General features: G+C 61.0%; 49 protein-coding genes (1 of these 49 cut by a window edge). 19 read left to right on the plus strand and 30 right to left on the minus strand.

The window, feature by feature from the left end; all coding sequences use genetic code 11:
- Both ahpF and ahpC read right to left on the minus strand, forming a co-directional pair.
- On the minus strand, positions 1–376 hold the 5' portion of the coding sequence (gene ahpF / locus GSQ93_RS32750) for an alkyl hydroperoxide reductase subunit F (RefSeq protein WP_158940083.1). The gene continues 1,214 nt to the left of window position 1, outside the view; 376 of the gene's 1,590 nt are visible here — the first part of the coding sequence; the start codon lies at positions 374–376; the stop codon falls past the left edge of the window.
- 130 nt (positions 377–506) lie between these two features.
- On the minus strand, positions 507–1,070 hold the full coding sequence (gene ahpC / locus GSQ93_RS32755) for an alkyl hydroperoxide reductase subunit C (protein WP_158940084.1): 564 nt from the start codon (positions 1,068–1,070) through the stop codon (positions 507–509).
- 271 nt (positions 1,071–1,341) lie between these two features.
- On the opposite strand from ahpC, the gene GSQ93_RS32760 reads away from it, so the two are divergent.
- Entirely contained in the window at positions 1,342–2,037 is a 696-nt protein-coding gene (locus tag GSQ93_RS32760; RefSeq protein WP_158940085.1) for an NADPH-dependent F420 reductase, read from the plus strand.
- Positions 2,038–2,103: 66 nt separating this feature from the next.
- Here the strand turns inward: GSQ93_RS32760 and GSQ93_RS32765 are convergent, their stop codons facing one another.
- Positions 2,104–3,750 (minus strand): ABC transporter substrate-binding protein, encoded by a 1,647-nt coding sequence (locus GSQ93_RS32765; protein WP_158940086.1) that lies wholly within the window; start codon positions 3,748–3,750, stop codon positions 2,104–2,106.
- 329 nt (positions 3,751–4,079) lie between these two features.
- Between GSQ93_RS32765 and ribA the strand changes: the two genes are divergently transcribed.
- The gene (ribA, locus tag GSQ93_RS32770; RefSeq protein ID WP_158940087.1) at positions 4,080–4,730 is read left to right on the plus strand and encodes a GTP cyclohydrolase II; all 651 of its coding nucleotides are present in this window, start codon (positions 4,080–4,082) and stop codon (positions 4,728–4,730) included.
- Between the two features lie 24 nt (positions 4,731–4,754).
- Here ribA and GSQ93_RS32775 read toward each other — a convergent pair whose 3' ends face one another.
- From GSQ93_RS32775 to GSQ93_RS32790, 4 genes are all read right to left on the minus strand, one after another.
- On the minus strand, positions 4,755–5,477 hold the full coding sequence (locus GSQ93_RS32775; RefSeq protein WP_158940088.1) for a 2OG-Fe(II) oxygenase: 723 nt from the start codon (positions 5,475–5,477) through the stop codon (positions 4,755–4,757).
- A 148-nt stretch (positions 5,478–5,625) separates the two neighbouring features.
- Positions 5,626–6,240 carry a recombinase family protein gene (locus GSQ93_RS32780; RefSeq protein ID WP_158940089.1) on the minus strand — a complete coding sequence of 205 codons (615 nt, stop codon included), beginning with the start codon at positions 6,238–6,240 and terminating at the stop codon, positions 5,626–5,628.
- A gap of 115 nt (positions 6,241–6,355) precedes the next feature.
- Positions 6,356–6,847 (minus strand): hemerythrin domain-containing protein, encoded by a 492-nt coding sequence (locus GSQ93_RS32785; RefSeq protein WP_158940090.1) that lies wholly within the window; start codon positions 6,845–6,847, stop codon positions 6,356–6,358.
- 51 nt (positions 6,848–6,898) lie between these two features.
- The gene (locus GSQ93_RS32790) at positions 6,899–9,220 is read right to left on the minus strand and encodes an ATP-dependent DNA helicase (protein ID WP_158940091.1); all 2,322 of its coding nucleotides are present in this window, start codon (positions 9,218–9,220) and stop codon (positions 6,899–6,901) included.
- Positions 9,221–9,340: 120 nt separating this feature from the next.
- Here GSQ93_RS32790 and GSQ93_RS32795 point away from each other — a divergent pair, with 120 nt between their 5' ends.
- The 3 genes from GSQ93_RS32795 (at position 9,341) to GSQ93_RS32805 (ending at position 16,057) form a co-directional block, all read left to right on the plus strand.
- Entirely contained in the window at positions 9,341–9,616 is a 276-nt protein-coding gene (locus GSQ93_RS32795) for a hypothetical protein (protein WP_158940092.1), read from the plus strand.
- A gap of 132 nt (positions 9,617–9,748) precedes the next feature.
- A complete protein-coding gene (locus GSQ93_RS32800; RefSeq protein WP_158940093.1) occupies positions 9,749–11,536 on the plus strand; it encodes a thiamine pyrophosphate-requiring protein in 1,788 nt (595 codons plus the stop codon).
- 408 nt (positions 11,537–11,944) lie between these two features.
- Entirely contained in the window at positions 11,945–16,057 is a 4,113-nt protein-coding gene (locus tag GSQ93_RS32805) for a CheR family methyltransferase (RefSeq protein WP_254074191.1), read from the plus strand.
- 41 nt (positions 16,058–16,098) lie between these two features.
- Here the strand turns inward: GSQ93_RS32805 and GSQ93_RS32810 are convergent, their stop codons facing one another.
- The 13 genes from GSQ93_RS32810 to GSQ93_RS32865 form a co-directional block, all read right to left on the minus strand.
- Positions 16,099–17,433, minus strand: a complete 1,335-nt coding sequence (locus GSQ93_RS32810; RefSeq protein WP_158940095.1) for a cytochrome c — start codon at positions 17,431–17,433, stop codon at positions 16,099–16,101.
- Complete coding sequence (locus GSQ93_RS32815; protein ID WP_158940096.1) at positions 17,427–17,822, minus strand: hypothetical protein; 396 nt, start codon at positions 17,820–17,822, stop codon at positions 17,427–17,429. The genes GSQ93_RS32810 and GSQ93_RS32815 overlap by 7 nt, the downstream gene beginning before the upstream one ends.
- A 10-nt stretch (positions 17,823–17,832) precedes the next feature.
- Positions 17,833–18,414: a cytochrome c oxidase subunit 3 gene (locus GSQ93_RS32820; RefSeq protein ID WP_158940131.1), complete on the minus strand. Its 582-nt coding sequence runs from the start codon at positions 18,412–18,414 to the stop codon at positions 17,833–17,835.
- Positions 18,415–18,424: 10 nt separating this feature from the next.
- Positions 18,425–20,395, minus strand: a complete 1,971-nt coding sequence (gene ctaD / locus GSQ93_RS32825; protein WP_158940097.1) for a cytochrome c oxidase subunit I — start codon at positions 20,393–20,395, stop codon at positions 18,425–18,427.
- A 20-nt stretch (positions 20,396–20,415) separates the two neighbouring features.
- Positions 20,416–21,405, minus strand: a complete 990-nt coding sequence (gene coxB, locus GSQ93_RS32830; protein ID WP_158940098.1) for a cytochrome c oxidase subunit II — start codon at positions 21,403–21,405, stop codon at positions 20,416–20,418.
- 145 nt (positions 21,406–21,550) lie between these two features.
- A complete protein-coding gene (locus GSQ93_RS32835) occupies positions 21,551–22,717 on the minus strand; it encodes an acetate/propionate family kinase (protein ID WP_254074187.1) in 1,167 nt (388 codons plus the stop codon).
- Positions 22,686–25,073 carry a phosphoketolase gene (locus tag GSQ93_RS32840; protein ID WP_158940099.1) on the minus strand — a complete coding sequence of 796 codons (2,388 nt, stop codon included), beginning with the start codon at positions 25,071–25,073 and terminating at the stop codon, positions 22,686–22,688. Before GSQ93_RS32840 ends, GSQ93_RS32835 begins: the two co-directional genes overlap by 32 nt.
- Before the next feature lie 163 nt (positions 25,074–25,236).
- On the minus strand, positions 25,237–25,716 hold the full coding sequence (locus GSQ93_RS32845; RefSeq protein WP_158940100.1) for a hypothetical protein: 480 nt from the start codon (positions 25,714–25,716) through the stop codon (positions 25,237–25,239).
- Between the two features lie 120 nt (positions 25,717–25,836).
- The gene (locus tag GSQ93_RS37695) at positions 25,837–26,004 is read right to left on the minus strand and encodes a hypothetical protein (protein ID WP_174254708.1); all 168 of its coding nucleotides are present in this window, start codon (positions 26,002–26,004) and stop codon (positions 25,837–25,839) included.
- Between the two features lie 107 nt (positions 26,005–26,111).
- A complete protein-coding gene (locus GSQ93_RS32850; protein ID WP_158940101.1) occupies positions 26,112–26,495 on the minus strand; it encodes a DUF3175 domain-containing protein in 384 nt (127 codons plus the stop codon).
- Positions 26,496–26,510: 15 nt separating this feature from the next.
- Positions 26,511–27,128, minus strand: coding sequence for a UdgX family uracil-DNA binding protein (locus GSQ93_RS32855; RefSeq protein ID WP_158940102.1), 618 nt, complete (start codon positions 27,126–27,128; stop codon positions 26,511–26,513).
- 7 nt (positions 27,129–27,135) lie between these two features.
- Positions 27,136–28,680, minus strand: coding sequence for an FAD-dependent oxidoreductase (locus tag GSQ93_RS32860; RefSeq protein ID WP_158940103.1), 1,545 nt, complete (start codon positions 28,678–28,680; stop codon positions 27,136–27,138).
- Positions 28,681–28,811: 131 nt separating this feature from the next.
- A complete protein-coding gene (locus GSQ93_RS32865) occupies positions 28,812–29,732 on the minus strand; it encodes a LysR substrate-binding domain-containing protein (protein WP_158940104.1) in 921 nt (306 codons plus the stop codon).
- A 107-nt stretch (positions 29,733–29,839) separates the two neighbouring features.
- Here GSQ93_RS32865 and GSQ93_RS32870 point away from each other — a divergent pair, with 107 nt between their 5' ends.
- Together GSQ93_RS32870 and GSQ93_RS32875 are read left to right on the plus strand one after the other, a co-directional pair.
- Positions 29,840–31,138 carry an MFS transporter gene (locus GSQ93_RS32870; RefSeq protein WP_158940105.1) on the plus strand — a complete coding sequence of 433 codons (1,299 nt, stop codon included), beginning with the start codon at positions 29,840–29,842 and terminating at the stop codon, positions 31,136–31,138.
- 230 nt (positions 31,139–31,368) lie between these two features.
- A complete protein-coding gene (locus GSQ93_RS32875; RefSeq protein ID WP_158940133.1) occupies positions 31,369–32,238 on the plus strand; it encodes an NAD-dependent protein deacetylase in 870 nt (289 codons plus the stop codon).
- On the opposite strand, the gene GSQ93_RS32880 is transcribed toward GSQ93_RS32875, so the two are convergent.
- Positions 32,235–33,086 (minus strand): PA4780 family RIO1-like protein kinase, encoded by an 852-nt coding sequence (locus tag GSQ93_RS32880; protein ID WP_158940106.1) that lies wholly within the window; start codon positions 33,084–33,086, stop codon positions 32,235–32,237. The two genes, GSQ93_RS32875 and GSQ93_RS32880, sit on opposite strands and share 4 nt — an antisense overlap.
- 75 nt (positions 33,087–33,161) lie before the next feature.
- Here GSQ93_RS32880 and GSQ93_RS32885 point away from each other — a divergent pair, with 75 nt between their 5' ends.
- Entirely contained in the window at positions 33,162–33,365 is a 204-nt protein-coding gene (locus GSQ93_RS32885) for a hypothetical protein (RefSeq protein ID WP_158940107.1), read from the plus strand.
- An 11-nt stretch (positions 33,366–33,376) separates the two neighbouring features.
- Here the strand turns inward: GSQ93_RS32885 and GSQ93_RS32890 are convergent, their stop codons facing one another.
- Both GSQ93_RS32890 and GSQ93_RS32895 read right to left on the minus strand, forming a co-directional pair.
- Entirely contained in the window at positions 33,377–35,482 is a 2,106-nt protein-coding gene (locus GSQ93_RS32890) for a phosphocholine-specific phospholipase C (RefSeq protein WP_158940108.1), read from the minus strand.
- Between the two features lie 67 nt (positions 35,483–35,549).
- The gene (locus tag GSQ93_RS32895; protein ID WP_158940109.1) at positions 35,550–35,858 is read right to left on the minus strand and encodes a hypothetical protein; all 309 of its coding nucleotides are present in this window, start codon (positions 35,856–35,858) and stop codon (positions 35,550–35,552) included.
- 503 nt (positions 35,859–36,361) lie between these two features.
- Here GSQ93_RS32895 and GSQ93_RS32900 point away from each other — a divergent pair.
- Together GSQ93_RS32900 and GSQ93_RS32905 are read left to right on the plus strand one after the other, a co-directional pair.
- The gene (locus tag GSQ93_RS32900) at positions 36,362–36,799 is read left to right on the plus strand and encodes a hypothetical protein (protein WP_158940110.1); all 438 of its coding nucleotides are present in this window, start codon (positions 36,362–36,364) and stop codon (positions 36,797–36,799) included.
- 207 nt (positions 36,800–37,006) lie between these two features.
- Positions 37,007–38,836 (plus strand): FUSC family protein, encoded by a 1,830-nt coding sequence (locus tag GSQ93_RS32905; protein ID WP_158940111.1) that lies wholly within the window; start codon positions 37,007–37,009, stop codon positions 38,834–38,836.
- A gap of 977 nt (positions 38,837–39,813) precedes the next feature.
- Here the strand turns inward: GSQ93_RS32905 and GSQ93_RS32910 are convergent.
- The 6 genes from GSQ93_RS32910 to GSQ93_RS32935 all read right to left on the minus strand — a co-directional run bounded on the left by GSQ93_RS32910 (position 39,814) and on the right by GSQ93_RS32935 (position 44,799).
- Positions 39,814–40,029 (minus strand): hypothetical protein, encoded by a 216-nt coding sequence (locus tag GSQ93_RS32910; RefSeq protein WP_031357276.1) that lies wholly within the window; start codon positions 40,027–40,029, stop codon positions 39,814–39,816.
- Between the two features lie 163 nt (positions 40,030–40,192).
- Positions 40,193–40,981, minus strand: coding sequence for an ABC transporter ATP-binding protein (locus tag GSQ93_RS32915; RefSeq protein WP_158940112.1), 789 nt, complete (start codon positions 40,979–40,981; stop codon positions 40,193–40,195).
- A 39-nt stretch (positions 40,982–41,020) separates the two neighbouring features.
- Positions 41,021–41,836, minus strand: a complete 816-nt coding sequence (locus tag GSQ93_RS32920) for an ABC transporter permease (RefSeq protein WP_158940113.1) — start codon at positions 41,834–41,836, stop codon at positions 41,021–41,023.
- Positions 41,837–41,848: 12 nt separating this feature from the next.
- On the minus strand, positions 41,849–42,685 hold the full coding sequence (locus GSQ93_RS32925; RefSeq protein WP_158940114.1) for an ABC transporter permease: 837 nt from the start codon (positions 42,683–42,685) through the stop codon (positions 41,849–41,851).
- Positions 42,686–42,714: 29 nt separating this feature from the next.
- Positions 42,715–43,782 (minus strand): ABC transporter substrate-binding protein, encoded by a 1,068-nt coding sequence (locus tag GSQ93_RS32930; protein WP_158940115.1) that lies wholly within the window; start codon positions 43,780–43,782, stop codon positions 42,715–42,717.
- Between the two features lie 84 nt (positions 43,783–43,866).
- Positions 43,867–44,799 (minus strand): TauD/TfdA family dioxygenase, encoded by a 933-nt coding sequence (locus GSQ93_RS32935; RefSeq protein ID WP_158940116.1) that lies wholly within the window; start codon positions 44,797–44,799, stop codon positions 43,867–43,869.
- A 358-nt stretch (positions 44,800–45,157) separates the two neighbouring features.
- Between GSQ93_RS32935 and GSQ93_RS32940 the strand changes: the two genes are divergently transcribed.
- Entirely contained in the window at positions 45,158–45,373 is a 216-nt protein-coding gene (locus tag GSQ93_RS32940) for a hypothetical protein (protein ID WP_158940117.1), read from the plus strand.
- Between the two features lie 205 nt (positions 45,374–45,578).
- On the opposite strand, the gene GSQ93_RS32945 is transcribed toward GSQ93_RS32940, so the two are convergent.
- A complete protein-coding gene (locus GSQ93_RS32945) occupies positions 45,579–46,238 on the minus strand; it encodes an NADPH-dependent FMN reductase (RefSeq protein WP_158940118.1) in 660 nt (219 codons plus the stop codon).
- Positions 46,239–46,611: 373 nt separating this feature from the next.
- Between GSQ93_RS32945 and GSQ93_RS32950 the strand changes: the two genes are divergently transcribed.
- The 8 genes from GSQ93_RS32950 to GSQ93_RS32985 all read left to right on the plus strand — a co-directional run bounded on the left by GSQ93_RS32950 (position 46,612) and on the right by GSQ93_RS32985 (position 54,990).
- Positions 46,612–47,646, plus strand: coding sequence for a methionine ABC transporter ATP-binding protein (locus tag GSQ93_RS32950; protein WP_158940119.1), 1,035 nt, complete (start codon positions 46,612–46,614; stop codon positions 47,644–47,646).
- Positions 47,636–48,289, plus strand: a complete 654-nt coding sequence (locus GSQ93_RS32955) for a methionine ABC transporter permease (protein WP_089160441.1) — start codon at positions 47,636–47,638, stop codon at positions 48,287–48,289. The genes GSQ93_RS32950 and GSQ93_RS32955 overlap by 11 nt, the downstream gene beginning before the upstream one ends.
- Before the next feature lie 43 nt (positions 48,290–48,332).
- Positions 48,333–49,127 carry a MetQ/NlpA family ABC transporter substrate-binding protein gene (locus GSQ93_RS32960; RefSeq protein WP_158940120.1) on the plus strand — a complete coding sequence of 265 codons (795 nt, stop codon included), beginning with the start codon at positions 48,333–48,335 and terminating at the stop codon, positions 49,125–49,127.
- A gap of 227 nt (positions 49,128–49,354) precedes the next feature.
- The gene (locus tag GSQ93_RS32965) at positions 49,355–50,377 is read left to right on the plus strand and encodes an ABC transporter substrate-binding protein (RefSeq protein ID WP_158940121.1); all 1,023 of its coding nucleotides are present in this window, start codon (positions 49,355–49,357) and stop codon (positions 50,375–50,377) included.
- Positions 50,378–50,419: 42 nt separating this feature from the next.
- Positions 50,420–51,409 carry a quinone oxidoreductase gene (locus GSQ93_RS32970; RefSeq protein ID WP_158940122.1) on the plus strand — a complete coding sequence of 330 codons (990 nt, stop codon included), beginning with the start codon at positions 50,420–50,422 and terminating at the stop codon, positions 51,407–51,409.
- Positions 51,410–51,524: 115 nt separating this feature from the next.
- On the plus strand, positions 51,525–52,817 hold the full coding sequence (locus GSQ93_RS32975; RefSeq protein WP_158940123.1) for an MFS transporter: 1,293 nt from the start codon (positions 51,525–51,527) through the stop codon (positions 52,815–52,817).
- Between the two features lie 150 nt (positions 52,818–52,967).
- Complete coding sequence (locus tag GSQ93_RS32980; protein WP_158940134.1) at positions 52,968–53,645, plus strand: response regulator transcription factor; 678 nt, start codon at positions 52,968–52,970, stop codon at positions 53,643–53,645.
- Positions 53,635–54,990 (plus strand): sensor histidine kinase, encoded by a 1,356-nt coding sequence (locus tag GSQ93_RS32985; RefSeq protein WP_158940124.1) that lies wholly within the window; start codon positions 53,635–53,637, stop codon positions 54,988–54,990. The genes GSQ93_RS32980 and GSQ93_RS32985 overlap by 11 nt, the downstream gene beginning before the upstream one ends.
- The last annotated feature ends 141 nt before the right edge of the window (positions 54,991–55,131 follow it).

Below are 55,131 nucleotides of genomic sequence, written 5' to 3' on the forward strand. Positions count from 1 at the left end.
AGATATACGTTTCAAACTCATAGTCGCCGTCGAGCTCGCGGATCTGTTCGATCACCGCGTCGTCGAGTTTGACCGGATGGCCGCCGGTCTGGAGCAGCGCCAGGACCAGCGACGTGAATTCATGGCCCATCGGAATGCCCGCGAAACGGATACCCGTGGGTTTGCCCGGTTCACCGATGGAAAACGACGGCTTGCGTTGTGCATCGTCGCGCTTCTCGATCACCGCAATGCGGTCCGACAGCGTGGCGATTTCATGCAGCAGGCCTTGCAGCTCGACGGATTTCGGAGAGTTGTCGAGTGAAGCGACGATCTCGATCGGCCGGCTGACCTTTTCCAGATACGCTTTCAACTGAGTCTTGAGGTTGGCTTCCAGCATGGCGATTTGAAGTCCGTGACGAGGGGTGTTTATTAAGGCAAGGAATGCGAGGCGAGCGTCATCCGGGCCGCGAGCGGCCCGGACTGTACAGCGCTTACAACTAGGATTTGAAGCAGCGAGGATTTAAAGCTTAGATCTTGCCGATCAGGTCAAGCGACGGCGTCAGCGTTTCAGCGCCCGGCGTCCACTTGGCGGGGCAGACTTCGCCCGGGTGTGCCGCAACGTATTGCGCTGCCTGAACCTTGCGCAGCAGTTCGCCAGCGTCACGGCCAATGCCGTTGTCGTGCACTTCGCACAGCTTGATCTCGCCTTCCGGGTTGATCACGAACGTGCCACGCAGCGCCAGGCCTTCTTCTTCGATCAGCACGTCGAACGCGCGCGAGATGACCAGCGTCGGATCGGCAATCATCGGATACTGGATCTTGGCGATCGTGTCCGACGTGTCGTGCCATGCCTTGTGCGTGAAGTGGGTGTCGGTCGACACGCTGTAGATTTCCACGCCCAGCTTCTTGAATTCTGCGTAACGGTCGGCCAGATCGCCGAGTTCCGTCGGGCAAACGAACGTGAAGTCAGCCGGGTAGAACACCAGGACGGACCATTTGCCCTTCAGGCTTTCTTCGGTCACGGTGATGAAGTCGCCGTTGTGATAAGCGTTGGCTTTGAACGGTTTGACCTGGCTGTTGATGATCGGCATTGCGTAAGTCCTTGTGTTAAGTGGTTAAGGAGAAGTGCATGAAGTATGCAGGGAGACGCCCAATATGGAAAATCGAATGATTTAATGGGGCCGATGGGGTGAGGCTATCAGGGTTAACGAGGCGGTTGCAACTGTCCGCTGCGCCAGCGGGGCCGCATTTTATCGTTACCTGGAACCTGCTGCCAGTTCGGGGATGGCCGGCAAGTCAACAAACACGGGCATGGGCGTTGCGCACATCCTGCTTTAGCTAACTGAATCAACAGGAGGGTGTATGAAAATTGGCATCATTGGCGCGGGTAATATTGGCCGCGTGCTGGCGCTGCGCTGGGTTGAGCATGGGCACGAGGTCCTGATCGGCAACTCGCGGGGGCCGGATACGCTGGCGGAAGTCGCCGGCGAAACCGGGGCGAAGCCGGCTGAACTCGCCGACGTGGTCCGCGGCGCCGCCGTGATCGTGGTCACGATTCCCGAAAAGAAAGTGCTGAATCTGCCGGCGGGCTTGTTCGACGACGTGCCGGAAACCACGGTCGTGATCGATACCGGTAATTATTATCCGCGCGAGCGCGATGGCCGTATCGACGGAATCGAGTCCGGCATGATGGAAAGCGCCTGGGTCGCGCAGCAGATCGGGCGTCCGGTCATCAAGGCTTTCAATAACATTTACGCGGCGCATTTGCGCGATCTCGGCAAGCCTGAAGGCACGCCGGGACGCGTTGCGCTGCCGGTCTCGGGCGATGCCGCCGATGCCAAAGCTGTCGTCATGCAACTGGTCAGCGAGATGGGGTTCGATCCCGTGGACAACGGCGGTATTGACGACTCCTGGCGGCAGCAACCGGGCACGCCGGTCTACACGAAGGATTTCGACAGAGAAGGCCTGAAGGCCGGTCTGCAGAAGGCCGAGCGGACTCGCAAGCCGCAATGGAGCGCGACGGACAAGAGCCCCGGCAGCTTCGATCACCCCGCATGAAGCCACGCGGCGACGGACCGTTGAAAGCCCGTCGCCGCGTATTTAAGCCAACTGCAGTCAGCGTTCTCAGTCAAGCGAGATGCCGTCGAAACGATGACCGCCCAGCGGGCTGATCTCATAGCCCTTGACGTCCTTCGTCATCAGCTGGAACGCGGTCGCGTGGGCGATCGGCGTGTACGGAACCTGATCCTTGAACACGACCTGCGCCTGCTCATACAGCTTGGTGCGGGTCGGCTGGTCGGTGATCAGCCGCGCTTTCCCGAGCAGATCGTCGAACTGCTTGTTGCACCACTTCGCCATGTTGCTGCCATGCACCGCGTCGCAGCCGAGGGTCGTGCCGAGCCAGTTGTCCGGGTCGCCGTTATCGCCCATCCAGCCGTACAGGATGGCGTCGTGCTCGCCGCCTTCTTTCGCGCGCTTGTTATATTCGGCCCATTCGTAGGTCACGATATTCGCTTTCACGCCAATCTTCGCCCAATCCGATTGAATCAATTGCGCCATCAGGCGTGCGTTGGGGTTGTAGCCGCGCTGCACGGGCATGGCCCATAACGTAATGGAAAAGCCGTTCGGAAACCCCGCCTGCTTCAGCAGCTCACGGGCCTTCACGGGATCGTAAGGCGCATCTTTCAACGCCTTGTTATACGACCATTGCGACGGCGGCATCGGATTCGAGGCCACGGTCGCCGCCCCCTCGTAGACGCTCTTCAAGATGGCCGGTTTATCGACGGCCATGTCCAGCGCACGGCGCACCAGCACGTTATCGAGCGGCTTGTGGGTGGTGTTGTAGCCGACATAGGCCACGTTGAATCCCACTCCCGAGAGCACCGCGAGTTTCGGATTGCTGCGCGCGGTCTGGATGTCGGCGGGGCGCGGGAAGGCGGTCATCTGGCATTCGCCGCTCGCGAGTTTTTGCATGCGCACGGCGGCGTCCGGCGTGATGGCGAACACCAGTTTCGCGATATGCACGTCCTTCTTGTTCCAGAAGTCCGGATTCGCGTCGTAGCGGATGATCGCGTCTTTCTGATACTCGCGGAACACGAACGGCCCCGTGCCCACGGGCTTCTGGTTCAGGTCCTCCGTCTTGCCGGCCTTCAGCAACTGGTCGGCGTATTCGCCCGACACGATGGACGCGAACTCCATCGCTATGTTGCGCACGAACACCACGTCTGACGTGTGCAGCGTGAAGCGCACCGTGTAGTCGTCGAGTTTTTCAACCGATGCAATGTTCTTGTCGTAACCGAGATCGCTGAGATACGGAAAGCTGACCGGATGCGCTTTCTGGAACGCATTCTCCGGATCGATCATGCGTTTGAACGTGAAGACGACGTCGTCCGCGTCGAAGTCGCGCGTGGGCTTGAACCAGGAGGCGGTCTGGAACTTGACCCCGTGCCGGAGATGAAACGTGAAGGTTTTCGCATCGGGCGACTCGTCCCATGACTCGGCCAGACCCGGCACCAGGTTGAGCGAACCGCGCTCGAATTCAACCAGGGTGTCGTAGACTGCGTGCGCGCCGGCGTCGAAGTCCGTGCTGGTGGTGTATTCCGCGGAATCGAAGCCCGCCGGACTGCCTTCGGAACAGAACACCAGGGTTTTGCCCGCTGCCTGGGCGGTGCCGGCGAGCGCGCCGAAGGCTGCAAGGGTGCAAACCGCAGTCAGCGCCATTTTGCGGGCTGGAGCGAGAAACGAGCCGGGTGTCAGGCGTTTAGATGGCATGTAAGGTCGGTGAAGGTTGACGAGCGGTGCCCTGGAGCAAACGGGCGTGCCTAATTAATCATGTACTTTACCAACCAGGGAATTTTTGACGAAGCGATACGTTCTTCTTTAGATATATGGAAATCAGTCGTGGGAATTTGGACTGGTTCCTGCACCTTGCACCCAATTTCCAACGTGGCTGCGGCGGATTGAGGCCTGCGGGCTGCAAATATTTCCCGGGCGTTTTAACATGTCGGACCGGGCGCTCCCGCTTTTTTCCGGCTTCTTGCTAAAGTTATCGATTAAATACCGGCATGCGGCCCACGCCCTCCTATGCAGTACAAGAGAACATGAAAAACGTTTCTGATTCACCGGCAGCCACTGCCGTAGCAGCCCACGAAGAACGCGTCGAACTCGTGGCCAAGGCCACCATTCCCACGCGTTACGGTGTGTTTGAGTCGCATGTGTATCGCGTGATGAGCACGGGCGCAGAGCATCTGACGCTTGTCATGGGCGATGTCAGCCATGGCGAATCCGTGTTGTGCCGGCTGCATTCCGAGTGTGTCACCGGCGATGTATTCGGCTCGTATCGCTGTGATTGCGGCGAGCAACTGGACCTCGCCATGCGTTATATCGCGGCTGAAAATCGCGGTATCTTGCTGTATCTGCGCGGTCATGAAGGGCGCGGCATCGGGCTGGCGAACAAGATCCGCGCGTACGCGCTGCAAGAGCAGGGCTACGACACGGTCGACGCCAACCTGCATCTCGGTCTGCCCGACGACGCGCGGGAATACGATTCAGCCGCGGCTATCTTGCGAGCGCTCGATGTGCGGTCGGTGCGCTTGATGAGCAACAATCCGTCGAAGTTTGACACGCTGCTCAAGCACGATATCCCGGTCTGCGAACGGGTGGCGCTGGCCATTCCCGTGCGTGAGGAAAACGAGCGCTACATCAAGACGAAGCAGGTGCGCTTTGGCCACTACTTTGATGAGAATGAGTGACTAGTAGCTGCGGGACATCGGGTCTCAGGTTGCGTCATGGAAAATGATGCCAACCGTATGCCGGTGCCCCGATCTCAGCCGGCTCACCCCATGCCTGAGATTCACCCGGTATGCCCCGCGCGTGCCGTTCACCGGCCGGTTATGCACGGCAAATATCACTGCGTCCCCTTGTGCTAGCGGCACGACTTCGGCGCGCGACTGCATGCGCGGCCGCTGCTCGGTCATTACAAATTCGCCGCCCGTAAAGTCACGTCCCGGTACCGACAGCAGAATCGCGAGCTGAAGCGGGAACACGTGCTCACCGTACAGGTCCTGATGCAGGCAGTTGTAATCGCTTTGCCCGTATTGCAGGATCAGCGGTGTGGGGCGAAGCTGGCCGGCCGCGTGGCATCTGTCGATAAAATCGGCGTGGTCCGGGGGATACCGGGTCTCGATACGCATGATCTCGTTCCATCGATTAGCAATGGGGACAAGATGCGGATACACCACGCTGCGCAAGGTGCCGATCACCTCAGGCAGCGGATAAGCGTAGTACTTGTACTCGCCGCGGCCGAAACCGTGGCGCGCCATGACGACGCGGCTTCTGTATAACTCGTCGCGCACATAAAGCGCTTTCAGCGCGTCACATTCCGCCGGCGTGAGCAGGCGCTCGACTGTCGCACAGCCGAATCCATCCAGATCCTCTTGGACACCATGCCAGTCGACAGCATTCACGCGTGCTTCGATATTCGTCGCCAGGGCATCCATTAACAGTTCTCCATGCAGGTTTCGATGACCCCCAGTGTCCGCTGCCCGGCGTTTCAAAACACTCCGGATGTTGCGTTCATATTGGTGATCGACCAAATAATCTGATGAATAATTGGATCCCGTCGTGAAGCCTTGCCGCTCGCGCGGCTCAGTGCTCCATTGGCGGTGACTGCATCACGGCGGTGTCGCGCGACGCCGCGTCGCGCAGGCGGATGATCGTCTGCCGCGACGTGCTGAGCACCCGTGCAATTGCCGTCACGGTGCTGCCTGCGGCAAGCGCCTTCAACGCTTGTTGCCGCTGTGAGTCGGACAACGAGGCGGGACGTCCCTGATGCATGCCGTCCTTCTTGGCGATCGCGGCGGCGTCGAGCGCGCGGGCGCGTTTGGCATCGCGCTCAAGTTCGGCGGCAAGCTGAAGCATGCGGATGGGTGAGCCTTCCCCGTTCGCGCAAAGATCGGTTTTGCCTGCATCGATGCAAATGGCGTGGGCCCCTTTGGCAGACAGCGTGGTGAGTGTCGATACGGCGTCGTTGATGCTGCTGCCCAGGTAACCGAGGCGCGCGACGACCAATGTGTCGCCGGGCTTGATGCGGCGGATAGCTCGCTGGAGCGCGATGCGCGACGCGGCATTCACCGCATGGCTGCAGTGATCGACGAGCACGCAACCCATGTCGACGAGGAAGCCGGCCGCGTCGATCTGGAACAGGTCGTTGTCACGTGCGTTCTGATTGCCGGCGGTATTGATGTACACGATGAGGGTCACGAGGCGCGCTCCGATATTGCCTTGCACGAGCCGCCGGCGCCACCGCAGCGGCGCTACCGGCAGCTGCGGCTTGGACCATGTTAGCAAACTGCCGGAGGATGCGCATCGCGCGGTGTCAATGCTGCGTCGCGACTTGAGTGAGCCGGCTTTGCAGCGCTTCGCGGCGTGTGGCGATCCGCTCACCCAGTTTCGCGAGATCGAGCCGGGTCTTGCGCAATTCCGGGAACAGCTCGGACTCTTCTTCCTCTACGTGGTGATTGACGCTTTCGGTCAGGACCTTGAAGGTGGCGTCGAAGCCTTCATCGCCGGCTTTCATCGTCGAGAATTTTTCGATCAGTGTCTTCACCAGAAAGTGCTCTACGACCGCTTCATTCACGTCGTCCTTGTCGTCCCGGCCAAGCGCTTCCTTAGCCGCCGGATAGAGGATTTCCTCTTCCACAATCGCGTGCATGGTGAGCAGTTCGCATGCGCGCTGCACGAGGGTCGCCTTGCGTTCCAGGTCGTCATCATCCGCGCGTTCAAATGCGTCGAACAGCTTCTCCACCGCTCGATGTTCGTCTTCAAGCAGCGTCAGTGCATCCTGCCGGGTCGTAGGGGTTGCGGCCATGATAATTCCTCGCGTGGGTGGGGGCGCGCCGGGGCGGCTCGCTCGCGAGACTCACAGCAAAGCCGATGCCCGCGTGACGGTTACCGGGACTGTGGTGTGCCGGACGATCTCCACCCGCCACCAGGAAGGCAGCAGGCGGCGCACGTCGGCACGGGCAAAACGGTCGTCGATCAGATACAGCACGCCTTCATCCGTCTGCCCTCGAATCACGCGCCCGGCAGCCTGTACCACTTTCTGCAGCCCGGGAAACAGATACGTGTAGTCGTACCCGGCGCCGAACTCTTCGTCCATGTGCGCTTTCATCTGCTGGTTGACCGGATTCAGTTGCGGGAGCCCAAGCGTAGCGATAAACGCGCCGATCAACCGCGTGCCGGTCAGGTCGATAGCTTCCCCGAACGATCCGCCGAGCACGGCGAAGCCGATACCGCGGCCTGTTTGTGTGAAGCGTGCGAGAAAGGCTTGCTGGTCCACTTCGCTCATGGAACGCGATTGCGTCCACACCGGAATGTCGGGATGCTCGCGAAGCAGCGCGTTGGCGACCTGATCGAGGTAGTCGAAGCTGCTGAAGAAACTCAGGTAGTTGCCGGGCGCGCGCCGGTATTGAGCCGTGATGAGATCGACGAGTGGTGGTACGGACTGCTCGCGATCGCGAAATCGCGTGGACACGTTCGCTATGGCCCGCACCTGCAACTGGTCCGCGTGAAAAGGCGATTCCACATTCATCTGCAGGCAGGTTTCGGGGAGGCCCAACATGTCGCCGTAGAAATGCATGGGCGTGAGCGTAGCCGAGAAAAGCGCGACTGAATGCGCGCGCGCAAAGCGCGATTTCAGATGCGGCCCGGGCACGCGATTGCGCAGGCACAGCACAGTGTTGCGCTTTGTGCTGGCCTGCGGAGATAGAGTGGTATCGAAGAGAGAGTGGGTGTCGAAGCGCTCGGCAATACGCACGAAATGCATGGCATCGAAGTAAAAGCGCAGCATCTCGCGATCCAGCGCGGCAGGTTGCTCGCCTACGAACTCCGTCATTTCAGTGACTGCTGCGATCATGTTTTCCAGCGCTTCAATGAAGCGCCCGGGCAGTTCCGCGTGCACCTCGTATTCGACCGTCTGCTCGCCCGATATGGTTTTCCACGCCCGGGCGATCTTGTCGAATGGGCGCTTCAGATGTGGCGGCACGGTGCGGCGCACGCTGCGAAAACGCGCTTCATCCAGCGTGGCCGAATACATGGCGCGGGCGCGTTCAACCAGGTTATGCGCTTCGTCCACCAGTACGCCGACACGCCATTCCTTCGACTCCGCGAGGGAAAACAGCATGGCGCTGGTGTCGAAGTAATAGTTGTAGTCGCCGACAATGACGTCGCTCCAGCGCGCCAGTTCCTGACTCAGATAGTACGGACAGACGGTGTGCTCAAGGGCCACCTCGCGCAACACCTGACGATCAAGTTGCGCAGCCTTCAGCGCGGCCTGTCGTGCGGCAGGCAAGCGGTCATAAAAGCCGCGTGCGAGGGGGCAGGATTCGCCTTGACAGGCTTTGTCGGGGTGTTCGCAGGCCTTGTCGCGCGCGACCAGTTCGAGCACGCGCAGCGGTGTGCCGCGGCCAAGCGTGGTGAGTGCGTCAAGGGCCAACTGGCGGCCCGAGCTCTTCGCGGTGAGGAAGAAGATCTTGTCGAGCTTCGCAGCAGGCCATGCTTTCAACAGTGGAAACAAACTGCCCAGCGTTTTACCGATTCCCGTTGGCGCTTGCGCCAGCAGACTTCGTCCATGCAGCGCGCAACGGTAGATGGCCGCCGCCAGTTCCCGTTGCCCCGGATGCAAGGACGCGTGAGGGAAAACCAGTTCCGCCAGCGCGCCGTCCAGTTTGGCGCGATGCTCAAGTTCCTGTTGCGCCCACGCCAGAAAACGCTCGCAGTGCTCGCGAAAGTGATCGCGGAGTGCGTCGGCGGATTGCAGTTCGGTGAAGACCGTCTCCTTCTCGTCGCCAATATTGAAGTAGACGAGAGCAACGCGGATCTCCTGCAGGTTCAGCGTTTTGCAGCACAGCCAGCCGTAGATGCGCGCTTGCGCCCAGTGCAGATGCCGATGGTTGTCGGGGATGGCGCTGAGCTTGCCGCGGTACGTCTTGATCTCTTCCAACTGGTTCAGGCCAGGGTCGTAGCCGTCCGCGCGGCCGCGTACGTGCAGCGGACCGAAGGTGTCGGAGAGGCTTAATTCAGCTTGGTAACGTTCGCCGCGACGGGCGGTGACGAGCTTGTGCCCAGCCATGCCCTGCTGCGCGGTGGGCGAAGGCGTGAAGCGCAAGTCGAGGTCGCCGCGCTTGGCGGTGAACTCGCACAACGCGCGTACCGCGATGATGTAGGCGGGTTGATCGGACATGATTACTGTATGGATATACAGTAAATACTATCACGATGCGGCCGGCCGGAAACATCGCGTGGAACGCCGGTTGCTGCGCTCCAGGTACGCGGTTCCCGCCATCGACTCATGGAGAAACGAATGACAACGACCCAATTATCTGCAGTGCTCGCAGCTTGCCTGATTACTAGCGCACCACTCGCTATTGCACAGAGCGGTGGTGGCAATGGCAATGGTGGAACGGGCGGCGGCAGTGCGCATGGCGCTGCGACGGCAGGAGCCACAAGCAGCGGAGACCCGGCCTCCGGGACCATGTCGAAGGGCGGCAAGGTGCATCGCAAGATGATGCACAAGTCGGCGACCGATACGACCAACATGCCGGGGGCCGACGCCAGCAGCGACACGAAGGGCCAATAAAACCGCGAGCGTGAAACAAGCAGGGCGCGACCTTCGGGCCGCGCTTTTTGCTCGCGAGGGCCACGCCTTGGCGACAGAGATAGATACAGAGATAGATACAGAGATAGATAACGCAACGTGCAGGAGGCCGCAATGGCGCAGACAGTAGGCGACTTTATCGTGGCACGGCTCCATGAATGGGGCGTGCGGAGAATGTTCGGTTACCCGGGCGATGGCATCAACGGCGTGTTCGGCGCAATGCGTCGAGCGCAGGACAAGATCGAGTTTATCCAGACGCGGCATGAGGAAATGGCTGCGTTCATGGCGTGTGCGCACGCGAAATTCACGGGCGAACTGGGCGTGTGCATTGCCACCTCCGGGCCGGGCGCGTCGCATTTGATTACCGGTCTCTACGATGCACGCATGGACCATATGCCCGTGCTTGCCATCGTCGGGCAGCAAGCGCGTTCGGCAATGGGCGGGCACTATCAGCAGGAACTGGATCTGGCGTCCATGTTCAAGGACGTGGCCGGGTCGTTCGTGCAGCAGGCCAGCGTGCCCTCGCAGGTACGGCATCTCGTCGATCGGGCGATCCGCACGGCTTTGTCGGAGCGGCGCGTGACGGCGATTATCCTGCCGAACGACTTGCAGGAGATGCCTTACGAAGAGCCCGAACGCGCGCACGGAACGGTGCACTCGGGGGTGGGATGGACCGCGCCCAAGGTGGTTCCTTACGCTGCCGATCTCGCCCGGGCCGCGGCCGTGCTGAACGACGGGCGGCGCGTCGCCATTCTGGCCGGCGCGGGGGCGTTGAACGCGACGGAAGAACTTATCGCGGTCGCAGACAGGCTCGGGGCGGGCGTGGCAAAGGCGCTACTCGGCAAGGCCGCGCTGCCGGATGACTTGCCCTGGGTGACCGGGTCAATCGGATTGCTCGGCACCGAACCCAGCTACAAGCTGATGACCGAATGCGACACGCTGCTGATGGTCGGATCGGGATTTCCGTATGCGGAATTTTTGCCGAAGGAAGGGCAAGCGCGGGGTGTCCAGATCGATCTGAAAGGCGACATGCTGAGTCTGCGATACCCGATGGAAGTCAACCTTCAGGGCGATGCCGCCGAGACTTTGCGCGCGCTGCTGCCGCTGCTCGAACACAAGACGACGGAGAGTTGGCGCGACCGCATCTTTCGATGGAATCGCAGCTGGCACGAGACGCTGGAGGATCGCGCAATGCAGGCTGCCACACCGGTCAATCCGCAACGTGTGGCGCTGGAGTTGTCGTCGCGATTACCGGACAACGCTATTGTCACGAGCGACTCCGGCTCATGCGCGAACTGGTATGCCCGCGACGTGCAAGTCAAGCGCGGCATGCTGTGTTCGCTGTCGGGCGGCCTTGCGTCGATGGGCGCTGCCGTGCCTTACGCCATCGCAGCGCGTCTTGCCTACAGAAACCGGCCCGTGGTCGCGATGGTCGGCGACGGCGCCATGCAGATGAACAACATGGCAGAGCTCATTACGTTGGCGAAGTATCGTAAGCCGACTGATGCGGCGTGGATTTGCGTCGTGTTCAATAATCAGGACCTGAATCAGGTGACGTGGGAGCAGCGCGTGATGGAAGGCGATCCGAAATTCGAAGTCTCCCAGCAGATTCCGGATGTGGCGTATCACAAGTTCGCGGAGTTGATCGGCCTGAAGGGAATTTTCGTCGATGACCCCGCGCGGCTGGGTGCCGCGTTGGATGAGGCGTTTGCATCGGATCGGCCCGTCGTACTGGAAGTGAAGACCGATCCGAATGTGCCGCCGCTGCCGCCGCATATTACGGTCAAGCAAGCCAAGGCGTTTGCGTCCACGTTGTTGCAAGGCGATCCCGACCAGGGCAACGTGATTGTCGACACAGCGAAGCAGGTCCTGTCCAGCATCCTTCCTGGATCGAAAAGCTAAGCGCTGCAGGGCGACCCGAAGCCAATCCGCCAATCTCCGCGATGCTCAAGCCTGAATCCGGGACGAGCACTCGCGGCAGTGTGCCGCCGCAATCACCAACACCGGTTGTCGCGTGTGAGGCGAGCAGCCGCAACGTACACAATAAATAGCGCGCCCGCCTGTGCCGAAGAAATGATGCGTGAATATAATAAGCGCCGCCTGCGCCCCAAAGATCCCGGCGCGGCCTACGCGCGCGTGCTGCGTATCGCTTTGCCCGGCGCTGTTTAGCGCGTTCGTTCGCACGCGTAGTGGTATCTTTAATCCATCGAAGCACCCCGAACCGAGGCCCCTGGAGTGAGCGAAACTACAACATCAACGGCGCCGCCCTCGGGAGAGGACGCACCGGGCGCCGCTTATAGCCCGAGTTCGCTGGGTTTTCCCGTTGTCGGGATCGGTGCGTCCGCGGGGGGCGTCCAGGCGCTGCTGCGCTTCTTCGAGAACGCGCCGGCCGACATGGGCATGGCATTTGTCGTGGTCCTCCACCTGTCGGCGAAGCATGTCAGCAGTGCGGACAAGGTGCTGCAGAACGTCACCCGCATGGGCGTATCGCAGGTCAACGGGCCGACGCAAATAGAAGCTAACCACGTCTACGTCATCGCGCCGGGCAAGAGCCTGACGATGGCCGACGGTCACCTGAACGCGCGCAACGCCGAGCCCACGGCGGGCCGGCCGGTCACGATCGACCGGTTTTTCCGGAGCCTGGCGGACGCGCACGGTCAGCGCGCGATGTGCATCGTGATGTCCGGCACGGGCAGCGACGGCGCGGTCGGCATTGCCAGCGTGAAGGAAAAAGGGGGCGTGACGCTCGCGCAGGAGCCGAACGACGCCGAATACGCCGAAATGCCGCAGAACGCCATCCTGACAGACCAGGTCGACCTGGTGCTGCCGGTGGTAGAGATGCCGCAACGGCTGCTCGACATCTGGAATAACGCCAAGCGCATCGCCCTGCCTGAACTGGAACCGGCGACGCTGGGTCCGGACGATCGGGCCGATCGCCGGAGTGAAGCCGAACGTGCGTTGCAGACCATTTTGGCGACGCTGCGCGCCCGCACCGGTCACGACTTCCGTTTCTACAAGCGGGCGACCATGCTGCGCCGGATCGAGCGGCGCCTTCAGGTCAACGGCGTGCCGGACCTGATTGCCTACCGCGACCTGCTACGGGATAACCCGCGCGAAACCGCGGCCCTGCTCAAGGACATGCTGATTGGCGTGACCAGTTTTTTCCGCGACCGAGAAGCGTTCGAGTCGCTCGAGCGTGGCGTGCTGCCGACCTTGTTCCATAACAAGGCCAATGGCGACCAGGTTCGCGCGTGGGTCGCCGGATGCTCGTCGGGCGAAGAAGCGTATTCGCTCGCCATGCTCTTGTGCGAGCAGCGCGAAGTCTTGCGTTCCACCGCCAGCATCCAGGTGTTCGCCACCGATATCGACGAAAGCGCGGTGGCGCGCGCACGGGCCGGACTGTATCCCGAGTCGATCATGACCGACGTCCGCCCCTCTACGCTGCGGCAATTTTTCGTCAAGACGGACTCGCGCTACGAGGTGGTGAAAAGCGTGCGCGAGAAGATCCTGTTCGCCATGCACAACGTGCTGCGCGATCCGCCGTTCTCGCGGCTCGACCTGGTTTCTTGCCGCAATCTCCTGATCTATCTGGACCGGGGCGTGCAGAACCAGGTACTGGAGATGTTCCACTACGCGCTGTACCCCAATGGGTATCTTTTTCTCGGCAGCTCGGAGTCGGCGGACTCGGTCGAAGAGCTGTTCAGCGTGGTCGACAAGAAGAACCGGATCTACCGGGCGAAAGCGGCGAAGCTACCGAACCGCCCGGCGCTGACCTCGCCTTCGCTGCTGATGCAAGGACGTTACACACACGACGAAGAGGCGGGGTCCGCGCTGCTCCCGGGGCGCCGCAATTTCTCGTTCAGTGCGTTACATCAGCGTGTGCTTGAGCAATACGCGCCGCCCAGTGTGATCGTGAACCGCGACTCGAAGATCGTGCATATGTCGGACAACGCGGGACGCTTCCTGCGGTATGTCGGCGGCGAGCCCTCAAGCAACATGATTGCCGTCGTATTGCCCGAGCTGCGGCTCGACCTGCGTACCGCGCTGTTCCAGGCCGTGCAGACGGGCAATAGCGTGGAGGCCCGGCGCGTCAAGCTGCAGCGCGACGGTCACGCTTCATACGTCAACATGACCGTGCGCCCGTTTCACGACGCTGCCGCCGACGCTGACTTCCTCCTCGTGCTGTTCGACGAGGTCCAGGAAGCAATGACGGAAAGCACGGTGGTCGTGGAGCGTCAAACGGGTAATGACACCGTGATGCAGCAACTCGAACAAGAGCTGCATGCGAGCAAGGAACAACTGCAGACCACAATCGAGCAGTACGAAACATCCACTGAAGAGCTGAAAGCGTCGAATGAGGAGTTGCAGGCGATCAACGAGGAGTTGAGATCGGCGACAGAGGAACTCGAAACCAGCAAGGAAGAATTGCAGTCGGTGAACGAGGAACTCATCACGGTCAACGCGGAGTTGCAGGCGAGGATAGAGGAAACCGGCAAGGCCAATGACGACTTGCAGAACCTGATTACCTCGACGGATATTGCGACTATCTTCGTCGATCGCGCGATGTGCATCAAACGCTATACGCCGAGCGCGACCACGGTGTTCAACCTGATCGCCGCGGATGTCGGGCGCTCGTTGTTCGACATCACGCACCGGCTGGTTTATCCCGAGCTGGCCGACGACGTGAGTGCGACGTTCCAGTCGTTGCGGCTGACCGAGCGTGAGGTCGCCACCTCCGACGGCCGCTGGTTCTTCGCGCGTGTGCTGCCCTACCGGACGGCGGATGATCGTATTGACGGCGCGGTGCTCAGTCTGGTTGAAACCACGGCGCGGCGTCGCGCGGAAGCGAACGTGCGGGCGGGCGAGGAGCGCCTGAGACTCGCGGCGCAGACCACGAATGACTTCGCGATCATCGTGCAGGACTCCGACGGCCGCATCGTTAGCTGGAATGCCGGCGCCGAGCGCGTCTTCGGTTATACGGCAGAGGAAGCGGTCGGGCAGAACATCGACGTGATCTTTACGACTGAGGATCAGGAAGCGCGCATGGCGGCGCACGAACGCGCGGCCGCGCAACGCGACGGCCGTGCCGACGACGATCGCTGGCATGTCGCGAAGGGCGGCCGCAAGGTGTATTGCAGCGGCGTGGTGACACCGCTGTCCGATCCGAAATTCACGGGCTACGCGAAGATCGTGAGGGACCTCACGGACCGCAAGACGCAGGAAGACGCGCGTCAGTCGCAACTCGCGGAGGAGCGTGCGGTGCGGGCGCAGGCGGAGGCGGCGAACCGGCTCAAGGACGATTTCCTCGCCGTGCTGTCGCATGAATTGAAGCACCCGCTCAACCTGATTCACGTGAAGGCGGAGATGTTGCCGCGCATCCCGGAGGCGCGTGGCGTACCGGCAATCCAGCTTGCGGCCGACGCGATCCAGCGGGCCGTGCTCGGTCAGGCGAAGATCATCGACGACTTGCTGGACCTGTCGCGCGTGCGTACCGGGAAGCTCGCGTTGAACCTGGCGATGGGTGACGTCGCGGCCATGCTGCGGACCATTGCCGATGCAATCGAAGCGGACGCGGCATCGAGAGGCATCGTGCTGTCATTCGAGGGCCTGGACCAACCGGTCTGGACCAAGGTGGACCCCGTACGCTTCGACCAGATCGTATGGAACTTGCTGAGCAACGCACTGAAATTTACGCCGCGTGGCGGCTCGGTTTCTGTTCGCCTCACGTGCGAGGAGGGCGAACTGCTCATTGACGTAACCGATACCGGAATGGGGATCGAAGCGCCGCTGTTGCCGCATATCTTCGAGATGTTCTCCCAGGGAAGCGAAGCCCGCCGCAAGACCGGCGGTGGCATGGGTATTGGCCTGGCGCTGGTCAAGCAACTCGTGGAGATGCATGCGGGAAGCGTGCTCGCGCATTCGGACGGGGCGGGGCGCGGCACGCGGATGAGCGTCTGGCTGCCGCTGGTCGACAGCCATCCGGTGGGGACGCATGAACAGGAGGAGCGCAGCGGGTCGCTGGCGGGCGTGCGTATGCTGGTCGTCGACGATGACTCTGAAACCGCGAGCGCATTCGCGGCTTTGCTGCAACTCGAAGGTGCGCTGGTCGCGACCGCACACGACGGCGAGGACGCGCTCGCGCTACTTGAGCGCAACCATGTGGACCTGCTCGTCTGCGACATCAGCATGCCCGGCATGAACGGCTACGAACTCATGGCTCAGGTGCGGGCGAATCCGCGCTTGGCCCAGTTGCCGGCCATTGCGTTGACTGGCTATACGGTAGGTTCGGACGACCAGCGTGCACGCGCGTCGGGCTTTGACCTGACGTTGACCAAGCCGGTGTCTCTTGACGCGCTGATTGCCGCCGCCGAACAGGTGTTCTTCTGGCGCGGCGCACATGGCGGCACGCATGAGCATGGCTGATGAGTGACGGGTGATGGGTGTGGCAGAGTGCTTCACGCGGGCTATTTGTGAATGTCGCCGCGTAACTGCGCCACATCGCGTGGAGTGACGGGTAAAGCGTTATTGCCCCACGTCGTCCGGATAAACGTCAGCACTTGCGCCATTTCCGTGTTGGTCAGCTTGTCGGCGTAAGCCGGCATGTTCTCGCGCGGGGGCCCTTGTTGCGTGGCGGGAGAATTGCCGCCTTCGACCATCAGCCGCATGAGCGAGGTGGTATCGGCGCTCAATACGGCAGGATTGCCCGCGAGCTTCGGATACTTTTGCGGCTTGCCTTCTCCCTCCGAACCGTGGCACTTCGCGCAGAAGGACTGATAGATGCCGGCGCCGGGACGTTCGATGTTGCCCGTGCGCGCGGCGGCAGTCGTCTGCCGGGCAGCGAGGGATTGCGGCACGTATGTGGCCGACCCGCCCGATGCACGCTGCGGCGGCAAGCTTTTCAGGTAATGCGCGATCGCGTTGAGATCGTCGTCGTTCAGGTACTGCGTGCTGTCTTCCACCACCTGGACCATGCTGCCGAACGTGACCAGTCCGCCGCCATGTCCCGACTTGAGGAACGCCGCGACCTCCTGTTCGTGCACGCGGCCAAGGCCAGAACCCGTGTCGCCGGTCAGGTTCGGCGCGAACCAGTGATCGTTTGCGCCGCCCGTCAGATAATGCCCCGATGACTCGGTATAACCGCGTTCTTCATACGCGGGACCGCGTGGCGTATGGCACGCACCGCAATGTCCCAGCGACTGCACGAGATAAGCACCGCGATTCCATTGGGCTTCGTGCTCCGGGTGCGGCGCATACGCTTCGTTCGGCGCGAAGGCGAGGTTCCAGAACACCAGCGCCCAGCGCTGGTTAAAAGGAAACGGCAGGCGAGTGGGCGGCGGCGCTTTCGGGACCGGTTGCACGCCATGCATGAAATAGGCATACAGCGCTTGCATGTCACTGTCGCCGATTTTCGAAAACGACGGGTACGGCATCGCGGGATAGAGATGCTTGCCGCCGCGCGCGACCCCTTCGCGCAGCGTCCGTGCGAAGTCTTCGTAGGTGTACTCGCCAATTCCGTATTGCTTGTCGGGCGTGATGTTGCTGCTGACGATCGTGCCGAACGGCGACGCCATGCCCAAGCCTCCCGCGAGCGGTGCGCCGCCTTGGGGTGCGGTATGGCAACCGGCGCAATCGCCGGCCCGGGCCAGGTATGCGCCTCGTGCGATCAGCGCTTGAGCTGATTGAGCCGATTGAGCGGCTGCCTGCGCGTGCGCTTGTTCCGTTGGCACAAGAAGACAAGCAAGAAGGCAAGCAATTAAGCAAGCGAGAAGGGCGGCGGCGCGTTTCATCGGTGTCACCATGGTTTGCAAGGCGAGACGATCAATGCGGCCATTGCGGTCACGAGCAATCCGAGAACAAACATCGGGCTGGACAGGATGGCCACGCGAAACAGGAATCTCCCGGCCCGGCGGTCGGGGTCAGTGCCTGCTCCCCGTCGCAGCGCCCGCCAACCCCGCCACGCGGCTGTGAGCCCGCCCAGCGCCACCGCCAGACCCACGAGGCTGACCGCGCCAATGTAAGCACTCAACGCATGCAAGTCCGGATGTGCGAGCGGATCCTGCGCCGGGTAACAAGCCTGCGCAGCCAGCGCTTCGCATACGCAGATCTGCACGATCCACGCGAGCGGTGCACCCAGCAGTGCGTAGATCTGCTGCAGGGCATACAGGATGCGTTCGCGGCGTGCCGTCACGGCGTATCTCCTAGAGCACGTAGGGGCTGATATAAAGCGTCGTGAAAATAAACAGCCAGACGATATCCACGAAATGCCAGTACATGCCGCCGATGCTCAGGACGGTATGGCGGCGGTTGTCGAAGAACCCGAGCGCCGTCCACGCGAGCAGCAGGAGCAGCACCACGAGCCCGGCCACCACGTGCAGCAGGTGAAAACCGGTAATGGTGAAGTAGAGCGAACCATAGAGGTGTGACGAGGGTCCGTACGGATGGTCGTGCCATTCATTGAGCTGCACGCCGACGAACAGCACGCCGAGCACGATCGCCACGCTCATCCACAGCATCGCCATGCGGCGGCGCTCCCGCTTGACCGAACGCTCGGACAACACGACAAACACGCTGCTGGTCAGCAGCACGGCCGTATTGAAAAGCGCTGGCCCCATCTTGGGCAAACCGTCGGGCGGCCACCTGCCACCGCCTTGCGAGTACAGGTACAGATAGCTGAAGATCAGGTATCCGAACAGCGCTGCTTCGGTCCCGATCAGCGTCCACATGCCCCACCAGCCGCCCGCGCTTCGTCCTTGGCCGCCAACCGGCAGAGGGCGCTCCATGTCGATGACATCAGCCAAGGGTTTCTCCTTGAGGTTCACGCTGGCCCAAAGGCGCTTCGGGCCACATCCACGCGGTCAGCGACGCGACGAAACCCGCCAGCATCAGCAGCGCCAGCCACCACACGTGCAGCAGCATCGCGGCAAAGATCAGCGTGGAGAACAAGCCGAGCAGGAAGGGGGCATATGTATCACCGGGCATCTTGAGGATGGCGTCGGGGCGGCCGTCGAGCGCGCGGGTGGCTAGCGCCTCGCGGCCGTGATCGAGGATCAGGCCTTCGTCGAGTTGGGATCGCGCGCGGTTTGGTTCGCTCGAAAATAGCCGTTCTTCCCAGAGTGGATGGCCGCTTTCCACGACCGGAATGGTCGCGAAGTTGTAGGGCGGCGGCGGCGACGAAACGGACCATTCGAGCGTTGGCGCATCCCAGGGATTGTCGCCGGCCACGGGACCGCGTTTATAGCTCCATAGCAGGTCCGCGAGAAACATCAGCACGCCGGCCGCGAACACGAACGAGCCTATCGACGTGATCATGTTGACCGTATTCCAACCCATGTCGCTGGAATAGGTATAGATGCGCCGTGGCATGCCGAGCAGCCCCGCTATATGCATGGGGAAGAAGGCGAGGTTGAAGCCGATGAACAAGACCCAGAACGTCAGCTTGCCGAAGCGCTCGGTCATCATGCGACCGGTAAATTTCGGGAACCAGAACACCACGCCGCCGATGACCGGAAACACGTTGATGCCGAGCAGTACGTAATGAAGATGCGCGACGACGAAGTAGGTATCGTTGAGTTGCCAGTCGAGCGGCACGGCAGCCGTCATCACGCCCGAGACCCCGCCAATCACGAACAGCAGCACAAACCCCGCGAAATAGAGGAAGGGCACCTTGAACACGGGACGCCCGGTCCAGATTGTCGCGATCCACGCGAACGTGGCGACCGCGCTCGGGATGGCGATAACCATGCTCGCGGAGCCGAAAAACGCCAGCGCTAACGCGGGAATGCCGGTGGCGAACATATGATGAATCCACACGATAAAACCGATCACCATGGTAGCGACCGTCGACAGGGCGACCGGTGTATAGCCGACCAGCGGCCGGCGGCAAAAGACCGGGAGGGCGTCGGAGACAATGCCCATGGCGGGCAGCACGACCGCGTAGACCCACGGATGGGCGAACATCCAGAACAGATGTTGCCAGAGCAGCGGCCGACCGCCGTTAAGGACATCGAAGAAATGTGTACCGAACTGGCGGTCGAGCCAGAGCAGGAAAAACGCAAGACTCACCGCGGGCACCGCGAGCAGGTTGCCGCCAGATGCCGTGAGCGTGCCCCATACCAGCACCGGCACACGGTCAATGGACATGCCCGGCGCGCGCATGCGGATGAGCGTGACCACGAAGTTCGCCGAGCCCACCGTGGTCGATGCGCCGAGCAAGACCATGCCGAGCGCGTAGATATCGATATTCGGACCCGTGTTGTATTCGAGTCCCGAGAGCGGCACGTAGTTGAACCAGCCGGCATTGGGCGCCTGTCCAAAGGGAAAACTCGAATAGAGAAAGATGCCTGCGAACAGGAACAACCAGTAGGACAGCGCGTTGAGGCGAGGGAATGCCATGTCGCGCGCGCCCAGAATCAACGGCCACAAATAGTTGGAAAATCCGGACAGTACGGGCAGCGCGTAGAGGAAGATCATCGTGATGCCGTGCATGGTGAATAGCTGGCTGTATTGCTCGGGCGTAAGCACGGTGGCGTCGGGGCGCGCGAGTTGCACGCGCATGATCAACGCTTCCACGCCGCCCATCAGCAGGAACACAAAGGCGGTGACCAGATACCGCAGGCCGATGCTCTTGTGATCGACTGTCGATATCCATCCTCGCAAGCCCGGGGGCGCTTCCCAGATATCGGCAAGGCGCTTTTGCCTGGCGCTCCCGGGCGGCACGCGGCCGCGCTCTGGAACACGTGCATCCGATGGCAGGTCACTCATGAAGCGTCGCTCCTCGATGACTATTTGAGTGTCGCAAGATACGCGGACAAACTCGCGGCTTCGTCGCGTTTCAACGCAATGGAAGGCATGAGCGAGTCGGGCTTGATGCGCTGGGCACCCGTGATCCACGCGAGCTGATTCTGTGCGGTGTTAGACAGCGTGCCGGCCGCGATCAGCCGCCGCGAGTTCAGGTGCGTCAGGTCGGGTGCTTGCGCGCCTTGCGCATCTGTGCCGCGGATCGCGTGACAGCCTGCGCATTTATCGAGGAAGAGTGCTTTGCCCGTGGTCACGGCGGCGTCGTTTGGCGCATCTGCCGCACGCGCTTGTTCCGCGCTCCATGCGGCGAAATCGGCGCGGCTCTCGGCGACAACCTCGAACGCCATATGTGCATGCTGCGCACCGCAAAACTGCGAGCATTGCCCGCGATACACGCCGGGGGCATCGGCCTGAAGCCATTGTTCGTTGGTCTGGCCTGGAATCGCTTGGGTCTTGCCGGCAAGCCTGGGGACCCAGAACGTGTGGATCACGTCGGCGCTTTTCAGCTTGAACCGGACGGGTTCGCCGGTGGGGATATGGATTTCGTTGGCTGTGACGAAACGCGCAGTGGCATCGGGCGCATCGTCGTAGGCGACCTTCCACCACCAGTCGTAAGCGGTCACCGTGATCGTGAGAGCGGCAGTGTCGGCGGGCGTAGCAACTTGATCGAGCGTGAACAGCGCATAGACCAGCATGGCGACGAGCACGGGTACGGAGAGACCCACGCCGATCACGATCCAGCGCAACCCGCTCGTGCCGTGAGCGAGTTGATGCAGCGGGACGTCCGGACGCCGCCGCAGGATGGCGGCGCTTAGCAAGCCGGCGACAATCACGCAGACCGCAACGCAGATTGCAGTGAAAACCCAGTCGAGCCGAAGCGTCGGTCCGGCGGCCGGCCCGGCCGCGTGGAGGAAGTAGTTGAGCGGTGCGCCGTCGCCGACGTGCACGTTAGAGGCCATCCCGGCGAGTGGCATCTCAACTCAGCTTAGGCGTGGCTGAGGACCAATGCGAAGGATTGCGGCCGTGGCGGCAGGGATCTGACATCGGGTGCTCCGGGCGGGGGTGTCGAGTGTGAATCGACGAACCCGGCAGCAATCGACGTACCCTGACGACTCGCTTTCAGCCCGCCGCCCGGCCAAGCAATGCGCGGCAATGACGCGCAATCTGCCGTTCTTCCTGCGTCTCGATGACATCGAACTGCACATCGAGAAATTCGAGTCCGTCGCAAATGCGTTCACGCACGGCCGCGGCATGCTCGCCGATACCGCCAGTGAACACCACGCGGTCGAGACCGCCCATTAACGCAGCATATGCGCCGATAGTCTTACGCACAGCAGTACAGAAGATATCGATGGCCAGTTCCGCTTCTGCGTCGCTGCGTTGCAAAAGCGCCTGCATGTCGTCGTTAGAATCGGAGAGACCCTTGAGACCGCTTTCGTGATTGATCAGGTGCTCTAGCGCGTCGGCGTCAAGCGAACCGGTCCGCATCAGATAAACCAGCACGCCAGGGTCGAGGTCGCCGGTGCGCGTTGCCATGGGGATACCACCCGTTGGCGTGAGACCCATGCTGGTATCGATTGAACGGCCATCGCGGATCGCGCACAGGCTCGCACCGCTGCCGAGATGCGCGACCACCAGGCGTGCGGGAAGATCGTTGCCGAGCGTTGCGACGATCGACTCGTATGACAGGCCGTGGAAGCCGTACCGGACTACCCCTTCGTCGGCGTAGTGTTTCGGCAGCGCAAGGTGAGTGGCGCGCGCGGGCATGGTCCTGTGGAACGCGGTGTCGAGGCAGGCGTAATGCGGCACATCAGTGAAAATCTGCTGTGCCAGATCAAGCAGTTCGAGCGCCTGCGGCAGATGCAACGGCGCGAATTGCACCGCATCGCGCAAGATCTGCTTCACCTCGGGCGTGATGAGCGCGTGGTCTGTCAGGTGCGGACCGCCATGCACTACGCGATGCCCCACTGCGGCCAGTGGCTGGTCAAGGTGCTCGTGCAGCACGTCGGCCACGCGCTGCAACGCGTCATGCTGCGACTCCATGACGTGGTTTTGCGTGACATCGATCGCACCGTCCGATGAACGCATGGTCAGCGAGCCATCATCGCGGCCGATGCCCTTCGCGCTGCCGGTCAGCCACGGCGTTTCGTCGTTGTCGTCCGCGGTAGTGCCCGACGTCTTGCCGGGCATATACACGCCGAATTTAAGCGACGATGAACCGCTGTTCAGCACCAGAATGCCCAGGGTCATGGTCTCAGCCTTTCCAAACCCAGTTACGGATTTCATCGCGGTCAATGCCTTCCGCGTGGGCGTAAGTAATGCTCGCGTTGATCTGGTCCTTGAGCCAGTTCTTGGTGTGCGCGCCGGTATCGCGAAGACTCGGCACACGATCGATCACGTCAATACATAACGAAAAACGGTCGACCTGGTTGATGATCGCCAACTCGAACGGCGTATTGATGTTGCCGCGTTCCCGATACCCATGCACATGCATGTTTTCGTGATTCGTGCGGTTATACGTGAGCTTGTGAACGAGCGACGGATACGAGTGGAAGTTGAAGATGACAGGCTTCTCGCGCGAGAAAATGGAATCGAAATCGCGACCGGACAAACCGTGCGGATGATCGGTGTCGGGCATCAGCCGGAACAGGTCCACCACGTTGACGAAGCGGATCTTGAGGTCGGGGAAATGTTCCTTCAGGATCTCGACGGCGGCGAGCGATTCCATGGTGGCGATATCGCCGGCACAGGCCATCACTACGTCCGGTTCGCTGTTCTGATCAGTCGATGCCCAGTCCCAGATGCCAATGCCCTTGGTGCAATGCGCAAGCGCAGCGTCCATGTCGAGGTACTGCAAGTGCGGCTGCTTGTCCGCGACAATCACGTTGATGTAGTCGCGTGAACGCAGGCAATGATCCATCACACTCAGCAGGCAGTTCGCATCGGGCGGCAAGTAAATGCGCACGACTTCGGGACTCTTGTTCGTGACAACGTCGAGAAAGCCCGGGTCCTGGTGGGTGAAACCGTTGTGATCCTGACGCCATACCAGCGAGGTAATCAGCAAGTTGACCGAAGGCACCGGCGCGCGCCAGTCGAGTTCGCTCTTTGCCTTTTCCAGCCACTTCGCATGCTGGTTGAACATGGAATCAATCACATGCACGAATGCTTCGTAGGTCGCGAGCAACCCGTGCCGGCCCGTCAGCACGTAACCCTCGAACCAGCCTTCCAGCGTGTGCTCGCTGAGCATTTCCATCACTCGGCCATCAACCGATAACGCGCCGCCGTCGCTGTCTTCCGGCTTGATCTCGGCGATCCATCGTTTGCCCGATGCTTCATATACGCCGTCAAGTTTGTTGCTGGCGGTTTCATCGGGACCGAACAGCTTGAAGGTGCTCATGTTGCGCTTGATCACATCGCGCAGCCAGGTCGCGAGTACCGCGGTGGGCGACTGGTAAGTGCCGCCTGGGGCTTTGACTTTGAACGCGTAATCGCGGATGTCAGGCAGGTCCAGCGAGCGCCTCAAACGGCCGCCGTTCGCATGCGGATTGGCGCTGATACGGCGGTCACCCTTCGGGGCAATCGCGCGAAGTTCTTCAATCAGCGTGCCGTTCTCGTCGAAGAGTTCTTCGGGTTTGTAGCTGCGCATCCACGCTTCCACAATTTTCAGGCTCTTCGCGTTGGTCACGGGATCGAGCACCGGCACCTGATGCGCACGCCAGAAATCTTCGACTTTGTGGCCGTCGACTTCCTTCGGACCGGTCCATCCTTTCGGAGAACGCAAGACGATCATCGGCCAGCGCGGACGCGTGGTGTCACCCGTCGAACGCGCATGCGCCTGGATCGCGCGAATCTCGCCGATGCAAGTCTCCAGCGTCTCGGCCATCAGTTGATGCATGACGGCGGGATCGTTGCCTGAAACAAAGTGCGGTTTGTACCCGTAACCCGTCATCAGCGCTTCGAGTTCCTCTTGCGGAATGCGCGCGAGGATGGTCGGGTTCGCGATCTTGTAGCCGTTCAAGTGCAGGATGGGCAGCACCGCGCCGTCCACTACCGGATTCAGGAATTTGTTCGAATGCCACGACGTAGCGAGCGGGCCGGTCTCGGCTTCGCCGTCACCCACCACCACCGCCACGATCAGGTCGGGGTTATCGAATGCCGCCCCGAAGCCGTGCGAGAGGCTGTAACCCAGCTCGCCGCCTTCGTGGATTGACCCCGGCGTTTCAGGGGTGCAATGCGAACCAATGCCCCCGGGCGAAGAGAAAGCGCGGAACAGCCGCAGCATGCCGGTCTCGTCAGCGCTGCGGTCCGGATAGACCTCGGAGTAATAACCTTCCAGATACGAGTTCGACAAAGTGGCGGGTGCGCCATGCCCCGGTCCCGAGACGTACATGACGTTCAGATCGTCCCTCATGATCAGCCGGTTCAGGTGCACCCATGTGAACGACTGACCGGGGTCTGAACCCCAATGTCCCAGCAAGCGCTGCTTGATGTGTTCTGCCTTGAGCGGTTCGCGCAGGAGCGGGTTGGCGCGTAAATAGATCATGCCTACCGACAGATAATTGCAGGCGCGCCAGTAGGCGTCGATCTTGCGCAATTCTTCGGGGGAAAGGGGGAGGGAGCGGGGCGTTGCCTGTGTGTCCATATCGTGTCCGTTGTATCCATTGGTTGGAGGGCGGTGTCACTCGATCCGGCGGGTCACTCTTGCTAAGGCGTTCGGGCGCGTTCGTGCGCTAAGGCATTCTGTATTGTGCCGCGTGCGGCAGGATCACGGTCAGTCAAGACCATGACATGGATCAAGGGCAATGCTATGACTTGCTGTCTCGACGCGGGGATGTCGCATGCAGGAGCGGGTTGAAACCTGCAGACGGTGCTGTCTTGCGCGCGGTTTTAGCCGCTCTTTTGCCGCGACGGCCGCCTGACAACTGGTTGATCAGATCGCTGTCGGGTTCGTCTTCAGGCGGTTCATCGGGCTCCTCAGCGTCGCCGGGGTCGTCGTGCTCTTCAGCACTGATACCACCAATATGCCCGATCACCGTAAAAAATTCCTTCGATGCCTGGCGGATGGTCCGTCCCGGCATCATGGTCATGGCGATCACTTCGTGCAGCGACTTGTTGTCAACGGTACGAAGCCGGGGTGGGGTGTCCCAGTCGATCGTACTGTTAGCAAAACCCGCTATGACACGTTGTAGCACGGCGGGCGAAAGCACGCCGCCGTCGTAAAGACCGATCAGCGTGGCTTCGGCAGCAGTGAACAATTCGTTTGCCGGGGTGGGACGTTTTGCCATCAGTTTGGCGAGCGCGCCAAAGACGGCATGGCATACCCGTCTACGCTATCAGCAATGCGTTTTGCGATTGCCTCGAACGCGCCTCGTCGGCGTAAGACAAATGCTCTGCGATGAAGGTATTCACGCATCGCCAATGCCCTCGATTACCTTGCCGGTGCCGTTGCACTGTTCGCACTTCTGGCCGTCCTTCTTTCCTGATCCGTTGCATGCAGGACAAAGATTCTCGCCGGTTCCCGGCGTGCCGGGCGCAGCTTCGTCGCCGGGATTCAACTCGGTGTTATCGGGCATGGCGCCTCCTTGGGTGACCGGCAATACGCAGCGCGCGGATGTACCTGACGCTTGCGCGTCTGCACTCAGGTAGCAAGGCGCATTCCACCTTTGCTTTCATGCAGCAATCAGGGCTTTCGGCCGAACGCTTCGCGCAGGCGTTTCTTCGCGTTATCCAGGACGGTCCGGCGCGTTTTCGGCAAGTTTCGTCCGGCGCGATTGATGTAGAAGTTCAGCATCGACATGGCGGACTGGAACGGCGTACCTTTGCGCCGGTTGCTGCGCGTGGATGATTTCTTCAGCGAATCGGCGATCTCCTGCGCGCTGCCTTCCTTAAAGATCTCATGCTGGATATCCATTGCATCGCTGGTTTCCATCACATGGTGGGACCAGCGCTTGGCGTTCGAGCTGCTTGAACGCTGCTTCGGTTTTGGCTTCGCGCGCGCATGTTTCTGACGCGTGGTCTTGCGCTTGCCGTTGCTGCTCGTGGTGCTCGTCGATGCCGTCGCCATGTCGTCCCTCCCGGGTTATTTAGCGTGCTTTTCAATCAATCGATGGGCGTGTCTGAAAGCCTCCACGATCGCGCGATATGCACTTTCGCGCGTCGCGGCATCGGGGGATCGAAGCGCATACGATGGATGAAAGGTTGCAATGACCCAACGCCCGTCGTGTTCGATCGCATCTCCCATCGAGGCCTGCAATTTCACGGTTGGTTTTTGCAGAACGGACTTCAACGCAGTCACGCCCAATGCAACAACGACCTTGGGATCGTGTTCTGCCAACTCCCGTTCGATCCAGTAATGGCACGCGTCCACTTCGCGTTGCGCCGGCGTCTTGTGCAGGCGTCGCTTGCCGCGCGGTTCCCACTTGAAATGCTTGACCGCGTTGGTCACGTACACCCGGCTGCGGTCCACGCCGGCTTCATCGAGCGCGCGATCCAGCAACGCGCCGGCGGGGCCGACAAACGGCTTGCCCTGCAGGTCTTCCTGATCGCCGGGTTGTTCACCGACAAGCATCAGCGACGCATGCTTTGGCCCCGCACCGGGGACCGCTTGCGTGGCCGCCTCCCACAAGATGCAGCGGCGGCATTGATCGAGTCGCTCCGGTTGCTGGTCCGGACGAATGCCTATGGGTCGAGTCGCCATGACCGCATCAATCGGCAGCGGCGCTGCGCGCTTGCGCCAGCGTCAAGGGGGAGCGCATGGCTTCCGCCAGCCGCGCGGCAGGGGCTTCGCGGTCGCACGCTACCGCTGCGGCGACCTGATTATCCTTCATCAGATAAGCGATGAAAGCTTGCGCATCAAGATCGCCGTCGATCACCACTTCGTCGTGCTCGCTTGCGTGGCCAAGATATTCGATGCGCTTTTCGAAGTGATAGGTCCAGAAATACGGCACGCCAGTGTAGTGCTCGTTGCCGCCGGCCATGTTCAGCGCGGCGACACGCGCGTGTTGTTGGGCGACGCGCCAGTGTTCTATGCGTAGCGGTTTGTTCGAGCGCGGCAAGGGGAATTGCGCGATGTCACCGGCGGCGTAAAGGTCGGGTGCGAGACCGGCGACCTGCATTGATGAATCCACGGGGATGCCGCCGTCATCTGCCAATTCGACGCCGTGCAGAAAATCGGTAGCAGGGCGCACGCCCGTGCCGATGATCACCACGTCGACCGGAAGTTTTTCTCCACTGTCGAGTTCTGCCTCGCTCACGATCCCATCGCCCAGGAACGCTGCGACTTTGGACTGCATACGAAACACCACGCCGTTTTTCTCGTGCAGGCGTTGAAACATCCGGCCTAGTTCATCGCCGAATTGCGAGCCGAGCGGCACCTTTCCCGGCGCGGCAACGATCACGTCCATCCCTCGTTTTCTCAACGACGAAGCCACCTCCAGCCCGATGAAGCTTGCCCCCACGATCAGCGCTTTTTTTGCCCCTTCGAGCGACGCAAGAATCGTCTCTGCATCGTCTCGCGACCGCAGCAGGAACACGCCCGGTAAGTTTGATCCAGGCACATCCATCGGCTTGGGGATACCGCCTGTGCAGATCAGCGCGGCGTCGTAATTTAAGGTGGTCTTGTTAGACAGATCGATTTGCTTCGTGACGGCATCGAGTTTGTCGACGTTTGCCTCAAGCCGTTCAATGCGCTGTGTCGAAAGAAAATCGTCGGGCAAAAGTGGGGGGATCTTCTCCGGCGGCATGTCGCCGGCCAGCACGAATTTGCTGAGCGCCGTGCGATCGTAGGGCAAACCGTGCTCGGGTCCAATCAGCACAAGGCGGCCATTGAAGCCGGCTTCGCGCAGCGTGGCGCAGGCGGCCGCACCCGCGGCGCCCGCACCGATCACAGCCATCGTGCGTGTGTCCGGAGCGGGCGTATGCGCTGGCCCGGTTTGCGCGTCCGGCGAAACCAGTACGTTGCCGTTTTCGATGACGACCGGGTAGCGTTTCAAACCGGCCAGCGGCGGCGGCTCGATCAGGCTGCCGTCGGCAACCGCGAACGTCCCTTTATGCCACGGACAAACAATGCGTCCATTGCATATCGCCCCCTGCTCAAGCGGTGCGCCGGCATGCGGGCAATCGGCTGAAAACGCATGGACCTGATCGCCTTGCCGGACCAGCAAGATAGGGGTATCGGCAATGCTTACCCGCGTGCCGCGGTCCTCGCGAAGATCGTCGAATTTTGCTGCTTGCTGCATGGAACTGGCCATGTTGCACTCCCGTCTGTCGTTCTCCAGCTTTCAGCAAAAAGCGGGCCGTTGAATACGAACATCGGGCAATGCGTGAAGGCGTCGAAGCTTCTTTCTCCTGCGAACGACACATCGAGACATCTAAACTCGGCTTACGCCGCGAGCCGGTCGAGCGATGCCGACCCGCCGCGCACGGATTCGAGGATAAGCGCCGCGAGCTGCTGCACCGGTGGCGTAGGCGTGGCCGTTGCGCGCACGAGCGACAGCGGCAGCGACGGCAGCGCGGGCAAGCCAAGATCCCGGCCCTCGAATGCCCTGACGGAAGCGGGCAAGCCATAGCGCGTGCGCACGGTCAGTCCAAGGCCTGCTGCCGCGGCCGCCCACAGGCCGGAGAGACTCGGACTCGTGAACGCCACCCGCCAGCGGATATTCGTGCGATCGAGCGCTTCGGTGGCCGCGCTGAAAAACAGGCAGGCGCGATCGAACGCGACCAGCGGCAATGGTTCTGCTGAATCAGGATTCCACGGCAAGGTCGATGATCCGATCCAGCACATAGCCGGCTCAGCGATCATCTCGTGCCGGTCGCTGCCGGGCAGTTCATGGGCTGACGAAACCGCGTCGTCCCAGATCAGCGCAAGGTCGAGATCGTTCGAATCGATCCGGCTGAGCAGTTCCGTATTGCGCGCGACCCGTGCCTCGATGCGCACTTTCGGATGCGCGCGTGAGAACCGGCCCAGGACGTCGGGCAGCATGACTTCGCCGAAATCCTCCTGCAGCCCGAGCCTGATCCACCCTTCGAGATCAGGGCCGCGCACGGCGACAGCGGCTTCGTCGTTCAGATCGACCAGCCTGCGTGCGAACCGCAGCATGGTTTCACCCGCTTCGGTCAGCGCCAGGTTGCGCCCGGCTTTCTTGAACAGCGGCGCGCCCGACTGCTCCTCCAGTTTCTTGATCTGCGCGCTGACGGCCGAGGTCGAGCGCCCAACGCGGTCTGCCGCCTTTGCGAAGCTTCCCAGCTCCATGCCGACCACGAAGGTCCGCAGTGAAGCGACATCGAAATTGGTCTGCGACATGGTTGATCGTCCTATTTTATCGAATCGTTATTTCGATATTACTTGATATTCAGGACGATGATAATCCCCGACACTGAGTCCATCGAAAGCATTCAAGAGAGAAAAGCATGGAAACTCAATGTGCAATCCCCTTGCCGGCAAAGGCGCAGCGCGATTTGGGCGCGTCGCACCGATGGAAAGTGCTGGGCGTCGGCGTGGCCGCGAACGTCAGCTTTTCGGCTGCCGCGTCCGGGATTCCCACGACCGCCGTCTGGTTGCGCTCGGATTATCACCTCAGCAACGCAGCGCTCGGGTTGGCGCTTGGGGCCATGGGGCTGGGCGCCGCGCTCTCGGAGTTGCCGTGGGGTGTCGCGACTGACCGGTGGGGAGACCGCCCCATCTTGCTGACCGGATTAACCACGACCGCCGCCGCGTTACTCTCCATGATGCTGTTCGTCGTGCCGTCGCATGCGGCTGTTCCGGGTTTGTTATGGCTGGTGATGTCGATGTGCCTGGTCGGTTTGGTCGGCGGGAGCGTGAACGGATCCAGCGGACGTGCGGTGATGAGCTGGTTCCAGGAAGGCGAACGGGGTCTTGCCATGAGCATTCGCCAGACCGCCGTGCCGCTTGGCGGCGGCCTGGGCGCGTTGATCCTGCCCTGGCTTGCGTCCACCGGGGGATTCAGGCCGGTCTTCGGGGTGCTGGCCGCCATGTGCGCGGTTTCGGGCCTGCTTACTTGGCTTTGGCTGCATGAGCCGCCGAAGGCGCCTGCCGCAGCGCATGCCGGTTCCAACGCAAGTTCGTCTATGCCGGCTGCGCCCACGGTCGGTCCGCTACGCGACAAGACGATCTGGCGTGTTGTGGCTGGCATCGGCATCTTGTGCGTGCCGCAGTTCGCGATAGTGACGTTCGCCACCGTGTTTTTGCATGACTTCGGGCATGTCGGCATAGCAGGCATTACCGCAACGATGGTCACCGTCCAGCTCGGCGCGATGATCATGCGCGTAGGGAGCGGCCGTTTCACCGATAAACGCGGCAACCGGCGGGCGTATCTGCGCGGATCGACGCTGGTTGCGGTGGCGTCGTTCGTGGTGCTGGGCGTGGTGGTGGCGTCGGGTCACCGGCTGCCTGAGGCGTTGCTTATTGCGCTGATCGCGTTCGCCGGAATCTGCGTGTCCGCGTGGCACGGCGTGGCCTACACGGAACTTGCGACGCTGGCCGGCAAGGATCGAGCGGGCACGGCGCTCGGAATGGTCAACACGGTCGTGTACTTTGGCCTGTTCCTGACGCCGCTGTGCATTCCGCATTTGCTCGCGATCGGATCGTGGGGCGTGGTCTGGCTCGCGGCGGCTGCTTGTGCGCTGGTGGCGTATCCCCTGTTTCCGAAACCCGTGAAGTCAATGAAGCTCGTGGCTCGGGTGTCGTGACTGATTTGGCTGAGGGCCCGGTGGTTCGTGAGGTCAGCGGTTCGCTAACCCATTGGGTATGGTTGGAAACAGACGGCCGGAATGTCGAGGTATCGAAGGAAGGCGCGCCGGCTATTCGTCTGCAGATTAAGGCTTGTACCTAGACGATTCAGATCATTGCCTTAATGCAAACCCGCCGGACCGTTTCCGCGCGCCAGCAGAAAAAGCGTGTTGCCGCTACTATTCCGAAGATGAAAAATCTGCCGGACTACGCGTCTCGAACGCTGTCAAACCCACTCTATGATTTCGTCGAACGGCATCCGCGGCTGTTCGTTTTGTCCGGTGCCGGAATTAGTACGGAATCCGGAATACCTTGCTATCGGGATACCGAGGGGCAGCGTACGGGTCGAGCGCCTATCTTGCTGAAAGACTTCCTGGACTCGGCGTTTACGCGCCAACGGTATTGGGCACGCAGCATGATCGGCTGGCCATTGGTCGCGAGCGCCGCACCGAATGCCGCGCATCTCGCGGTTGCCCGGCTCGAGCGCCTGGGCCTGTTTGAAAGGCTTGTCACGCAAAACGTCGATGGACTGCATACGGGCGCGGGCAATACGGACGTGATCGAATTACACGGCAATATCGGTCGGGTGCGGTGCATGCAATGTGGCGACGAGACCTCGCGTGCGGCGCTCCAGCCGCGGCTTATCGCCGATAACCCGAGTTTCGTCGGCTTGGCTGCGTTGCCGGTGGCGGACGGCGATGCGCAACTCGAAGGCTATGACTTCGAGGCTTTCCTGGCGCCATCCTGCACGTGCTGTGGCGGTCTGCTCAAGCCTGACGTGGTGTTTTTTGGCGAAGGGGTGCCGAAGACCCGCGTCGAGGCGGCCGCAGCCGCGCTCGAGCAGGCCGATGCCATGCTCGTGCTCGGTTCGTCTCTAATGGTGTATTCGGGCTTTCGCTTTTGCGAGTGGGCCGCGCGCGCCGGCAAGCCGATCGCGGCGGTCAATCTGGGGAAGACGCGGGCCGACGCGCTGTTGCAACTGAAGGTCGAAGCGCCGTGCGGGCCGACGCTCGATGCGCTGGCGAGCGAACTCGGCCAGCGACTCGATAAAAGCGCTTAAGGGTCGAGACCCTGCTCGCGTCTTACTCGGGCGTCCTCTTCAAGCCGGATATCTTCAATTTCCTGCATCACGGCTTCGAGATCCACCGGCGTGGTGTCGACTTCCACGTGACCCGTGAGCTTGGTATCGACGGTGAGCAAACCCGCTTCGTACAACGCCCACATCTCCTTGGCGTAGCTCGTCTTCAGCAATTCGGGCGCGAATTGTCCGAAGTAGGTCGCGAGGTTATCGACGTCACGTTGCAGCATGGCTGCCGCTTCGTTATTGCCGGCGGCATCCACGGCCTGCGGCAAGTCGATGATCACCGGACCGTCGGCGGCCAGCAAAATGTTGTATTCGGACAGATCACCGTGAATCATGCCGGCGCACAACATGCGCACGACCTGACTCAGCAGCAGCTCGTGCAACTCGAGCGCGCGGGCGTGGCTCATGTCTACGTCGTTCAGACGCGGCGCTACGTCGCCATGGGCGTCTACCACCAGTTCCATCAGCAATACGCCATCGGTGCAAATGTAGGGCTGCGGCACACGTACGCCGGCATTGGCGAGGCGGAACAGGGCGTCGACCTCGGCGTTCTGCCACGCTTCTTCCTGCATCTGGCGGCCGTAGCGCGTGCCTTTTTCCATCGCGCGGGCTTGCCGGCTGTTTTTCACCGTGCGGCCTTCGCGGTAAGACGCTGCTTGCCGGAAGCTGCGCTGTTTCGCGTCTTTATAGACTTTCGCGCAACGAGTGGAGTCGCCGCTGCGCACGACATAGACGGTCGCTTCCTTGCCGCTCATCAACTGGCCGATCACTTCGTCGATCAGGCCCTCTTCCAGCAGCGGCAGCAGCCTTTTTGGGGTTTTCATACGGCCACCGCATAAGGGAGGACTTCGCGGAAGCCGCGAAGGGGGTGGCAGGCGGGGAGGCAGGAAATTGGAATCATGGCGGATTATAAAGGCAACGCGGATTTGCCCGGGCAGAAGCGGTTGCGCGCGCTTTGGCGAGACCGGTGCCGTCGGATTATTTGCCCCTTTATTCCGTTGGCAAAAGATTGCGAGCGTTGCGCCATCTACCTGACGCTTGGATTCTGTGCTGAAAGAAAAAACGCTGCTGCGAGCGAACTCGCAGCAGCGTTTTTTTGTTGATACCCCCGGTTTCAGCTTCCGAGTGCCGGGTCAGACATGCTGCTCTTGCCCGTTTCCACGTGTCCTGCGAGACGCCGCACGAAGGTCGTGTCCGACGCGGCGGTGACGCTCAGGTCGTACCAGCCATACGACGCGCGCAGGTCGAGATAGAGGCTTTCGGTGTCGCCGCCACGCACCTTGCGCGTGATGACCGTGCCGGGCGTATAGGCGTTCGCTACGCTGAACTGGCAGCTCGTCGTGCCGAGGTTCTTCAGGCGCAATTGCAGGTTGCCGTTGGCGACGTCATAGCCCTCGGCGACTTCCGGCAGCGCCTGCTTGTCATTCCACCAATGCTGCTGGACCGCGGTGCCGGTAAAGCGGCGCAGGAAACCGTTTGGACCGTACACGATGAAGTCGTAGGTGTTGGCGGCGGTCAACGGAAGTTGATCCTGCAGGCGTTTGCCGGCTTCGACGGTATAGCAGTTCGGCGCGGTCTGGCTGTTGGCGGTGTACACGAGGAAGGTTGCGCCGGCGTCGCCGGTGTTGATGAAGTCGAAGGTGACGCCTTTGCCCGTGTTTGTATGTGCGTGAACAAAGAACTCGTAGGGCAACGCGCGGGCGGGGCGCACGCCGGGCTCCTGTTTCGGCACGGCCTGAACTGCGGGCGGCACCGGCACATAGTCAGGATGACGAATCTGTTGCGTCGGGGCATAACCGCTCGTGTCCGGCAACGTCGGAAACGCGGCGTTCGGGTTCTTGAAATTGAACGCGGATGTCAGGTCGCCGCAGATCGCCCGGCGCCACGGCGTGATATTCGATTCGGTAACGTTTGCCTGCGAACCAAAACGCTTTTCGATAAATTGAATCACCGAGGTATGGTCGAACAGTTCCGAGCACACGTAACCGCCTTTCGACCAGGGCGAGACAACCAGCATGGGCACCCGTGTTCCAAGCCCGTAGGGACCCGCCTGATAGCTGCTGCTGCCCGGGAAGATCTCATAGACCGTGCTGACCGTCGATTTGCCGTTCGCAGCCGATGAAGGCGGGAACGGCGGCACGACGTGATCGAAGAAACCATCGTTTTCGTCGTAGTTGATCAGCAGCACCGTCTTGCTCCACACCTCCGGGTTCGACGTCAGGATCTGCAGCACCTGGTCGACGTACCACGCGCCGTAGTTAGCCGGCCAGTTCGGATGCTCGGAGAACGCTTCCGGCGCGACGATCCATGAGACTTGCGGCAGCGCGTTGTTCTGCACGTCGCGCTTGAGGATGTCGAAATAACCGTCGCCGGCTGCCGCGTTCGTGCCGGTGCGCGCCTTGTCATAGAGCGGATTGCCGGGCTGCGCGTTGCGATACTGATTCAGGTAGAGCAGGGCGTTGTCGCCGTAGTTGCCGATGTACGCGTCGTTGGTCCAGCCCCACGAGCCGTTTGCGTCGAGCCCGGTGCCGATGTCCTGATAGATCTTCCACGAAATGCCCGCGTTCTGAAGCACTTCCGGGTACGACGACCAGCTGTAACCCACTTCGGCATTGTCGATCACCGGGCCGCCGCCGTTGCCGTCGTTGCCCACCCAGCCGGTCCACATGTAATAGCGGTTCGGGTCCGTCGATGAGTTGATCGAGCAGTGGTACGCGTCGCAAATGGTGAAGGCGTCGGCAAGCTGATAGTGGAACGGAATGTCCTGGCGCGTGAGATATGCCATCGTCGTCGTGCCTTTATAAGGCACCCACTGATCGTAACGGCCCTGGTCGTAAGCACCCTTGCCCGAGGTCCAGTCGTGCGGCAGATCCTGGATGAACTGATTGCCGAGATCGGGCGCGCTCGGGCGGAACGGCAATACTTCGCCGAGTCCTCCGGCTATCGGCTGGTTGAATACGGGCTGACCATTCGGAAGCTGCACGGCGCGGGTATCGCCGAAACCGCGCACGCCCTGGAGCGTGCCGAAGTAATGATCGAAGGAACGGTTTTCCTGCATCAGCACGACGATATGTTCAACGTCCTTGATGCTGCCGTGCTGATTATTGGCGGGTATCGCGAGCGCATTGCGAATACCCGCCGGCACGATACCTAGTGCTGTGGCGGAACCGGCTGCCTGTGCGGCGGCCCTGAGAAAGTCACGTCGGCTTTTTAAGTTCATGGGTCTCTGTCGGTCGTGGGGGGAAAGCTTGATCGGGCTCGCCGGTCTCTTTCGTTTCGCTTGTGTGTTACTCGGCCTCGTGGATAACCGGGGGCAACAAGGGATCGGAAGCGGCGGCGGGCGGGGTGGCTTGGGTAAGGCTGGACGTCGCTGTTGCCGGCTGGGTTTGCTGCAGGGCCCAGCGTTCTATGTCCGACGATCCCGGTAAAGCGGGTGCATCGGCTTGCTGAATGGAAGAAGCGGGTGAAGACGAAGAAACGGAGGACGGCTCCGGCGTGGATGCCGCGGGTTGATCGTGGTCACCGCATGCGGCGAGCATCGTGCACACGAGCACGGCGCCGCACAGCCAGTCGAGGCTAAGTAATCTGCTGAGCACAAGCGTCCTCTGGACGGTCTGCGTGTTGGTTCGACGAGGCGCCATGCGCATGCAGATGGCGTCGGGAAAGAGCAAGCCAGAGGATAGAAATTACACGTGTAGGAATTATTAAATAATAGAAATAATGTCCTTATCGTAATTAAACCGTAATTAATATGTTTGATTAAAGTAGGAAATATTAGTCAATGAGAGAGAGGGTAAATCGCCGGCCAAACGGGATTTACTGATCGTGAGGACACCGACCAAGGTTTGTCCAAGTCACCGCGACCCAAAAGCACAGGGTTGTGAAAAATTCGTTAAAGCTTACGATTTACATGCCGTAAAGATGTGGGCAGCGGCAGCTAAGCGAGTGCCACTGGCTGTCATCCGAAATCCCGCAACGGCGACTCCTGCGTGTTCGACGGGGAACGCTGGCAGGACCATAACAACATTGTTGCGGTCCGGTCGCGCCAGAATTAGTCATCTAAAACGCATCTGGCCGACCGGACGACACAGGAGACACGATGTTCACCGATACGGCGCAGCGGGTCTTGCAACTCAGCGACTATGCGGTGCGCCTTGGCGCCGCGCGTGACTGGAGCTACGCGCTCGCACGTGAAGTCGAGAAGTCACAAGCCACGCTGAACGGGGTGGCCCAGGATCCTGCAAGCGATGCCGCCCTTTGCCGCTATGCGGCCGACGCCCTTGAATCCCTGTGCGAGAACCTGGTGCGGCTGTGCGCGCTGACCGACCAGGCGTCGGCCAATGCCGAAGCGCTCGCGGCTTTGCCCCTGAAATTTTTCTCCGATAACGAAGGCGCCGCTGAGGACCTCGAAGCCGCGGTCCTGTCGCTGGCCGAAGCAACGTCGACCGCTGAAGCCCAGCTTGCCGAGCTTGCGCAAGTCGTGGCGGAAGCGTGTGGCGCCGTCAACGAAATGCGGCGGCCCGCGCAAATCGGGTAAACCCCGTCCAGGAATTTTGACACGGTAATATGCGGGTATACGTGAAGCGGCAATACGCTTCGCGTGCGTCTCATGCAGTGCTTTGGTCCGGCGATCCCGGTCGAACGTTTTGCCTGACGCACCAAACAGGAGGGTTCGCCGCGAGGCGGACTCGTCGTATCGGAACTGGCCACAAGCCGCTACCGACACTTGTCCCGGGTATTACACATGTCCATTGCAGCATCCCTATGCTTCCTCGCGCAAGGTTTGCGCCGCGCGCGCGACCACCGGTCCTCAACCCGTGGCGCTGTCTCTCCTCCCTCTCGTCTGCTTACCCGCCTGCTCGGCTCCGATCCAGGCCTTCTGCGTTTTCACACCGCGCTTCGCAGTGCGATTGCCTGCGTGCTCACGGGCGTAATCACGATCGGCTGGACCGTTCACACCCATTTACCGCCGACCCTTGCCGCGTTCGCGTTGCTGTTCGCGATGGTCGCGCCGCTGTTTCTTCGCGATGCCACGCCGCGTGGCTGGTTCCGGTCACTTGCTGTTATCTATGGCGCGGGTTCCGCGAGCCTGATCGCGGCGAGCGCGCTCGCGGCCTGGCCGCTCGTGGCGGACGCGGCATTCCTCGCGGTGCTGTTCGCGGCGATGCTGGTTCAGGCATGCGGTCCGCGAGCGCTTGGCGGCGCGATGACGGCAGTTGTTTCGTTCTACCTAGGACTGTATCTCCATCCGACGTTCGCGCATGTGTTCGCGATGCTCGGGTTGTCGGTGATCGCCCTTGCTTGCGTGGCGTTCACCGGTCGCGTGCTGGTGCCGACCCGGCCCGAGGCTACGTTGCGTCGCGCGCTGACTGCGGTGATGCAGCGTGCCACGACCGTGCTTGCCGATCGTCGCGCTGATGAGCCCGGCGCGATGCGTCATTTGTCGCTGTTAAACGAAGCGGCGCTCGCGGTAGAAGAGCAGCTTGGCCTGCTCGATCTCACGGGCGCACAGCGACTGCGGGCGTGCCTGATCGATGTCGAGGTTGCGGCGGCCCAGCATGCGGTGGATGCCAGCCGGCTTGATCGAAGCGATGTTCGTTTGCGGGTTGCCCTTCGGCGTTTGTCGCGTGCAGGCCGTGACGCGGTGGCGTCGACCGCACGCGCAGCGAAGGCAGGCGTGAAGCGGCCAGCTGGCGCGGTGCTCGTTTGGCGCGATGCGCTTTCCTGGCTGCCTGCCTGCCGCGCGACGACGGCCGCGTTGATCGCCATGTTGATCGGTCATTCGGTGTCGCCTGAGCGATGGTTCTGGGCCGTCATTACGACCTTTGTGGTGTTCCTCGGAACGCGTTCGCGCGGCGATACGATCCGCAAGACCGGCGAGCGCGTGCTGGGTACGCTTGCGGGCGTGGCCGTCAGTGCAGCGCTCGTGAGCGCGTTTCACGGCTCTCCCTGGCTGCTGGTTGCCGCGATGGCCGCGTGCGTGTTCGGCTGGGCGTACTTCATCCTGACCTCGTATGGGCAGGGCGTGTTTTTCATCACCGTGCTGGTCGGGCTGGTCTATGGCGAGTTGGGTTTTGCTATTGGACCGCTGATCGAGATGCGCGTGGAGGAAGTGTTCGTTGGCTGCATTGTGTCGATAGCCGTAGCGGTATCGATGATGCCGTTGCGCACGTCGCATCACGTTGATGTCAAGGTGACCGGTGTGCTTGATGCCCTCGAGGAGGTCTTGCGGGTTTGCACTACGCGTGGCGATGGGTCTGGGTCTCATCCGATTACCGCCATGCGCGTGCTTGACCGGCGTTGGCATGAGTTACGTGTCGCATTGAGGCCGCTGCAAACGCAGCGGGTGTTTGCATGGAACACGCGGATGGAACTTGCAGTCGGGCCGTTGTTTGCGTGCGTTCAGGCCGCGCGTGAACTGGCGTGGGAGATGGCACGCGGGACGGCCGTTGCTGCGACTGATGAAGCCCGTGCGCGCCTTGCAGGTGCGTTGGCGTTGTTTGCGGCGCGGTCCGGGCGGGATACAAGGGACGCGGACGCACCGGTTGCGCGGGAGCTGGTTGCTGCGCGGTAGGGGTGGTTTTGGGGGTAGGTTTGAGGGGTAGCGGTCAGGGTCAATGCCGGGTTGCTGCTTTCGGGGTTAGTGGTCTGCGAGAGTCGGATTTTCTCTTTATCACTGTTAGCCACTGTGCGTGGCGGCACGTCATTTCTTTGTCCAAAGCGACAAAGAAACGAAGCAAAGAAAACGCTTTTAACCGCACTATCCTAAGTGTCCACAGCGTGCAGTTTTCATTCATAGGTGCCCCAAAAGCACGGTGCTCGCCAGAGCACCGGATGTGTGAAACCCTCCTTCTCCGAACACAGGTTCTGACACGCTTCGCCACCAGTGATTGAACCTGCCCAAGGAGCACCCCGCGCTATCCGCGTGAACCACCCTCCGAATATGAAGGGTCGTCGACTACGCAGCCAACCCGCTAAGTAACAAAGCCCCAAAATACCTAAGGCCGTTACGGCCGGAAATAAACTGATACACCGCATAACTAACTAAACAAAAAACCGATTTATAAATACACGCCAAGCTATAACGGATCAAGCCGTAATCCACTCATATGATCGCACCGACCAACAGCTAACCCACGAAGACCCGCAGCGGCAAATACGCATGAAGTCGTGCGGGTTCCATGGCACTTGTTCTTGCCCGAGAGCACGGGTGGCGAAGCGTGTCTATGTCAGGATTCGCGAGAAGGAGGGGTTCAAACATCGGTGGTTCTGGCGAGCACCGTGCTTTTGGGGCACCTATGAACAGAAACTGCACGCTGTGGACACTTAGGGTAGCGTGGTTTGAAAGCGCTTTCTTTGCTTCGTTTCTTTGTCGCTTTGGACAAAGAAATGACGCGCTGCCACGCGCAGTGGCTAACAGTGATAAAGAGAAAATCCGACTCTCGCAGACCACTAACACCGAAAGCACCAACCCGGCATAGACCCCGACTCCCGACCCCTAACCCCAGAACCAGGCCCCCATCCACCCCCGAGTGCGAACGAAAGCCAATGTCAGGCGCGTGGCAACCGCCGATTATCGATCCACATGCGAGCCCAGCGCGCGGCATAAGCAATGGCGAGATCGGATTCGAAGAAGTAGTCCAGCGCGTCGAATACATAAGCGCGCTTTTGCAGCGACGCTTCGTCCTGAATCACGAGATTAGCGGCGAACAATCCGCTGGGTAGCGCTTGAGCCGCGGGAGCGACTTCATAACCCTTATAATGCATGCTTGTTTTACCTCAGGTACACAATGCAATGGAATGCATATGTCCCAGATTAACCAGCCTCGAAGAACAGTGGAAACAAGCATTTGGCAAAAGCAAACCCATTGGCATCAGCGATTGGAAAGAAGAAAACGTTGCGAAGCATGTGCATGAGAGACGCGTTTGATCAGGCTGCGGCCTCGTCCTGCGGCACGCTGAAGTCAGCCAGTATTTCGTCGCGCAAGCGTACGAACGCGACGTCGCTACGGCTGCGCGGCCGAGGCAGGTCGACTTTCACCACCTTGCCAATGCGCCCCGGCCGCGCCTGCATGACGACCACGCGGTCCGCGAGAAACACGGCTTCATCAACGTCATGGGTGACCAGGATCATCGTGATCCGCTCATGCTCCCAGATGCGTCGCAACTCGTTTTGCAGACGGCTACGCGTAAGTGCATCGAGCGCGCCGAAGGGCTCGTCGAGCAACAAAAGCTTCGGCCGGTTGACGAGTCCGCGGGCGATCGCCACGCGTTGCGCCATGCCGCCCGATAGCTGATGCGGATGATGCCCTTCATAACCCTTCAGGCCGACCAGCGCGATATGCTCGGCGACCGCACGGCGTTTCTCTTCTTTGCTACGCCCTGAATTCTTCAGCGCAACCGCAATGTTCTGCTCGACGTTGAGCCACGGAAACAGCCGGTGATCCTGGAACACGATACCGCGCGCAAGATCGGTGGTGCGAACCCGCTCGCCGCTGAATTCGATGTCGCCGTCGAACTGATCGTCGAGCCCCGCAATCAGGCGCAGCAGCGTGGACTTGCCGCAACCGCTCGCGCCCACGATAGCCACGAACTCGCCGCTCTTCACCGACAGGTCGATGCGATCGAGCACGGGCACTGCGTGGTCGTCGCCGGCGAAACGCTTGGAGACGTGATGCAGGTTGAGATCACTTGTTCGGGTACTGGAGACGGTCGCCATGATGATATGGACTCTTTATGAAATGGGGGAAATGTGCAATCAAGCAGCCGGATCACGGAACCAGCGTTGCTGGATGGCGCGGGCTACCGCATTCAACGCCCATCCGGTGATGCCGATCACGATCACACCGAACGCCACGAGATCCATGCGGAACTGTTCGCTGCCGTCGACCAGCGTATTGCCGATGCCGCTACCCGCGACCAGCAAATACTCCGCACCGAGCGTCGCAAGCCACGAATAAATGAGCGCGAGATAGATGCCGGTGAAGATGGACGGCAATGCAGCGGGCAGAACGACCTGTCTGACAGTCTGTAACTTGCTGTATCGGAACACGCGGGCGACATCGAGCAGCGCAGGGGAGACCGCGCGGATGCCGTCGCTTGTATGCGCGACCACCGGCACCAGCGCGGCGAGCGAGAGAAACACGACTTTCGCGACATCGCCGAGACCGAACCATACGGAGATCAGCGGTATCCAGGCAAACAAGGAGACCTGCTTGAACGCATTAAAGCTGGGACCGATCAGCCGGTTGGCGAAGGGCGATACACCGAGCAACGCGCCCAGCACGAGCCCAAGGCTTGCGCCAAGCGTAAAGCCCGTCAGTTCGCGTGCAAGCGATGCCGAGAGCGCACGCCACAGGGCACCGGTTCGCGCCTGATCGATAGCCGTATGCAACACCTGCGCAGGCGAGGTCATCATGCCGTGCCCGGCGACCACATGGCGTGAGACAAACCACCAGGCGAATAGGGCGACAGCCGGAATGACCCAGCCGCGCCAGCGTCCGGCCTTGCCCGGTTCGCCCGAAGCGGCGATGGCCCCGGAGCCGGTTTCAAGTTCGAGAGACGGCGTGGACATGTCGATACTCCTTCAGGCCGACCGCGCGGGCGACAGCTTGTGTTCGAGAACCGTAAGCAGGCGATCCGCGGCATATCCGATCGCACCCACAATCAGCACCGATGCAAGCACCAGATCGAGCTGGAACAACTGCCGTCCGTACACGATCAGATAACCCAGCCCTTCCGACGATGCCACCAGTTCAACCACGACCAGCGTGAGCCACGCCTTGGTAAATGCAAGGCGGATACCCGTGCCGATGACCGGCACCGCGGAAGGGAGGATCACGTTGAAGATGGTCTGGCGGCGTGAATAGCGAAAGACGCGCGCAACATCGAGATACGCGAGCGGTGTCCGGCGGAACCCTTGCAGCGTGCTCAAGGTCACCGGCACGAGCGCGGCATGCCCGATCAGCAAATACTTCAACGGCTCGCCGATACCCACCACGATCATGAGGAACGGCAGCCAGCCCAGCACCGGCACCTGCACGACGGCATTGAAGCTGGGCAAGATGTAAGCCTCGGCTGTGCGCGACAGTCCGAGCCATGCGCCCAGCAGCAAGCCGAGCAAGACGCCGCCCGTGAAGCCAACCGCGATCCGCGACACACTCGCGCCAATATGCATCCACAGTTCGCCGCTGCTGGCGAGGCCGCCGAGGGTATCGAAGACGAGGGTGGGTGAGGGCAGGATCTGCGCCGAGATCCAGCCGTAGTGGGAGCCGAGCACCCACAACACGGCACAGGCCACTGGCACGAGCCAGGGCAACGCGATCCAGCCCAGCGAGCGCGCCACGCTCGCAGCGTGGCCGTGGCTGCCCCCGAGCGACGCCCGTTGGCCTGGGTTCAAAGTGCGAGCGATGCTGTTCGCCATGACCGGATTCTCCAAAAAAGTTCAGACGTTCACGATGCCAGCGGTTTGCCGGACTGATCGAAACGCGGCCAGTAGTTATCGAGCTTCAGCGTCTTCAAGGCCTGATCGAGATACTTCGGTTCGAACCAGCCATTCACGCTCACGGGCTGACGAATCAGGTTGAGACGCAGCGCGTCGTCGGCCACGGCCTGATAGCGGGCCACGATAAACGGATCGATCAACGGCGAAGTACGGTCCTTGAGCGTCTGGTTCGCGTACTCCGATTGCCACGATTCCACCGGTACACCGCTCTTCGCCCATAGCTCGAAGAGCGCGCTGCGATTGGCTTCGTCCGAGGACCACTGAGCCGCCTGTACGACTGACGTCACGACTTTCTGCACGATGTCCGGATGCTCATGCTCGAAGTCGTCGAGAACCAGCAGATGCGCCTGCCGCGTGTACTGCAGGCCGCCGTCGCGCGACGCGTAGATGATCTTCGCGAGGCCTTGCCGCTGGAGCTTGAAAAGCTTGAAGTCGAGAAACACGGCATCCACGCCCTTCGATGCAAGCGCGGCTTGCGACGCGGCATCGTCGAGATTGATCACGCGCAGATCGCGTTCGGAGAGACCGTTCGCTTTCAGCACGTTGTCGACTACGAGCTGCAGGTTAGTACCGCGAAATATTGCGACCCGCTTGCCCCTGAGATCCTTGACGCTTTTGATGTCGGAGTCGGGCGGCACGGCCAGGTAGACACCGGTGCGCACGCCCGATTCGAGCAGCAACTTGGTTTTGAGGCCATTCGCGCGGCCGAGCACGGCAGGCAGGTCGCCCTGATAGGCGAAGTCGATCTGGCGATTCGCCAGCGCCTCGTTGACCGCGGGTCCGGCGCCTTTGAAGAACAGCCATTCCACTTTGACGCCGTCGGGTTTGAGCGCGTCTTCCGTGAGGTGCTGCAGCTGGGCGGTTGCGGCCGTTGAGCCGCCGAACACGGGCGGGTCGCCATAACCTTGGGTGGCCACGCCGATCCTGACAACAGCAGGGGCGGCGGCCAGGACGCTCGTGGCGGCGACCATGCCCAGCGTGACAATGAGGGAATGCAGAAGGGATCGTGGGGTCATGGAATTCGAAAAGAAGACGCAAAGAAGACGCAACGCAGGGGAGACGAAAGGCAGCGCGGTTTGGCCGTGCTGCCGGGTGCAGGATCAGTTCACCGCAGGCTTACCGCGTAACGCGCGGCTGCGCCGGCCGTCGATACCCGCGGGCACATCACCAGCCACCGTCGCGCGCCGGACCACGCGGTGTGCGCTTTCGTCGTAATCCGCGACCGCGTAGTGCTGCGTCGCCCGGTTGTCCCAGATCGCCACATCGCCTTGTGTCCAGCGCCAGCGCACGGTATTTTCAAGGCGCGTGACGTGGTCGTGGAAGAGCTCCTTCAGACGATCCGAATCCCGCTGCGACAAGCCGACAAAGCGTTGCACGAAATGCCCCAGCACGAGGCTGCGTTCGCCCGTCTCCGGATGCACGCGCACGACTGGATGTTCGGTTTCATAGACCGTCGACGTGAATTGTTCACGATGCGCCCGCTCGACGTCGGTGGCGGGTGCGCTACGGTTCGCCGCGTAGTCGTAGGTATTCGTATGAATGGCCCACAGGGAGTCCGCCAAGGCGCGCAGCGGGTCCGGCAGGCGCTTGTAGGCCTCGGCAGTGTTGGCCCAGACCGTATCGCCGCCAGCGGGCGGTATCACCACGCCTCGCAGGATCGAGATCTTTGGATAGGCTTCGACGAAGGTCACGTCCGTATGCCAGGAATTGGCGCGCGTGCCGCCCTTCGAGTCGAGTTCAAGCAGACGATTGCTGCCGGCAACCGATGGCACGGTCGGATGCGCGACGGTTTCGCCGAAGCGGCTGGCGAAGGCTTCCTGCGCGGCGTCGTCCAGATGCGACTGACCGCGAAAGAAGATCACCTTATGCCGCAGCAAGGTGGCATTAATGGCTGCAATGGTCGAGTCGTCCAGATCCGGCCCGAGGCGCACGCCCCGGATTTCGGCGCCGATCCGGCCACCCACTGCATGGACGTCGAGCTCCAGCGCGGTTGAGGGTTCGGCGGCAACGGCAGGCGTGGCGATGAGGGTCATCGGGGTGCTCCTTGGGGAATCGGTGGATATCGTCAGGTGTTGTTGTGGGTCGTCGCGTATCGGGATGCCCATGCGCTGGGGCAGGCAGAAATCGCAGCGGCAATAAATTGAAGCATTCGTCCGCGGTCGCGGCAACGAAGCGATTTGACTTTGCTTTACACACCGGACGTGGGGCCTTTATGAGGGACCCTAATTAAACTCCGGACATTCCATGAAGTACTGGCTTAATAGGGATCGATACATTTCGTATTCATCGTCAGATATGCAAATGAATAAAAGATGGTTCCCGTATGTTTAAGTTTGATCTACCTTGTACTTAGCGGTTGCCCGTACCGGGACGCGTTCAAGGAGAACTGCGATGTCTGAACCGAGAGCCATTTTTAGAAATTGGGGCAGTGAAGTGCTGCGGCACTGGCGCGAGCGGCGAACGCTGGCTGTGAATCAGTCGCACGAGGCGGCGCGCGAGCCGTACGATCTCGAACGGATCGCGACGTGTGCATGCAGCGGTTATTTCCACACGGGTTATGCGCTCGATCCGTTTGTTTTTACGCCGGAGTTGCCGTTCAGGGACTAGGCACAGGTGTCGGACGAAGAATCGGCGTGGACTACTGAGTAATGTGTGGATTCGATCGGCGCAAGCGTCGAGGAACTGCGCGCAGCGCAGATTGAGGCCGTCCGGAAATGGAACGTTGGCCGTGTTTCCAACTCAATCGCCTGATAAAAATAAAATCGCCCGGCATCAACCGGGCGATCTTTTAATTGGCTTCAATCGACGATGTTCAATCGGCAATGCTCAATGCGATTGCCGTGGAGCCTGCGGATCCTTCATTACGCAGATCCAAATCACCCAGCGCATCGCGGGCATTGAACGCCAGCGCAAACTGAGCAGCCTGCCTGCCCACCGTCGCCAACTGCTCCGCGACCTTCGGGTCGGAGCAGGAATCAATTGTCTCGAAGCGCGTTTCCAGCGAGTTGACCGCCGCGCCGTACGGCGTCGGCCAGCCTCGCAACGCATGCACGATCGAACGCAGGGACGTGAGTACGGCGCCACCGCCTTGCCAGCCATAGGCTGTTACCACGCAGCCCACTGCCCGGCCGTCGAGGTAGGGGCGCTTGTCGTTGCTGAGTTCCTCCAGCGTGTCCAGCGCGTTCTTGACCAGCCCTGAGACACCACCGTGATAGCCCGGCGTTCCAATGATCACCGCATCGGCTTCGCGCACCGCTTCGATCAGTTCGAGTTGTTCCGCCGTGCGTTCGCCGTGTTCGGGCGCATAGTGCGGAAGCGAGTGCAGGAACGTGCCGCCGAACAGGCGCGTGCGCGCACCTTCGGCTTCGGCGCCGCGCAGGGCGAGGCGAAGTGCGCGTTCAGTCGATGAAGCTGCGCGGGTCGTGCCGCCAATGCCGACCACGAGCGGCCGGCGAAATTCAAAGCTCTTCAACGAAATACTCCCAGGAGTGCAGTGGAGCCGCGCTCGGCGCACCGGTTTGTACGCAAGAACGCCGCAGCGTATTAACGAGCGGGCGAGGAAGACCACGCATGGATCATGCCGCCATATTAGCTATCGATTTTGCGCGATGGAACCGAGCTTTGCTTGAATCGATATGAGCATTGCGTATTTCGAAGCCGGCCAGCGCCCTTGACGGCCCCGTCACGCAACGTACATACGGATAAGTAATTAGCCTTGCGCAATAGATTATTAAGCCGCGGCGCAGGTTACGTTAAACTTTCGCCTCTCGCGAACCAGGGATGAACGGCGGTCGGCTACCCGAGCGAACTCGCTCAACGGGAAGTCCGCCGCTTTTTTTGTTTACATGATCGAAATACGCAATCTGTCGCAACGCTTCGCGGGCCCACGAGGCTGGATCGAAGCGCTGCATAACGTCAATTTGACGATTCCGCCGGGCGAAGTGTTCGGCATCATCGGCCGTAGCGGTGCCGGTAAAAGTACGCTGGTACGCACCATCAACCTGCTGACGCGGCCAAGCGAAGGCAGCGTGATCGTGGACGGCCGGGACCTCACCACGCTGCCCGCCGCGCAATTGCGCACGGCGCGCCGTGACATCGGCATGATCTTCCAGCACTTCAATTTGCTGTCGTCGCGCACGGTGTTCGACAACGTTGCGTTGCCGCTCGAACTCGTCGGCATGAAGCGCAGCGAGATCGAGGCGACCGTGTTGCCGCTGCTCGAACTCGTGGGGCTCACCACGCAAAAAGATCGTTATCCCGCCCAGATCAGCGGTGGCCAGAAGCAGCGCGTGGGGATCGCCCGGGCGCTTGCCAGCAAGCCCAAAGTGCTGCTCTCTGACGAAGCCACGTCCGCGCTCGATCCTGAAACCACCCGCTCCATTCTTGATCTGCTCCGCAAGATCAACAAGGAGCTCGGCCTGACGATCGTGCTGATCACGCATCAGATGGACGTGATCAAGCAGGTCTGCGATCGCGTCGCGGTGCTCGATGCCGGCCGCGTGGTAGAGGAGGGCAACGTGGTCGATGTCTTCATGCAGCCGCATCACGAAGTCACGCGCGCGTTGATTGGCGACGTGATCGCGCACGAGTTGCCGCCCGCGCTGAAGTTGCGCGTGGCCGAGCGCCTGAAAACCGGCAGCGGTCATTTGCTGCGGCTGGCGTTCACCGGCTCCGGCGTCGACCAGCCGATCCTCTCTGAAACCATCCGCCGCTTCGAACTCGATTTCAACATCCTGCACGGCCAGATCGACGAGATCCAGGGCCAAGCGTTCGGCTCGCTGGCGGTGCTCGCGGCCGGAAAACCGGCGAACGTGGCCGAGGCCATCGCATATTTGCGTGAACAAGGTGTGGTGGTAGAGGCGATGTCCCATGTTGAGTGAAATGTTCGATATGTTCGTCCAGTCGTTCTGGGAAACGCTCGTGATGGTGGGCATTTCCGGGCTGGTCGGCGCGGCCTTGGGGCTGCCGTTGGGCGTGCTGCTGTATCTCACCGACCGCGACGGCGTGTTGCGCAATCTCGCGGTGAACCGTGTCATGGGTGGCGTTGTGAATGCGGTGCGCTCCACACCGTTTATCATTCTGCTCGTCGCGGTGATCCCGTTCACACGGCTGGTGGTCGGCTCGTCGATCGGGACCATGGCCGCGGTTGTGCCGCTGACTATCGCCGCTGCGCCGTTCATCGCGCGGCTGGTCGAAACCGCCCTGCGCGAGGTCGATCGCGGCTTGATTGAAGCGGCGCAGGCAATGGGCGCAACAACGAGCCAGATCGTATTCAAGGTGCTGCTGCCGGAGTCCTTGCCGGGCGTGGTTGCTGGTTTGACGATTACGTTCGTGTCACTGGTCGGGTATTCGGCCATGGCCGGCGCGATTGGCGGTGGTGGTCTGGGCGACCTGGGCATTCGCTATGGGTATCAACGGTTTTTGCCGGAAGTGATGCTGACGGTGGTGGTGATCCTGATCGTCTTCGTGCAGCTCGTGCAGTCGTTCGGTGACTGGCTCGTGCGCCGTCTCAGTCATAAATAAATAGTCGTAAATAAATTCTTATACAAAGCTCAAAGGGTAGTCCATGCAACGTCGATTCATTCTCAAGCTGGCCGCTGTTTTCAGCGCAACAGCATTGCTCGCTAACGTCGCGCAAGCCGACGAAACCATCAAGGTAGGTGTGACCGGCGGTCCGCATGCACAGGTCATGGAAGTCGTGAAGCAGGTGGCCGCGAAGAACGGCCTGAACATCAAGATTGTCGAATTTGCCGATTACGTCCAGCCGAATGCGGCGCTGGCTTCGGGCGATCTCGACGCGAACAGCTACCAGCACGCGCCGTATCTCGACGCGCAGGTGAAGGATCGCGGCTACAAGCTGATCAAGATTGCCGAGACGGTCACGTTCCCCATGGGCATCTATTCGAAGAAGTTCAAGACGCTGGCCGATTTGCCGGCGGGCGCCCGCATTGCCGTGCCGAATGATCCGACCAACGGCGGCCGGGCGCTGTTGCTGCTGCAAAAGAACGGCTTGCTGAAATTGCGCGCCGATGCAGGCTTGAAAGCAACGCCGCTCGATATTATCGATAACCCGAGAAAGCTGAAGATCGTCGAACTCGACGCTGCGCAAATCCCGCGCTCGCTCGCGGATGTCGACGCCGCCGCGATCAACACGAACTTCGCCATGGAAGCCGGGTTGAAGCCGAAGCAGGACGCGATTGCGATTGAAGATCCGAACGGTCCGTACTCGAACATCATCGCGATTCGCGCGGTGGATAAGGACAAGCCGTGGGTGGCGAAACTCGTGGCCGCCTATCACTCGCCGGAAGTGAAGCAGTTTATTGAAGCGAAGTACGCGGGTGCGGTGATCGCCGCCTGGTGAGCCCCGGCTCAGGCAAGACCCGGTAACAAAATCTGAATATAAACGCGCTCTCTCCCTCACGGGTTTGAGCGCGTAGTCGTTTAAACAGGGCCAATTCGGCTCGCCGAGGGTAAACGCCGATATTTTTCCGACCCTGCAGAAAGCAGGCAGAAGGCTTTGCCTTCTTATACTTGCCGCACATTAGAACAAGATGCCGGTTTGCCACGGATAGAAGGAGACGCTTCTCGATGCAGTTTTCCCCCCGCTTTTTTCCGCTCGCTTGCACGCTGGCCGCGCTTTTGTGCGGCGCGACGCCTGCCCACGCGGAAAAGCTGACGCTGATGGCGGGCGGTACTTCCAAGATCGTCTATCTGCCTTTGATCCTCGCATCGCAACTTGGTTATTTCAAGGACGAAGGACTCGAATTCGAGATCCTGTCCCAGCCGGCCGGCGTCGATACTGCGACGGAACTGCTCGCTGGCGCGATCCAGGGTGCGGTCGGTTTTTACGATCACACCATCGACCTGCAGAGCCGCGGCAAGGACGTCGAAGCGCTCATGGTGTTCAGCAAGAGCGCGGGGCTGGTCGAGCTGGTATCGAAGAAATCCGCGGCGAGTTTCAACACCATGGCCGACGCGAAAGGCAAGACGTTGGGCGTGACGGGACTGGGATCGTCGACAAACTTCCTGACCCATTATCTTGCGGCACGTGCGGGATTATCGCCGAAGGAATACTCGGTGTTGCCGGTGGGCTCCGACGATAGTTTCATCTCGGCGTTGAATCAGGGTGGTATCGACGCGGGCATGATCGAGGAGCCGGTCGCGAGCCGGCTGCTGGCCAGCGGCGACGCGAAAGTGCTGGTGGACATGCGCAGCGCCGCGGGTACTGCGGCTGCGTTGGGTGGTCCATATACAGGTCCGTGTTTCTACGCCCAGCGAAGCTGGGTCAACTCGCACCACGATGAAGCGCAGAAGCTCGTGCGCGCAATGGTGCGCTCGCTGGCGTTCATTGCGAGCCATAGCGCTGAAGAGATAACGGCCAAAGTGCCGGCCGACTTTTACGGACCGGGACAGGGCAAGGCGCTTTATATCAGCGCCCTGAAGTCCTCCATGCCGATGTTTACGAAGGACGGGCGGATGCCGGACGGTACGCCTGCGGCGGTGCTGAAAGTGCTCACGTTGGCCAACTCGTCGATTGATCCGCGCCATATCGACCTGTCGAGGACCTACACGAACGAGTTCGTGGATCGCGTTCAGCTCGGCGCCAAATGAAATGAAACCGGCGACTCATTTCCCTCTATTCGAAGCGATGCAATGAAAGCGATACGCATAGAACAGTATGGCGGACCCGAAGTCCTGATTCGTCAGGATATCGAAGTTCCTCAGCCAGGACAGGGTGAGGTGCTGGTCAAGGTCAGGTGCGCCGGTATCAACTTCATGGACATCCACACTCGCCAGGGGAAATACAAGGCATCGCGCACGTACCCCGTGAGCATTCCCTGCACGCTCGGCATGGAAGGTTCTGGCGACGTTGTTAAAACGGGTGCGGGCGTCACGTCGTTCGAATTGGGCGAGCGGGTCGCGTGGTGTATTTCGTGGGGCGCTTACGCCGAATATGCTGTCGTGCCGGCCGCACGGCTGGCGCGCATTCCGGATTCGATTTCTTATGACCTTGCCGCTGCCGCGATCTTCCAGGGATCGACAGCGCATTATCTGATCGACGATGTCGGCCATGTGAACGCCGGGACTACGTGCCTGATCCATGCGGCGTCCGGCGGTATCGGCCAGTTGCTGGTGCAGTTCGCCAAGCGTCGCGGCGCGACGGTATTTGCTACGACCAGTAGCGAGCAGAAGGCCGACATCGCCCGCAAGCTCGGTGCGGATCACGTGATGCTCTACGACGATGGCCGCTTCGCTGACCGCGTGCGCGAAGCAACCGGCGGCCGGGGCGTAGATGTAGTGTATGACGCGGTTGGCCGCACGACACTGCGCGACAGTTTCCGCGCCACACGTGTGCGCGGACTGGTCGTCAACTATGGATCCGTATCGGGTTCGTTGAACGATCTCGATCCCATTGAGCTGGGCGAAAGCGGGTCGTTGTTCCTGACGCGTCCGCGGCTGGCCGATCATCTCGCCGACGCGCAAACGGTGCAGCGCCGCGCTGACGACGTGTTCGCCGCACTGGCTGATGGTTCGCTCAACATTGCCATCAGCGCTCGCTATACGTTCGATAAGGTTGAAGAGGCGCACGCCGAGCTAGAGACACGGCGCCAGGTGGGCAAGTCAGTTTTGATGATTGGATAGGTAGTATCAATGCGTCCGTTGCAGTCGCGCCGGTCGTTGTTAATCGTTGTCGAATGCAGTGACTGTTGTCGCCATCGTGCGCCGGCACACCGCATCCTTTGAGAAGGTCAAGTTCATGTCCTCACACGCTATGTCCGCAAACGAGTCGAAATTCAAGTCGGTATTTCGGGTTGTCAGCGGCAATTTCCTCGAAATGTACGACTTCATGGTCTACGGCTATTACGCCTCGGCCATTGCCAAGACCTACTTCCCGAGCGGTGACGAATTTGCGTCGCTGATGCTCGCGTTGTCCGTATTCGGCGCAGGCTTCCTGATGCGGCCGATCGGCGCCATCGTGCTCGGCGCTTACATCGATCATCATGGACGGCGCAAAGGCCTGATCCTCACGCTGGCCATGATGGCCGTCGGCACCTTGCTGGTCGCAGTGATTCCGGGGTACGCGACTATCGGCATAGCCGCGCCGATCATCGTGTTGCTCGGACGTCTGCTGCAAGGCTTTTCGGCTGGCGTGGAACTGGGTGGCGTCTCGGTGTATCTCTCCGAGATCGCGACCAAGGGCAACAAGGGCTTCTATTGCTCATGGCAGTCGGGTAGCCAGCAAGTGGCCGTGGTGTTCGCTGCGTTGATCGGCGTGGGCATGAGCCGGATCTTGCCGCCTGACCAGATGACTTCATGGGGATGGCGTGTGCCGTTCATCATCGGCTGCCTGATCGTGCCGTTCCTGTTTATCATTCGCCGTTCGCTGCAGGAAACTGAAGAGTTTCTCGCGCGCAAGCATCGTCCAAAGATGGGCGAGATCATGAAGTCGATGCTCTCGAACTGGGGCATCGTGCTTGCCGGCATGGGCATGGTCATCATGACCACGGTGTCGTTCTACATGATCACGGCTTATACGCCGACCTTCGGTAAGGAAGTGCTCAAGCTGTCTTCCATTGATGCGCTGGTGGTGACGGTGTTCGTGGGCTTGTCGAACCTCGTTTGGCTGCCGCTCTCGGGCGCATTGTCTGATCGTGTGGGGCGCCGTCCGGTACTGCTGTTCTTTACGATACTGACCATTCTCACTTCGTATCCGGCCGTGCAATGGCTCGTCGCCGATCCATCGTTCCTGCGCTTGCTCGGCGTGGAGTTGTGGCTCTCGTTCCTGTACGGCAGCTATAACGGTGCGATGGTCGTGGCGCTCACCGAAGTCATGCCGGTCGAAGTCCGTACCACGGGTTTTTCGCTGGCGTACAGTCTGGCGACGACTATCGGTGGTTTCACGCCAGCCATCTCCACGTACCTGATTCACGCGACCGGCAACAAGGCCGCACCGGGTGCATGGATGGCCGTTGCCGCAGTCTGCGGGTTGATCGCGACGCTGGTTTTGTATCGATCCACGGAAGCGCGCAGCCAGTACAAGACCGCTTGACGGGCGGCACATCGCCAGCCCAGCGCATGGCCACGCTCCGAGCGAGATACACTTCGCCTGAGGGCCGTGGCCCGGCGTGGCGTGAGGCTCATTCGAAGCATACGCATGCCGGGCTGGCGGACAATGCCCACGGATAACGCGGTGAACGTGATGAAGCTACTGCTGGTCGAGGACAATGAGCAACTGGCTCACTGGCTCGCTAAGATTCTGGAAGACGATGGTTTTGTGCTCGATCGCGTCAGCGACGGTGACGCGGCCGACCGGTTCCTGCGCATCACGCGCTATGACGTCGTGCTGCTCGACCTCAACTTGCCGAACCTGTCCGGCAAGGGCGTGTTGCGGCGGCTGAGAGAACGGGGCGACGACACGCCCGTCCTGATCCTGACCGCAAGCGGCTCAGTGGATGAAAAGGTAATTTGCCTGAGCGCCGGTGCGGACGACTATGTTGTCAAGCCGTTCGATGCGCGCGAGCTGGTTGCACGGGTCAAGGTGCTGGTGCGGCGACAGTTGCCCTCGCGCTCGAACAGCATGCGCTGCGGCGATCTTTCCTACGATATCGACCGGCGGCAATTTTCGGTAGCGGGCGAAGTGCTGAGCCTGACGCCAAGAGAGCATGCTGTGCTCGAGACCTTGATTCTCAAGGCCAAGAAGACAGTCTCCAAGCCGATGCTCGCCGACTCGCTCGGCAGTTCGACCACCCACACGAGCGAAGACGCCATCGAGATCTATGTCTCCCGGCTTCGTAAGAAACTCGAGAAAAGCACGGCCACCATCATTACGCTTCGCGGCCTGGGTTATCTGTTGCAAGCCAGCAGCGATGACGAATAGCCTGCGGCTGCGGCTTCTGCTGTGGTTGCTGCTACCGCTGACGGTCTATGTGCTTGCCGCGGGTTACATGGCCCGTGAAGGCGCGCAGAAAACTGCGAGCCTGATCCAGGACAATGCACTGCTTGCGTCTGCCCGCGTGATGGCCGGCGACGTCAAGTGGGACGACAGTTTCCTGCATGCGGACATTTCGCCGAGCGCTATCGAGATCCTTAGTTCGCCCTATGGCGACCGCGTGTTTTTTCGTATCCGCGTGATCGACGGGCCGGCGATTGCGGGCACGTCGGATCTTGAGCAGGTCGAGCCGCCGAGTTCACCCGGCTGGTACGACACCGAGATCGATGGTCAGCCGGTGCGCGCCGTCTCCATCATCCGGCCGATGTACGACTCGGGTGAAAGCAAGCGCATCCTTGTTTCGGTGGGCCGCACGGAGCTGGAGCGCGATGCCTTGGCGACTGAGCTATGGCGGCCACAACTGGTGCATTTCGCGGAGATCATTGCGATTGCAATCGTGCTGGTATGCGTTGGCCTGACGTTCGAGTTGCGGCACTTGATGGCGCTGACCAATGACGTTCGCGACCGTGCGCCGAACGAACTCGTGCCGTTGCGCTCCGAGCATCTTCAGAGCGAGTTGCGGCCCATTGTGGATGCGATCAATCAGTGTATTGCGAGGATCGAACGGCAGACCGCCATGCAGAGGCGCTTCATTGCGCATGCCGCGCATCAGTTGAGAACGCCGCTGACGTTGCTTGGTGCGCAATTGCAATACGCGCGTCGCCACGATGACCTTGCTACCGTCAAAGAGACTCTTTCCGCGATGCACAAGAGCAATGGCGCGCTGGTATCGCTGACCAACCAGTTGCTGTTGCTCGCGCAGGCTGAGACCGCTGACTACAGCCATTTCGAAGGCGAACGTGTCGATTTGCGCGAGGTCGCGACGACTGTGATTGAGGAGTTGGCGTTGCTGGCGCAGCGTCGCGGGATTGAGCTGGCCGCGCAGCTTGCCGATGATGCGATCGTGTTGGGGAATGCGCGTTTATTGTCGGTGCTGGTTTTTAATCTGGTCGATAACGCGATTCGATACACGCCGGCGTCAGGTCATGTGACGTTGTTGATCGAGCGGCGCGAGAAGGCGATTGTGCTTGCCGTTACCGATGATGGTCCGGGTATTCCGGCCGATGTCCGCGATCGCGTGTTTGAGCCGTTCTTCAGGGCATCGGGGGAGGAGGGCAGCGGGTTAGGTCTTGCAATTGTGAGGGAGATCGTGCGGGCGCACCGGGCGAGTATCAGGCTTGATGATGGCCCCGGGGCGAGGGGCCTTGCGGCCGAGGTTCAATTTTCGGGTTAGGGGCGTTCGGGGTCAATGCCGGGTTGGTGCTTTCAGTGTTAGTGGTCTGCGAGAGTCGGACTTTCTCTTTATCACTGTTAGCCACTGCGCGTGGCGGCGCGTCATTTCTTTGTCCAAAGCGACAAAGAAACGAAGCAAAGA

This window comes from Burkholderia sp. S171 (assembly GCF_009766085.1).
Lineage (GTDB): Bacteria > Pseudomonadota > Gammaproteobacteria > Burkholderiales > Burkholderiaceae > Caballeronia.

Excerpts from the sequence above, each read along its gene's own strand:
- GSQ93_RS32940 (WP_158940117.1), top strand. The coding sequence starts at position 45,158 with ATGTCTGAACCGAGAGCCATTTTTAGAAATTGGGGCAGTGAAGTGCTG.
- GSQ93_RS32985 (WP_158940124.1), top strand. The coding sequence starts at position 53,635 with ATGACGAATAGCCTGCGGCTGCGGCTTCTGCTGTGGTTGCTGCTACCG.
- GSQ93_RS32785 (WP_158940090.1), bottom strand. The coding sequence starts at position 6,847 with ATGGCCGCAACCCCTACGACCCGGCAGGATGCACTGACGCTGCTTGAA.
- GSQ93_RS32975 (WP_158940123.1), top strand. The coding sequence starts at position 51,525 with ATGTCCTCACACGCTATGTCCGCAAACGAGTCGAAATTCAAGTCGGTA.
- GSQ93_RS32885 (WP_158940107.1), top strand. The coding sequence starts at position 33,162 with ATGGCGGATTATAAAGGCAACGCGGATTTGCCCGGGCAGAAGCGGTTG.
- GSQ93_RS32890 (WP_158940108.1), bottom strand. The coding sequence starts at position 35,482 with ATGAACTTAAAAAGCCGACGTGACTTTCTCAGGGCCGCCGCACAGGCA.
- GSQ93_RS32925 (WP_158940114.1), bottom strand. The coding sequence starts at position 42,685 with ATGGCGAACAGCATCGCTCGCACTTTGAACCCAGGCCAACGGGCGTCG.
- GSQ93_RS32765 (WP_158940086.1), bottom strand. The coding sequence starts at position 3,750 with ATGCCATCTAAACGCCTGACACCCGGCTCGTTTCTCGCTCCAGCCCGC.
- GSQ93_RS32960 (WP_158940120.1), top strand. The coding sequence starts at position 48,333 with ATGCAACGTCGATTCATTCTCAAGCTGGCCGCTGTTTTCAGCGCAACA.
- GSQ93_RS32915 (WP_158940112.1), bottom strand. The coding sequence starts at position 40,981 with ATGGCGACCGTCTCCAGTACCCGAACAAGTGATCTCAACCTGCATCAC.
- GSQ93_RS32775 (WP_158940088.1), bottom strand. The coding sequence starts at position 5,477 with ATGGATGCCCTGGCGACGAATATCGAAGCACGCGTGAATGCTGTCGAC.
- GSQ93_RS32965 (WP_158940121.1), top strand. The coding sequence starts at position 49,355 with ATGCAGTTTTCCCCCCGCTTTTTTCCGCTCGCTTGCACGCTGGCCGCG.
- GSQ93_RS32955 (WP_089160441.1), top strand. The coding sequence starts at position 47,636 with ATGTTGAGTGAAATGTTCGATATGTTCGTCCAGTCGTTCTGGGAAACG.
- ahpC (WP_158940084.1), bottom strand. The coding sequence starts at position 1,070 with ATGCCGATCATCAACAGCCAGGTCAAACCGTTCAAAGCCAACGCTTAT.
- GSQ93_RS32930 (WP_158940115.1), bottom strand. The coding sequence starts at position 43,782 with ATGACCCCACGATCCCTTCTGCATTCCCTCATTGTCACGCTGGGCATG.
- ribA (WP_158940087.1), top strand. The coding sequence starts at position 4,080 with ATGAAAAACGTTTCTGATTCACCGGCAGCCACTGCCGTAGCAGCCCAC.
- coxB (WP_158940098.1), bottom strand. The coding sequence starts at position 21,405 with ATGCCACTCGCCGGGATGGCCTCTAACGTGCACGTCGGCGACGGCGCA.
- GSQ93_RS32795 (WP_158940092.1), top strand. The coding sequence starts at position 9,341 with ATGACAACGACCCAATTATCTGCAGTGCTCGCAGCTTGCCTGATTACT.
- GSQ93_RS32900 (WP_158940110.1), top strand. The coding sequence starts at position 36,362 with ATGTTCACCGATACGGCGCAGCGGGTCTTGCAACTCAGCGACTATGCG.
- GSQ93_RS32855 (WP_158940102.1), bottom strand. The coding sequence starts at position 27,128 with ATGGCGACTCGACCCATAGGCATTCGTCCGGACCAGCAACCGGAGCGA.
- GSQ93_RS32820 (WP_158940131.1), bottom strand. The coding sequence starts at position 18,414 with ATGGAGCGCCCTCTGCCGGTTGGCGGCCAAGGACGAAGCGCGGGCGGC.
- GSQ93_RS32790 (WP_158940091.1), bottom strand. The coding sequence starts at position 9,220 with ATGTCCGATCAACCCGCCTACATCATCGCGGTACGCGCGTTGTGCGAG.
- GSQ93_RS32800 (WP_158940093.1), top strand. The coding sequence starts at position 9,749 with ATGGCGCAGACAGTAGGCGACTTTATCGTGGCACGGCTCCATGAATGG.
- GSQ93_RS32910 (WP_031357276.1), bottom strand. The coding sequence starts at position 40,029 with ATGCATTATAAGGGTTATGAAGTCGCTCCCGCGGCTCAAGCGCTACCC.
- GSQ93_RS32905 (WP_158940111.1), top strand. The coding sequence starts at position 37,007 with ATGTCCATTGCAGCATCCCTATGCTTCCTCGCGCAAGGTTTGCGCCGC.
- GSQ93_RS32880 (WP_158940106.1), bottom strand. The coding sequence starts at position 33,086 with ATGAAAACCCCAAAAAGGCTGCTGCCGCTGCTGGAAGAGGGCCTGATC.
- GSQ93_RS32845 (WP_158940100.1), bottom strand. The coding sequence starts at position 25,716 with ATGGCAAAACGTCCCACCCCGGCAAACGAATTGTTCACTGCTGCCGAA.
- GSQ93_RS32810 (WP_158940095.1), bottom strand. The coding sequence starts at position 17,433 with ATGGTGACACCGATGAAACGCGCCGCCGCCCTTCTCGCTTGCTTAATT.
- GSQ93_RS32870 (WP_158940105.1), top strand. The coding sequence starts at position 29,840 with ATGGAAACTCAATGTGCAATCCCCTTGCCGGCAAAGGCGCAGCGCGAT.
- GSQ93_RS32950 (WP_158940119.1), top strand. The coding sequence starts at position 46,612 with ATGATCGAAATACGCAATCTGTCGCAACGCTTCGCGGGCCCACGAGGC.
- GSQ93_RS32865 (WP_158940104.1), bottom strand. The coding sequence starts at position 29,732 with ATGTCGCAGACCAATTTCGATGTCGCTTCACTGCGGACCTTCGTGGTC.
- GSQ93_RS32835 (WP_254074187.1), bottom strand. The coding sequence starts at position 22,717 with ATGAAATCCGTAACTGGGTTTGGAAAGGCTGAGACCATGACCCTGGGC.
- GSQ93_RS32850 (WP_158940101.1), bottom strand. The coding sequence starts at position 26,495 with ATGGCGACGGCATCGACGAGCACCACGAGCAGCAACGGCAAGCGCAAG.
- GSQ93_RS32970 (WP_158940122.1), top strand. The coding sequence starts at position 50,420 with ATGAAAGCGATACGCATAGAACAGTATGGCGGACCCGAAGTCCTGATT.
- ctaD (WP_158940097.1), bottom strand. The coding sequence starts at position 20,395 with ATGAGTGACCTGCCATCGGATGCACGTGTTCCAGAGCGCGGCCGCGTG.
- GSQ93_RS32980 (WP_158940134.1), top strand. The coding sequence starts at position 52,968 with ATGAAGCTACTGCTGGTCGAGGACAATGAGCAACTGGCTCACTGGCTC.
- GSQ93_RS32935 (WP_158940116.1), bottom strand. The coding sequence starts at position 44,799 with ATGACCCTCATCGCCACGCCTGCCGTTGCCGCCGAACCCTCAACCGCG.
- GSQ93_RS32920 (WP_158940113.1), bottom strand. The coding sequence starts at position 41,836 with ATGTCCACGCCGTCTCTCGAACTTGAAACCGGCTCCGGGGCCATCGCC.
- GSQ93_RS32760 (WP_158940085.1), top strand. The coding sequence starts at position 1,342 with ATGAAAATTGGCATCATTGGCGCGGGTAATATTGGCCGCGTGCTGGCG.
- GSQ93_RS32840 (WP_158940099.1), bottom strand. The coding sequence starts at position 25,073 with ATGGACACACAGGCAACGCCCCGCTCCCTCCCCCTTTCCCCCGAAGAA.
- GSQ93_RS37695 (WP_174254708.1), bottom strand. The coding sequence starts at position 26,004 with ATGCCCGATAACACCGAGTTGAATCCCGGCGACGAAGCTGCGCCCGGC.
- GSQ93_RS32875 (WP_158940133.1), top strand. The coding sequence starts at position 31,369 with ATGAAAAATCTGCCGGACTACGCGTCTCGAACGCTGTCAAACCCACTC.
- GSQ93_RS32860 (WP_158940103.1), bottom strand. The coding sequence starts at position 28,680 with ATGGCCAGTTCCATGCAGCAAGCAGCAAAATTCGACGATCTTCGCGAG.